The 57,671-nt window shown below is 64.9% G+C and carries 46 protein-coding genes (2 of these 46 running past the window's edge); 24 read left to right on the forward strand and 22 right to left on the reverse strand.

Annotated features, from left to right (window positions below; all coding sequences use genetic code 11):
- The 9 genes from efp to NMQ16_RS08150 all read left to right on the forward strand — a co-directional run.
- A protein-coding gene (gene efp / locus NMQ16_RS08110; RefSeq protein ID WP_257080022.1) for an elongation factor P crosses the window boundary here: on the forward strand, positions 1 to 28 show its final stretch. The gene continues 530 nt to the left of window position 1, outside the view; only the last 28 of its 558 coding nucleotides appear in the window; its start codon lies beyond the left edge, outside the window; it ends in the stop codon at positions 26 to 28.
- 345 nt (positions 29 to 373) lie between these two features.
- Positions 374 to 1,378, forward strand: a complete 1,005-nt coding sequence (locus tag NMQ16_RS08115) for a hypothetical protein (RefSeq protein WP_257080023.1) — start codon at positions 374 to 376, stop codon at positions 1,376 to 1,378.
- A gap of 28 nt (positions 1,379 to 1,406) precedes the next feature.
- On the forward strand, positions 1,407 to 3,098 hold the full coding sequence (gene recJ, locus NMQ16_RS08120; RefSeq protein WP_257080024.1) for a single-stranded-DNA-specific exonuclease RecJ: 1,692 nt from the start codon (positions 1,407 to 1,409) through the stop codon (positions 3,096 to 3,098).
- A 132-nt stretch (positions 3,099 to 3,230) separates the two neighbouring features.
- Positions 3,231 to 4,574: a M48 family metalloprotease gene (locus NMQ16_RS08125; protein WP_257080025.1), complete on the forward strand. Its 1,344-nt coding sequence runs from the start codon at positions 3,231 to 3,233 to the stop codon at positions 4,572 to 4,574.
- 180 nt (positions 4,575 to 4,754) lie between these two features.
- Positions 4,755 to 5,882: a TRAP transporter substrate-binding protein gene (locus tag NMQ16_RS08130; protein ID WP_257080026.1), complete on the forward strand. Its 1,128-nt coding sequence runs from the start codon at positions 4,755 to 4,757 to the stop codon at positions 5,880 to 5,882.
- 97 nt (positions 5,883 to 5,979) lie between these two features.
- Entirely contained in the window at positions 5,980 to 6,582 is a 603-nt protein-coding gene (locus tag NMQ16_RS08135) for a TRAP transporter small permease subunit (protein WP_257080027.1), read from the forward strand.
- Positions 6,579 to 8,585, forward strand: coding sequence for a TRAP transporter large permease subunit (locus NMQ16_RS08140; protein ID WP_257080030.1), 2,007 nt, complete (start codon positions 6,579 to 6,581; stop codon positions 8,583 to 8,585). The genes NMQ16_RS08135 and NMQ16_RS08140 overlap by 4 nt, the downstream gene beginning before the upstream one ends.
- Before the next feature lie 74 nt (positions 8,586 to 8,659).
- Positions 8,660 to 9,955 (forward strand): MFS transporter, encoded by a 1,296-nt coding sequence (locus tag NMQ16_RS08145; protein WP_257080031.1) that lies wholly within the window; start codon positions 8,660 to 8,662, stop codon positions 9,953 to 9,955.
- Entirely contained in the window at positions 9,952 to 10,914 is a 963-nt protein-coding gene (locus NMQ16_RS08150) for an AEC family transporter (RefSeq protein ID WP_257080032.1), read from the forward strand. Before NMQ16_RS08145 ends, NMQ16_RS08150 begins: the two co-directional genes overlap by 4 nt.
- A 91-nt stretch (positions 10,915 to 11,005) precedes the next feature.
- On the opposite strand, the gene NMQ16_RS08155 is transcribed toward NMQ16_RS08150, so the two are convergent.
- Complete coding sequence (locus NMQ16_RS08155; RefSeq protein ID WP_257080033.1) at positions 11,006 to 12,019, reverse strand: PEP-CTERM sorting domain-containing protein; 1,014 nt, start codon at positions 12,017 to 12,019, stop codon at positions 11,006 to 11,008.
- Between the two features lie 455 nt (positions 12,020 to 12,474).
- On the opposite strand from NMQ16_RS08155, the gene NMQ16_RS08160 reads away from it, so the two are divergent.
- The 6 genes from NMQ16_RS08160 (at position 12,475) to NMQ16_RS08185 (ending at position 19,914) form a co-directional block, all read left to right on the forward strand.
- Positions 12,475 to 12,819 (forward strand): STAS domain-containing protein, encoded by a 345-nt coding sequence (locus NMQ16_RS08160; RefSeq protein WP_257080034.1) that lies wholly within the window; start codon positions 12,475 to 12,477, stop codon positions 12,817 to 12,819.
- Positions 12,819 to 13,295, forward strand: a complete 477-nt coding sequence (locus NMQ16_RS08165; protein ID WP_257080036.1) for an ATP-binding protein — start codon at positions 12,819 to 12,821, stop codon at positions 13,293 to 13,295. Before NMQ16_RS08160 ends, NMQ16_RS08165 begins: the two co-directional genes overlap by 1 nt.
- Before the next feature lie 5 nt (positions 13,296 to 13,300).
- Complete coding sequence (locus NMQ16_RS08170; protein WP_257080037.1) at positions 13,301 to 14,596, forward strand: SpoIIE family protein phosphatase; 1,296 nt, start codon at positions 13,301 to 13,303, stop codon at positions 14,594 to 14,596.
- Positions 14,597 to 15,243: 647 nt separating this feature from the next.
- Entirely contained in the window at positions 15,244 to 18,336 is a 3,093-nt protein-coding gene (locus tag NMQ16_RS08175) for a TonB-dependent receptor domain-containing protein (RefSeq protein ID WP_257080038.1), read from the forward strand.
- Positions 18,337 to 18,359: 23 nt separating this feature from the next.
- Entirely contained in the window at positions 18,360 to 19,211 is an 852-nt protein-coding gene (locus NMQ16_RS08180; RefSeq protein ID WP_257080039.1) for a hypothetical protein, read from the forward strand.
- 109 nt (positions 19,212 to 19,320) lie between these two features.
- On the forward strand, positions 19,321 to 19,914 hold the full coding sequence (locus tag NMQ16_RS08185; protein WP_257080040.1) for an HD domain-containing protein: 594 nt from the start codon (positions 19,321 to 19,323) through the stop codon (positions 19,912 to 19,914).
- A 33-nt stretch (positions 19,915 to 19,947) separates the two neighbouring features.
- Here the strand turns inward: NMQ16_RS08185 and NMQ16_RS08190 are convergent, their stop codons facing one another.
- Positions 19,948 to 22,209, reverse strand: a complete 2,262-nt coding sequence (locus NMQ16_RS08190) for a CHASE2 domain-containing protein (protein ID WP_257080041.1) — start codon at positions 22,207 to 22,209, stop codon at positions 19,948 to 19,950.
- Between the two features lie 188 nt (positions 22,210 to 22,397).
- On the opposite strand from NMQ16_RS08190, the gene glsA reads away from it, so the two are divergent.
- The 3 genes from glsA to NMQ16_RS08205 all read left to right on the forward strand — a co-directional run bounded on the left by glsA (position 22,398) and on the right by NMQ16_RS08205 (position 26,581).
- Positions 22,398 to 24,221 carry a glutaminase A gene (gene glsA, locus NMQ16_RS08195; protein ID WP_257080046.1) on the forward strand — a complete coding sequence of 608 codons (1,824 nt, stop codon included), beginning with the start codon at positions 22,398 to 22,400 and terminating at the stop codon, positions 24,219 to 24,221.
- A 145-nt stretch (positions 24,222 to 24,366) separates the two neighbouring features.
- Positions 24,367 to 25,812: an NAD-dependent succinate-semialdehyde dehydrogenase gene (locus NMQ16_RS08200; RefSeq protein ID WP_257080134.1), complete on the forward strand. Its 1,446-nt coding sequence runs from the start codon at positions 24,367 to 24,369 to the stop codon at positions 25,810 to 25,812.
- Between the two features lie 10 nt (positions 25,813 to 25,822).
- A complete protein-coding gene (locus tag NMQ16_RS08205) occupies positions 25,823 to 26,581 on the forward strand; it encodes a class I SAM-dependent methyltransferase (protein WP_257080047.1) in 759 nt (252 codons plus the stop codon).
- Between the two features lie 44 nt (positions 26,582 to 26,625).
- Here the strand turns inward: NMQ16_RS08205 and NMQ16_RS08210 are convergent, their stop codons facing one another.
- The 3 genes from NMQ16_RS08210 to NMQ16_RS08220 all read right to left on the reverse strand — a co-directional run bounded on the left by NMQ16_RS08210 (position 26,626) and on the right by NMQ16_RS08220 (position 28,340).
- Positions 26,626 to 27,015 (reverse strand): hypothetical protein, encoded by a 390-nt coding sequence (locus NMQ16_RS08210; protein WP_257080048.1) that lies wholly within the window; start codon positions 27,013 to 27,015, stop codon positions 26,626 to 26,628.
- 82 nt (positions 27,016 to 27,097) lie between these two features.
- The gene (gene arfB / locus NMQ16_RS08215) at positions 27,098 to 27,502 is read right to left on the reverse strand and encodes an alternative ribosome rescue aminoacyl-tRNA hydrolase ArfB (protein ID WP_257080049.1); all 405 of its coding nucleotides are present in this window, start codon (positions 27,500 to 27,502) and stop codon (positions 27,098 to 27,100) included.
- Between the two features lie 94 nt (positions 27,503 to 27,596).
- Positions 27,597 to 28,340 (reverse strand): Crp/Fnr family transcriptional regulator, encoded by a 744-nt coding sequence (locus NMQ16_RS08220; RefSeq protein WP_257080050.1) that lies wholly within the window; start codon positions 28,338 to 28,340, stop codon positions 27,597 to 27,599.
- Between the two features lie 35 nt (positions 28,341 to 28,375).
- On the opposite strand from NMQ16_RS08220, the gene NMQ16_RS08225 reads away from it, so the two are divergent.
- Positions 28,376 to 28,582 carry a hypothetical protein gene (locus tag NMQ16_RS08225; protein ID WP_257080052.1) on the forward strand — a complete coding sequence of 69 codons (207 nt, stop codon included), beginning with the start codon at positions 28,376 to 28,378 and terminating at the stop codon, positions 28,580 to 28,582.
- Between the two features lie 73 nt (positions 28,583 to 28,655).
- On the opposite strand, the gene NMQ16_RS08230 is transcribed toward NMQ16_RS08225, so the two are convergent.
- From NMQ16_RS08230 to NMQ16_RS08240, 3 genes are read right to left on the reverse strand one after another with little or no spacing between them, the layout of a single operon-like run.
- Positions 28,656 to 30,029: an NAD(P)(+) transhydrogenase (Re/Si-specific) subunit beta gene (locus tag NMQ16_RS08230; protein WP_257080054.1), complete on the reverse strand. Its 1,374-nt coding sequence runs from the start codon at positions 30,027 to 30,029 to the stop codon at positions 28,656 to 28,658.
- 13 nt (positions 30,030 to 30,042) lie between these two features.
- The gene (locus NMQ16_RS08235; protein ID WP_069040710.1) at positions 30,043 to 30,318 is read right to left on the reverse strand and encodes an NAD(P) transhydrogenase subunit alpha; all 276 of its coding nucleotides are present in this window, start codon (positions 30,316 to 30,318) and stop codon (positions 30,043 to 30,045) included.
- Between the two features lie 28 nt (positions 30,319 to 30,346).
- Positions 30,347 to 31,477, reverse strand: coding sequence for a Re/Si-specific NAD(P)(+) transhydrogenase subunit alpha (locus tag NMQ16_RS08240; RefSeq protein ID WP_257080057.1), 1,131 nt, complete (start codon positions 31,475 to 31,477; stop codon positions 30,347 to 30,349).
- A 183-nt stretch (positions 31,478 to 31,660) separates the two neighbouring features.
- Between NMQ16_RS08240 and corA the strand changes: the two genes are divergently transcribed.
- Positions 31,661 to 32,752 carry a magnesium/cobalt transporter CorA gene (corA, locus tag NMQ16_RS08245; protein WP_257080058.1) on the forward strand — a complete coding sequence of 364 codons (1,092 nt, stop codon included), beginning with the start codon at positions 31,661 to 31,663 and terminating at the stop codon, positions 32,750 to 32,752.
- A gap of 24 nt (positions 32,753 to 32,776) precedes the next feature.
- Here corA and NMQ16_RS08250 read toward each other — a convergent pair whose 3' ends face one another.
- The 6 genes from NMQ16_RS08250 to NMQ16_RS08275 all read right to left on the reverse strand — a co-directional run bounded on the left by NMQ16_RS08250 (position 32,777) and on the right by NMQ16_RS08275 (position 40,431).
- Positions 32,777 to 33,592, reverse strand: coding sequence for a PP2C family serine/threonine-protein phosphatase (locus NMQ16_RS08250; protein ID WP_257080059.1), 816 nt, complete (start codon positions 33,590 to 33,592; stop codon positions 32,777 to 32,779).
- A 100-nt stretch (positions 33,593 to 33,692) separates the two neighbouring features.
- Entirely contained in the window at positions 33,693 to 34,526 is an 834-nt protein-coding gene (locus NMQ16_RS08255) for an HDOD domain-containing protein (protein WP_257080060.1), read from the reverse strand.
- 105 nt (positions 34,527 to 34,631) lie between these two features.
- Positions 34,632 to 35,873 (reverse strand): glycolate oxidase subunit GlcF, encoded by a 1,242-nt coding sequence (gene glcF / locus NMQ16_RS08260; protein ID WP_257080061.1) that lies wholly within the window; start codon positions 35,871 to 35,873, stop codon positions 34,632 to 34,634.
- Positions 35,874 to 35,884: 11 nt separating this feature from the next.
- Positions 35,885 to 36,961, reverse strand: coding sequence for a glycolate oxidase subunit GlcE (gene glcE / locus NMQ16_RS08265; protein ID WP_257080062.1), 1,077 nt, complete (start codon positions 36,959 to 36,961; stop codon positions 35,885 to 35,887).
- Between the two features lie 2 nt (positions 36,962 to 36,963).
- Entirely contained in the window at positions 36,964 to 38,487 is a 1,524-nt protein-coding gene (locus NMQ16_RS08270) for an FAD-linked oxidase C-terminal domain-containing protein (protein ID WP_257080063.1), read from the reverse strand.
- Between the two features lie 648 nt (positions 38,488 to 39,135).
- Positions 39,136 to 40,431 (reverse strand): glycerate kinase, encoded by a 1,296-nt coding sequence (locus NMQ16_RS08275; protein WP_257080065.1) that lies wholly within the window; start codon positions 40,429 to 40,431, stop codon positions 39,136 to 39,138.
- A 142-nt stretch (positions 40,432 to 40,573) separates the two neighbouring features.
- Here NMQ16_RS08275 and NMQ16_RS08280 point away from each other — a divergent pair, with 142 nt between their 5' ends.
- The 3 genes from NMQ16_RS08280 to NMQ16_RS08290 all read left to right on the forward strand — a co-directional run bounded on the left by NMQ16_RS08280 (position 40,574) and on the right by NMQ16_RS08290 (position 43,430).
- The gene (locus NMQ16_RS08280) at positions 40,574 to 41,140 is read left to right on the forward strand and encodes a cob(I)yrinic acid a,c-diamide adenosyltransferase (RefSeq protein WP_257080066.1); all 567 of its coding nucleotides are present in this window, start codon (positions 40,574 to 40,576) and stop codon (positions 41,138 to 41,140) included.
- Between the two features lie 77 nt (positions 41,141 to 41,217).
- The gene (gene murI / locus NMQ16_RS08285; RefSeq protein ID WP_257080067.1) at positions 41,218 to 42,021 is read left to right on the forward strand and encodes a glutamate racemase; all 804 of its coding nucleotides are present in this window, start codon (positions 41,218 to 41,220) and stop codon (positions 42,019 to 42,021) included.
- Positions 42,022 to 42,509: 488 nt separating this feature from the next.
- Positions 42,510 to 43,430, forward strand: coding sequence for a LysR family transcriptional regulator (locus NMQ16_RS08290; RefSeq protein WP_257080068.1), 921 nt, complete (start codon positions 42,510 to 42,512; stop codon positions 43,428 to 43,430).
- 198 nt (positions 43,431 to 43,628) lie between these two features.
- Here NMQ16_RS08290 and NMQ16_RS08295 read toward each other — a convergent pair whose 3' ends face one another.
- The 8 genes from NMQ16_RS08295 to NMQ16_RS08330 form a co-directional block, all read right to left on the reverse strand.
- Positions 43,629 to 44,495 (reverse strand): decaprenyl-phosphate phosphoribosyltransferase, encoded by an 867-nt coding sequence (locus NMQ16_RS08295; protein ID WP_257080070.1) that lies wholly within the window; start codon positions 44,493 to 44,495, stop codon positions 43,629 to 43,631.
- A gap of 32 nt (positions 44,496 to 44,527) precedes the next feature.
- Positions 44,528 to 46,033 carry a glycosyltransferase family 39 protein gene (locus tag NMQ16_RS08300; protein ID WP_257080071.1) on the reverse strand — a complete coding sequence of 502 codons (1,506 nt, stop codon included), beginning with the start codon at positions 46,031 to 46,033 and terminating at the stop codon, positions 44,528 to 44,530.
- Between the two features lie 3 nt (positions 46,034 to 46,036).
- Complete coding sequence (gene aroG / locus NMQ16_RS08305) at positions 46,037 to 47,107, reverse strand: 3-deoxy-7-phosphoheptulonate synthase AroG (protein ID WP_257080073.1); 1,071 nt, start codon at positions 47,105 to 47,107, stop codon at positions 46,037 to 46,039.
- A gap of 112 nt (positions 47,108 to 47,219) precedes the next feature.
- Positions 47,220 to 47,777: a DUF2062 domain-containing protein gene (locus NMQ16_RS08310; protein ID WP_257080075.1), complete on the reverse strand. Its 558-nt coding sequence runs from the start codon at positions 47,775 to 47,777 to the stop codon at positions 47,220 to 47,222.
- A 59-nt stretch (positions 47,778 to 47,836) separates the two neighbouring features.
- Positions 47,837 to 49,324, reverse strand: coding sequence for a metalloprotease TldD (tldD, locus tag NMQ16_RS08315; RefSeq protein ID WP_257080076.1), 1,488 nt, complete (start codon positions 49,322 to 49,324; stop codon positions 47,837 to 47,839).
- 47 nt (positions 49,325 to 49,371) lie between these two features.
- The gene (locus tag NMQ16_RS08320) at positions 49,372 to 50,142 is read right to left on the reverse strand and encodes a long-chain N-acyl amino acid synthase (protein WP_257080077.1); all 771 of its coding nucleotides are present in this window, start codon (positions 50,140 to 50,142) and stop codon (positions 49,372 to 49,374) included.
- Between the two features lie 21 nt (positions 50,143 to 50,163).
- Complete coding sequence (locus NMQ16_RS08325; protein WP_257080079.1) at positions 50,164 to 50,982, reverse strand: carbon-nitrogen hydrolase family protein; 819 nt, start codon at positions 50,980 to 50,982, stop codon at positions 50,164 to 50,166.
- A gap of 84 nt (positions 50,983 to 51,066) precedes the next feature.
- Positions 51,067 to 54,966: a YhdP family protein gene (locus NMQ16_RS08330; protein WP_257080103.1), complete on the reverse strand. Its 3,900-nt coding sequence runs from the start codon at positions 54,964 to 54,966 to the stop codon at positions 51,067 to 51,069.
- 230 nt (positions 54,967 to 55,196) lie between these two features.
- Here NMQ16_RS08330 and glnE point away from each other — a divergent pair, with 230 nt between their 5' ends.
- Positions 55,197 to 57,671, forward strand: partial view of a bifunctional [glutamate--ammonia ligase]-adenylyl-L-tyrosine phosphorylase/[glutamate--ammonia-ligase] adenylyltransferase gene (glnE, locus tag NMQ16_RS08335; protein WP_257080104.1) — the 5' portion only. 261 nt of this gene lie beyond the right edge of the window; the window shows 2,475 of its 2,736 coding nt (coding positions 1–2,475); its start codon is at positions 55,197 to 55,199; its stop codon lies beyond the right edge, outside the window.

The following is a 57,671-nucleotide window of genomic DNA, read 5'->3' on the forward strand; positions in this document are numbered from 1 at the left end:
CGGTGAATACAAGAACCGCGTGAAGTAAGCCGTTTCATCGCCGTTGTTCCGGAAAGCCCCGCCTGGTGCGGGGCTTTTCTTTTGGCGCGGCACAGCTTCTACGCAGCGAGGGTTTTGCGGGAGCGGCGGCCGCGCCGCGATCAGTGCCGCGATGGTCGCTGTGCAACGCGCGTATCGCGGCGAGGCCGCACCTCCCACAGGGCCGGAGCTGATCGCGGCGAGGGCGGAGCGGGGGTTTCGGCGAGCACTGCTCACCGCCCGCAGCGCTGGCTGACTATGCAGGGCCAGCAGTGGATGGCCTCTTCCATAGCGGGTGGCGCTGACAGTCCATGCAACCGCGAAGTCCGGGCACCCGCCGGGGTACACTTGCACGATGTCCCTGCATATTGTTCTGCCAGGCCTGCTTTGGCCGGCATCCCCGCATCACCCACCCGCCCTGCAGTCGCTGAAGACGCCGGCGCTGTCGCGTCTGGCCGGTTGCGGCAGCACCTTGCGGCGGCCGGCGCTGGCGGCGGAATTCCTGCTGGCGTCGCTGTTCGGGCTCGACGAGCGGGCACCGTTCGGCGCGCTGCGCCGTGCCGGCCAGGGCGAGGCGGTGAACAGCCGGCAATGGCTGGCAGCCGACGCCGTACATCTGCGCTTCGCGCGCGATGCCCTGCTGCTGACCGATGCACCCGATGTGGCACCGGACGCAGAGGAAGCCGCCGCACTGTGCGCGTCGTGGAACGCGCATTTCGCCAATGTCGGCTGGCTCTACATGGGCGCCGGCGGTCACGGCCATCTGGCGCTGCATGAACCCGTCACCGTCGACACCACGCCGCCGGGCGGCGCGCTCGGACGCAAGATCGACGTGCGCCTGCCATCCGGTCCGGATGGCGCGAAGGTGCGCCAGTGGATGAACGAAACCCAGATGCTGTTTCACAGCCACCCGGTGAATGCCGCGCGCGAAGAGGCCGGGCGCCCTGCCATCAACAGCCTGTGGTTCTGGGGCGCCGGCGTGGCGGTCGCACGCGCACAGGCGCGACCCATCCAGGTGTGGTCCGACAATGCGCTGGCACGCGGCATGGCTCTGGCGTCCGGCGTGCGCACGGCGCCGCTGCCGGCACAGGTCGGCGTGGCGTTGTTGCAGGACAATCTCTTGGTGCTCGACGCCGCGCTGGCCCCTTCGCTCTACCTCGACGCCGAAGCCTGGGCGCAGGCCGCACTCACCATCGAGCAGCAGTGGATCGTGCCGGCACTGGCAGCGCTCCGGCGTGGCGATGTACAGACGCTCACGCTGACGCTGAGCGGCGACGACGGACGCGTCGATGTCACCGTGCAGCGGCGCGACCTGATGAAATTCTGGCGCCGTCCCTTTTCCGTCGTTGCGTCGCCCTGATGCGCGGCCCCTGCCTGCCGGAATTCCGATGACCTGCATCAAGAACCGCCCCGTACCGCTGCGCAGCAGCGAGATGCTTGCCCAGCAGGGCGTGCACCCGCTGCTGGCCCGCCTGTACGCCGCGCGCGGCGTACAGGACCGCAGCCAGATCGACTACTCGCTCAAGGCGCTGCTGCCGCCGGATTCGATGCGCGGGCTGGCCGACGCGGCGGTCATGCTGGCCGATGCGATCGAAGCCGACGCCCGCCTGCTGATCGTCGCCGACTACGACTGCGATGGCGCGACCGCATGCGCCATCGGCATCCGTGCGCTGCGCGCAATGGGCGCCAACGTGAGCTATCTGGTACCGAACCGCTTCGAATACGGCTACGGCCTGACGCCGGAGATCGTCGATCTGGCGGCGCACGCCGAACCGGACATGCTGATCACCGTGGACAACGGCATCGCCAGCGTCGAGGGCGTGGCACGGGCGAACGAGCTGGGCATGTCGGTGCTGGTGACCGACCACCACCTGCCGGGCGACGAACTGCCGGCGGCCGACGTCATCGTGAATCCGAACCAGCCGGGCTGCGACTTCCCGAGCAAGGCGATCGCCGGCTGCGGCGTGATGTTCTACGTCATGCTGGCGCTGCGCGCCGAACTGCGCAGCCGCGGCGCCTTCGACGGCCGTGAGGCGCCGAATCTGGGCAATCTGCTCGATCTGGTGGCACTCGGCACGGTGGCCGACGTGGTGAAGCTGGATCACAACAATCGCATTCTGGTCACCCAGGGCATGCAGCGCATCCGCGCCGGCAACATGGTGCCCGGTCTGCGCGCGCTGTTCGCAGCGGCCGGGCGCGAGCCGTCGCAGGCGCAGTCCTTCGACCTGGGCTTCGCGCTCGGGCCGCGGCTCAACGCGGCCGGGCGGCTGTCGGACATGTCGCTCGGCATCGAATGTCTGATCACCGACGACTTCGCACGCGCGCTCGGTCTGGCGCAACAGCTCGACGCGATCAACCGTGAGCGGCGCGAGATCGAACAGGGCATGCAGGAAGACGCCGAGGCGCAACTGGCCGGCATCGATATCGGCGAATCGAAGTCGTTGTCGCTGTTCCACCCGGACTGGCACCAGGGCGTCATCGGCATCGTCGCCTCGCGCATCAAGGAGCGCGCGCACCGCCCGACCATTGCCTTCGCGCGCGGCCACGAGGGTGAAATCAAGGGCTCGGGTCGCTCGATTTCCGGCCTGCATCTGCGCGACGCGCTCGATCTGGTGTCCAAGCGCGAACCCGGCCTCATCATCCGCTTCGGCGGGCACGCCATGGCGGCCGGCCTGACGCTGCTCGAACACGACCTCGACCGCTTTCGAAGCGCATTCGAACGGGCGGTCGCCGACATGGTGGAACCTTCCGCGCTGACCCGCACCATAGAAACCGACGGTGCGCTGGAGGCGTCGCTGATGAACCTCAACGCGGCGACGCTGATCGAAGCCGGGACGTGGGGCCAGGGCTTTCCGGCGCCGGTGTTTTCCGATCGCTTCGAGGTGCGCAACCAGCGTCTGCTGAAGGACAAGCACCTGAAGCTCGCGCTGGTGAAGGACGGTGCAAGCTTCGACGCCATCTGGTTCAATCGCGCGGAACCGCTACCGGCGCGCGTGACCGCCGCCTACCGGCTGGACATCAACGAATACCAGGGCGTACGCCGGATACAACTGATGGTCGAGCACGCCGAACCCTTCTGAAAGCGGCGCCTGACCTTGCACCTTGCACCTTGCACCTTGAATCTTGCATCTGAATCGAAGTGTCGTCAGCGCCATGTCGCATCGAACCGTTGTGGTGTCCGCGCAGACTGATGATCGAAAGGACCGATACACATGTCACATGACCGCTACTTCCGCCGCGAAATGTCGCGCCGCGACTTTCTCTGGTTGTCCGGCATCGCCGGCGCCGCGGTGACGCTGCCTCAGCTGACCGGCTGTGCGACCGACCCGATCACCGGCAAGCAGGTCGTCGTCGGAATGTCCGAAGAGGGAGAACTGGGCATCGACCGCCAGCATTCGCCGAAGCAGTTCTCGGCCGACTACGGCGCGGTGCAGGACAACGCACTGAACCGCTATGTGAACAACCTCGAGCTATCGCTGGCGAAGAACACGCATCGGCCGGAGGTGCCGTACAACGCACGCGTCGTGAACGCCAATTACATCAACGCCTACACCTTCCCCGGCGGCAGCATGGCGGTCACGCGCGGCATCATGCTCGACATGGACAGCGAGGACGAACTGGCCGCCCTGCTCGGCCACGAGACGGGCCACGTCAACGCACGCCACAGCGCCAAGCAGGCGGGTCGCACGATGATGGCCCAGGTCGGCGCCACGGCGGTGAATGTCGCCGTGGCGATGTCCGACTACCGGGGCGCCGCACCGCTGGCCAACATCGCGACCCAGGTCGGCGCCAGTGCGCTGCTGGCCGGTTACTCGCGCAGCGACGAGCGCCAGGCGGATGCGCTGGGCCTGGAATACATGACCAAGGCCGGCTACAACCCGGACGGCATGGTGAATCTGATGGACATGCTGCGCAGCCAGAACAAGGCCAGGCCCAGCCTGCTGCAGACCATGTTCTCGTCGCACCCGATGTCCGACGAGCGCTATGCCACGGCCGAACGCGAGGCGCAGGGCACGTATGGTTCGCTGCGCAACAAGAAGATGTCGCGCGAACGCTACATGGACAACACGGCATCGCTGCGTCGCATCGCGCCGGCCATCAAGGCGCAACAGGACGGCGAATCGCTGATGGCGAAGAAATCGATCGAGGAAGCGGAAGGTAGTTTCGCGAGGGCGCTGAAGGTGGCACCGGACGACTACTGCGGCAATGTATTGATGGGCAAGTGCCTCATTGCGCAGAAACAGTATGACGATGCGGATCGTCACTTTGCGCGCGCGGCAGAGCTTTATCCGGGCGAAGGCCAGGCGATTTACCAGCGCGGCGTGTCCAGGCTGGCGCTGAACCGGCCGCAGGAAGCGCTGGCATCGTTCAATGCCTACGACCGCATCCTGCCGGGCAACCCGTCCACGCTGTTCCTGAAGGGTGTTGCCTACGAAACGATGCAGGACAAGCGCAACGCCAGCCAGCACTACGCGGCCTACATCCGCAGCGGCAACAAGGACGCGCAGGCCCAGTTCGCCTTTCAGCGACTGCAGAACTGGGGCCTGGTGAAGTAAGGAAACCGTAAGGCAGGAAATATACGGTGCGCCCGCCTGCGCAGCGACGCTGCAGTGCGCCTTGTGGTGGCCGGTACGCCGGGGTTAGCATCACCGGGCGTCGTATCTGTACGGCACACGGCGAGCATTGCACCGCACACCATGATGCGGTCACAACAACGACGATGAGGAGAGCAAGACATGTCCGAACAGAACAAACCCCAATCAGCCCGCAGAAACTTCCTGGCCAGAGCCGCCGGCACCGCAGCCGGTACGGCGGCAGTGGCCTTCCCGAGCATTTCGGTCGCCCAGTCGCCGATCACGTTGCGTTTCCAGTCCACCTGGCCAGCGAAAGACATCTTTCACGAATTCGCCCAGGACTACGCCAAGCTGGTCAATGAAATGTCGGGTGGCCGCCTGAAGATCGACGTGCTGCCGGCCGGTTCGGTGGTGAAGGCCTTCGACCTGCTGGATGCGGTCAACAAGGGCACGCTCGACGGCGGCCACGGCGTGATCGCCTACTGGTACGGCAAGAACTCCGCGCTTGCGCTTTGGGGCTCCGGTCCGGCCTTCGGCATGGATGCCAACATGTTGCTGGCGTGGCACGAATTCGGTGGCGGCAAGGCGCTGCTGGAAGAAATCTACAAGAGCCTCAACATGGACGTCGTGTCCTACATGTACGGCCCGATGCCGACGCAGCCGCTCGGCTGGTTCAAGAAGCCGGTGTCCAAGGCGGAAGACATGAAGGGCCTGAAGTTCCGTACCGTCGGCCTGTCGATCGACGTGTTCACCGACATGGGCGTGTCGGTCAATGCATTGCCTGGCGGCGAAATCGTGCCGGCGATGGACCGCGGCCTGCTCGATGCGGCCGAGTTCAACAACGCGTCCAGCGACCAGGTGCTCGGCTTCCCCGACGTGGCGAAGGTGTGCATGCTGCAGAGCTTCCACCAGGCGTCGGAACAGTTTGAAATCCTGTTCAACAAGAAGCGCCTGGACGCGCTGGCGCCCGACCTGCGCGCCATAATCGCGTCGGCCGTTCCGGCTGCTTCGGCCGAAATGTCCTGGAAGGCGATCGATCGCTATTCCACGGCCTACATGGAGATGCGCGACAAGCAGGGCGTGAAGTTCTACAAGACGCCGGACCCGATCCTGAAGGCGCAGCTGGCCGCGTGGGACAAGGTGACCGAGAAGAAGGCGTCGGAAAATCCGCTTTTCGCGAAGGTGCTCGAATCGCAGCGCTCGTTTGCGAAGCGCGCCGCGGCCTGGCAGAACGACACCACCGTCAATTTCCGCATGGCGTACGACCACTTCTTCTCGAAGAAGGGCTGAGCCCCGGCGATCGCCAACAGACCGGCGCCACCGAACGGGGCGCCGGTTTTTTCATTTCGGGCATCGATGCGCGTGCCTGCCGGATCAGGAAACCGCCATGCAAGAACTGCTGCTGCGCATAGATCGATTCAACACCCTGGTCGGACACGCCTTTGCGTGGACCGTGGTGCTGCTGACGCTGCTCATCACCTGGGAAGTGTTTTCCCGCTACGTGCTGAATTCGCCGCATGCCTGGGTGTTCGACGCCACCTACATGCTGTACGGCACACTGTTCATGATGGCCGGCGCCTACACGCTGGCGGCGAGCGGTCATGTGCGCGGGGACGTGCTGTACGGCTTCTTCAAGCCTCGCACCCAGGCCACGCTGGACCTCATCCTGTACTTCGTGTTCTTCATTCCGGGCGTGCTGGCGCTGTGCTGGGCCGGCTGGGACTTCGCGTCCGAATCCTGGGTGATCAACGAACATTCTTCGGTGTCGGCCGACGGCCCGCCGATCTACCCGTTCAAGGCCATCATTCCGCTGGCCGGAGCCTCGCTGATGCTGCAGGGCGTGGTCGAAATCCTGCGCTGCATCATCTGCATCCGCCAGGGTGAATGGCCGTCGCGCGTGCGCGACGTGGAGGAGGTCGACGTCGAGAAGCTGCGCCACATGGTGCACGCCGATCTGCCTGAAGAGGCGCCGGCAGGGAGCACGAAATGAGAAAGGAACTGCGTTTCGGCTTCGGCCTGATGGCGATCATCATCACCGCCACGGCCATCCTGATGCCCGCGCCGTCGGAATGGACGAGCGGTCACCTGGGTCTGCTGATGCTGGCGCTGGTCGTGGTGGCCATCATGCTGGGCTTTCCGACCGCGTTCACGCTGATGGGCATGGGCGTGATCTTCGCCTGGCTGGCCTACCGCTCGCAGAATCCGGACATCGCGACCCAGCAGACGCTGGACCTGATGGTGCAGCGCGCGTTTTCGGTCATGACCAATGACGTGCTGATCTCGATTCCGCTGTTCGTGTTCATGGGTTATCTGGTCGAGCGCGCCAACCTGATCGAAAAGCTGTTCAAGAGCCTGCACCTGGCGATGTCGCGCCTGCCTGGCTCGCTGGCTATAGCCACGCTGGTGACTTGCGCCATCTTCGCGACCGCCACCGGCATCGTCGGTGCGGTGGTCACGCTGATGGGACTGCTGGCGCTGCCAGCCATGCTGCGCGCCGGCTATGACGTGCGCCTGTCGGCCGGCGTCATCACGGCCGGTGGCTGCCTGGGCATCCTGATTCCGCCGTCGGTCATGCTGATCGTCTACGGCGCGACCGCCGGCGTGTCAGTGGTCAAGCTCTATGCGGGTGCCTTCTTCCCCGGCCTGATGCTGGCCGGTCTTTACATGGTGTACGTGATCCTCATGGCCAAGTTGCGCCCCGACTGGGCACCGCCACTGCCCGAGGCCGAACGCCATGTTCCGTTGCCGGCGCTGGCGGCGCAGGTGGCGCGCCAGTACGGCTCGCGCGCCCTCCCCTCGCTGCTTGCTGCGTTGAAAGGCCCGCGCAACGCCGATGTGCCGATGGGCAATCTGCTCGGCCAGCTCGGGCTTGCGCTGCTGCCGCTGATCGCGGTGACGGTATCGCTGTTCGCCATCCACGGCTCGATGACGGCGGTGAAGGTGATCGACGAAGTGCCGGCCGGGCTCGAATCGTTCGAAAGCAGCTATTCGTCGTCATCACTGGCTGAACCGGACAGCGATGGCGGGCTGGCAGAGCCGCCGGCCGAAGGCGGTCTGAGCGAACCACCGCTGGAATCGGGACTGTCCGAACCGCCCGAGGCGGGCGTATCCGAGCCACCGCAGGAAGCAGGTCTCGCGGAACCGCCCGGAGCCGCGCCCATGGCCGCAGAAGCGCCTGCTCCCTCACTGGCTGAACCGGGTGCAGAAATGCCCGCCGCGGGCGACGCCGTCGCCGCGCCGACCGCTCCACCGAGCTTCTGGATTGCCTGCGCCATCTGCGCCGCGCTATTGATCGCGTTCTACGCCATCCTCAGCTTCGAGCGGCTGGAAATCTTCAAGATGCTGCTGTCGTCGTTCTTTCCGCTGGCCGTGCTCATCCTGGCGGTGCTCGGCTCCATCGTGTTCGGACTAGCGACACCGACCGAAGCGGCGGCGATCGGCGCCTTCGGCGGCGCGCTGCTGGCGGCGGCCTACGGCCAGCTGAATTTCGGGGTCATCAAGGAGTCGGTGTTCCTGACCGCCAAGACCTCGGCCATGGTGTGCTGGCTGTTCGTCGGCAGCGCCATCTTCTCGGCCGCGTTCGCGCTGCTGGGCGGACAGGAACTGGTCGAGAACTTCGTGCTGTCGATGGATCTGACACCGATCCAGTTCATGATCCTCGCGCAGTGCATCATCTTCATCCTCGGCTGGCCGCTCGAATGGACCGAAATCATCGTCATCTTCATGCCGATCTTCGTGCCGCTGCTGGCGCACTTCAACATTGATCCGCTGTTCTTCGGTCTGCTGGTGGCGATCAACCTCCAGACCGCCTTCCTGTCGCCCCCGGTGGCGATGTCGGCCTTCTACCTGAAGGGCGTCGCGCCGTCGCACGTGACACTGAACCAGATCTTCTCCGGCATGCTGCCCTTCATGGGCATCCAGGTGATCATGCTCATCCTGCTCTACATGTTCCCCGGCATCGGCCTGTGGCTGCCGAACTATCTGTACAACTGACGTAACCGTCACAGCACGCTGCGGAGGTGCCTTTGCACCTCCGCATTCCTGCGGCGCCACGTAAAATCCAACCGATGCCTCCTGCAGAACCGAATCGCCTGCTGGTCCGCCTGCGCTGGACCGCCTTCCTGCTGCTCGCCTGCTCCTATGTGCTGGTGTTCTTCCATCGCACCGCGCCTGCCGCCATCGCGGGCGAGCTGACGCGCGACTTCGCGGTGGGCCCGGCTTCGCTGGGCATTCTGGCCGCCAGCTACTTCTGGATCTACACGGTGATGCAGATCCCGACCGGCGTGCTGATGGATACGCTCGGGCCGCGTCGCATCGTGGCTTTCGGGGGCGTCATCGCCGGCATCGGGGCCATCATCTTTGCCCAGGCGGATTCGCTGTTAGTCGCCGTGGTCGGCCGCGCACTCGTGGGGCTGGGCGTGTCCTTTCCGTTTCTCGCACTGCTCAAGATCAACGCCGCCTGGTTTCCGGAAAGCCGCTTCGCCACCATGAGCGGGCTGACCCAGTTCATCGGCAATCTCGGGGCGGCCGTCGCTGCGACGCCGCTGGCCTGGCTGGTCGGCGTGGTGTCGTGGCGCTCGGTGTTCGTGTCGCTGGGCCTGCTGTCGATGCTGCTGGCCGTGCTGACCTGGCTGTACGTGCGTGACCGGCCGGAAGACGCCGGCCTGCCGTCATTGCGCGAGCTGTCGGGCAAGCCGGCGCATGCGCCGCTGGCCGACGACTGGAAGGCCGGACTGCGGCGCGTCGCCGGCAACCGCTCGACCTGGCCCGGGCTGTTCGTCAATCTGGGCATCGCCGGCAGCTTCTTTTCGTTCGCTGGCCTGTGGTGCGTACCCTGGCTGATGAAGGTTCAGGGAATGGACCGCGCGCTGGCGGCGCAGCATGCCACGCTGATGCTGGTCGCCTTTGCCGTCGGGGCGCTGTTCATCGGACGGCTGTCCGACCGGCTGCGTCGTCGCAAGAGCGTCATGCTGGTCGTCGGCACCGTGTACCTGCTGTGCTGGCAGCCAGTGACCCAGGGCATGCCGCTGACACCGCTGGCCAGCCATGCGCTGTTCGCGCTGCTCGGCATGTCGGCCGCCGCCTTCACGCTGAGTTGGGCCAGCGCAAAGGAGGTAAATCCGCCGGCGCTGTCGGGCATGGCCACCAGCGTGGTCAATGTCGGCTGCTTTCTCGGCGCCGCCATCCAGCAGCCGCTGGTCGGCTGGGTGATCGAACGCGAGATCGGCGGCCCGGGTGAGCCGACCGCTGCCGCCATGGCGTCCGGCATGTCGGTGTTCGTCGTCGCGGCACTGATCGGTCTGGCCGGTGCGGCCATGGTGACCGAAACGCGCGGCCGCAATCTGACCGAGGTGCAGGCGTGACGCTGGGCAGCAATCTGCTCGGGCTGATGGTGCAGGTCATGCTGCCGCTGTCGCTGCTGGTCGCGGCCGGAGGCTGGTGGGCGGCACGCATGGGCGATGGCCACGATGCCGGCATGCTGCGCGCGCAGTTGAACCGGCTGGTCCTCTATCTGTTCTATCCGGCCATCCTGTTCGCGGTCGCCGCCAGCACGCCGATCAGCGTCGAGTTGCTGACGGTGCCGCTGCTGGTCGGCCTGGGCACGCTGGCCAACGGCGCGCTGCTCTATGCATTGCTGTGGAAGACCCGGCTCGGCGCCGGCCTGCACGACACGACGCGCGCCGCGCTGATGCTGGGCGGCATGTTCGGCAACACCTTCAACGTCGGTGCACCGGTACTGGAATTCTTCTTTGGCGACGGCGCCATGCGCTACGCCATCTTCAACGACATGTTCATGACCATGCCGGTCGTGTGGACACTGGGCGTGTGGATCGCCACCCGGCTCGGCTCGCACGCCGGCGGCGAGCGTCCGGACGTGCTGCGCACCGTGCTGATGATGCCGCCGATGTGGGCCTTCGCGCTCGGACTGGGCGCGCAGTACAGCGGCCTGGCCTATCCGCCGCTGATCGAGGCGGCGCGCTTCATCGGTCAGGCGGCGATCCCAGTCATCATGTTCGTGCTCGGCATGACCATTCCGTGGCGCCGGCTGGTGCCGCGCACCGAAGTGCTGGTCGTCGCGTCGGTCAAGCTGCTGGTCGCACCGTTGCTGATCTGGGCCATCGTGCTGCTGTGGTCCGACGTGCCGAACGAAGCGCAGCGCGCATCACTGGTCGAATGCGCTACGCCGACCTTCATGACCTCGCTGCTGCTGGCCGAGCGCTTCAAGATCGATGCCGCCGCCTCGGCACTGCTGATCGGCTGGAGTACGCTGCTGTTCTGGCTGTCGCTTCCGCTGCTGATGGCGCTCGGGCTCTTCGGTTGAAGTCAGATGCAAGGTTCAAGATTCAAGTTGAAAGTGAGTAAGGCCCTTCCTGTCGTGGCAGCCGTCCACTTCAGTCTTGAATCTTTAACCTTTAATCCTTCGTCTGGCGATGACGCCTCGCAAGACCGGCGCACAGCACGAGGCCCGCAATCAGCAGGGTCCACGTTTCCGGTTCGGGTACTGCGGTCACGCTGTACTGGCTGCCGGAACTGAAGGCAAGCGACTGGCCTGCCTGCACATGGATGCCGGTCAGCGTCGCGGTGCCATAAAGATCCATTGCGCCGTCCCAGATCGCGAAAGCACTCAGCGACACGATGAACGCGTACTGCAGTCCGTCCTCGAGCTGCGCAGCGAACGAAAAGTTTTCGACGCCGCTGTCGACACCGATGTCGAAAGTCTCCTGGCTGACCAGAAGCGGCGAGGCGCCATCCAGCCTGTAAAGCAGCACGTCCAGCGCGCCCTCGGCGTTGGCGTCCCCGAAAAGCGATCTGTAGTAGGTGAAGGATTTGACCGGGTCACTGAAGCTGATCAATCCATCCGGGCCCCACGCCACAGCATGCCGCTCAACTGCGAACTGAAATGTCGCCTCGCCGGATCCGGACGCGACGAACGGCTCGTTGTACGAGCTTTCCGCACGCGCTCGCGACCAGGATGAGCCAGTGCTCGCGTAGGTCACATTGCCACCCTGGTCAAGCAGTTCGAAGTCGAATTCCGAACTGTCGCGGGCAATCGCGGAAACCTTGTTCGATCCGAGGTTCGTACTCGCCCGGGCCGATGCCCACGCCGTATCAACCCTCAGCAGGGGCGAGCCGGAGACGCTGTCCTGGACGACCACGTTGGCGAGCGAAGACGATGACTGTTCCCATTGATCCGGATAGACCTCTTCCCAGCACCAGTCGCTCGAAGCGCCGCATGGCGGCGAATCAACCACCAGTCTTTCAAGAACGATCGCGTAACGCTCCGCGCTGGACCACGAATAGGTCCATGCCGTCGATGTCGCAACGTTATTGAACGAAAGTGTTCTGGCCGGCGATGCGGTCGCGCAAAGCAGCGCGCCGACCGCTGCCACAACATGAATCAGGTGTGCCTTTCGTGATGCATTCATGTCTATCCTCCTTTGAATCGTCTCGTCCGACCACCCGAAGATGCAAGCAAGATGGGTGCAAGAACGATGCGGCTACCCCGGCGTTACTCGCAACCGCCCAGCGTCGATCTGTGGCGCCTGCACGAAGCGATTTGATTACAATGAATTTTCTGTAGCGGACCAAGTTCCGCGCATGCACGAAAAGCCGACCCGACCGGGGTCTTGAATCTTTCCGCCGCGCGCAAGCCTGCCGCTTCTTCGTGCCTGCGTCATGACCATGTAAATATCTCCGACAGCGAGCGGCGCATCGGGTGGCACACCCATCGTTGCGCCATTGGCGATTCAGCCGCGTGCATTGCGGACACGGATACCGCTTCACGCCCTCGGGTTCGTTCACAAATTCTTCATCTTCTTGTCACGTGCGGTTTGCAAAATTGTAGGTTGCGATTTTTCCCAACCAAGAAACCGGAATCCCAATGTCCATCGAATTTGAAGACGTGACTGAAACCCTTCGGTGCATTTCGATCAGCGGTCGCCTCGACGTTCCGGGCACCGATGCGATTGCAACCCGTTTCACCGCGCTTGCCGCATCGGTTGAGCGCCGTATCGTCGTGGACATCAGCGAAGTCAGCTTTCTGGCTTCGATGGGCATTCGGGCATTGATCATGAATGCCAAGGCGCAGCAACAGCGCGGCGGGCGGCTGGTGCTGTTCATAGGCGGTAATCAGCCGGTGGGCAAAGTACTGGAAAGCACCGGCATCGACGCATTGATTCCTATCTGCACGGACATGGCGGAAGCACGGGTAGCCGCGCTTGCCTGATGAATACGTCGGCGCAGCGCTGCCCCGGCCTGCATTCGGAGTGCATCATCCGGGCCGTCATCGATGATCTTCGAATTGCATCCGCCTGGCTCGCAGCGACCGGCTCGGATCACGGCCTACCTGTCGAACAGATCATGCGACTCGATCAGTGCCTGGACGAAGCACTCGCAAATGTAATCGCGCACGGCGGGCCGGCCGCGCGCGAGCATGAGGTGAGCCTTGTTTTCGTCACTCGAAGCGAGGGCTGCCGAGGTGAAGCTTCGGTTACGGTGATCGATTCGGGGTTTGCCTTTGACCCGCTGTCGGTCCGGCCGAAACCGCGCCCAGCCAATCTTTACGATGCCGAACCGGGTGGGCTCGGTCTCACGATGATGCGCAACTTCGCGGATACGCTGGAATATGGCCGCCACGCCGATCGAAACCATCTGACTTTCAAGGTTTGCTGGGACGAACCGGCGCGCGGAAAACCGGACTGATTTCCGTGCCGATCCAGACCACACGTTTCGGACGCTCTCGTGATCGTCGCTCCGCGGCGCTGCGCCGCGAACCGGACAACCGCATCGGGACCGCGGAGCGGCGTCTTTCAGGTATCGCATCTTTCGCCCTTTTCCGAAATGTCGACGCATCGATCGTCCAGGCGGCGATCGAGGACTGCGAGGTGCTGGCGCTGCTGCCGGGCATGCCCCTGCTGCACCCGGGTAGCATGAACGACAACGTCTTTCTCCTGTTGTCGGGCGAACTCGGAGCGTTCGTGGGCGACGACCTGACTGCCGGGCCTGCGGTCACGATCACGCCAGGTGAGACCGTCGGCGAACTGTCAGCAATTGACGGCCAACCCGTCTCTGCGCTGGTCATGTCGATGACGACGTCGCGCGTGCTGCGCCTGCCGCAGTCTGTCTTCTTCCAGCGACTGAGCGTCATTCCGGAGCTTGCCCGCAATCTGCTTGCGATCCTTTCCGCACGGATGCGTCGAAGCAATCTGGTGATGCTGGAGTCGCAACGTCGGCGACTGGAGCTCGACTATCTGCGCCAGGAACTCGACATCGCACGTCAGTTGCAGGCGAGCATGCTGCCGCACCAACGTCCGCTGTTTCCCGACCGGGACGACATCGATATCGCAGCGCTCATGGAACCGGCCTCCGCCGTGGGCGGCGACCTCTTCGATGCCTTTTTCCTCGACCACCGACAACTTTTCTTCTGCGTCGGCGATGTCTCGGGCCATGGCGTTCCGGCAGCCTTGTTCATGGCTCGGGTAATCGGTCTGATGAGGGTGACAGCGATGGGGGTGCGGGAGCCCGGACGGCTTATGCAGGAACTGAACGAGCAACTATGTGCCGGCAACGACACGAACATGTTCGTGACCCTCTTCTGCGCCATCCTCGAGGTGGATACCGGTCGGCTCGTATACGCCAACGGTGGGCACTGCGCACCGCTACTGGTCAGCCACGGCACGCCTTCTTTCCTGCCGCTGCCGAAAGGCGCCCTGATTGGTGCCATTCCAGGCTTGGCCTACGCGGCACGGGAGATCGTGCTCGGTCCCGATGAGACGCTGCTCTGCTTCACGGACGGCGTGACGGAAGCCGAGTCCCCCGACGGGAGGGAATTCGGTAGCGAACGTCTTTTCGAGGTGGTCACACTACTGACCAAGGTCACGCTCGAGAGCCTGATCGAGGAAATACGCGGGGCGGTCGCGGATTTCTCGGCACCGCACCTGCTCGAGGACGACTGCACGCTGCTGGCGCTGCGTCGCACCACTCGCACACCGGGGGCTCGGTGACCATGGATACATCAGGCGCAGGTAGGCCGAAACGTCCAGCACCAGGATGGAGCAGACTCGCATACGACGCACCATTGATAAGCATTGATCCGTGCCAAACGATTGCAGGCCGCCACGGCGCCGGTGAAACCAGCCGCTTGGAAGATGAATTTTTGTGTCCGATTTCACACTGTGATGCAGACACTTCGATTTTCAGGGCTCAATACCTTGACCTCCTCACCCGATGCGGATGCGCGACTGAAACGAGCTGCATCGGATGATCGGGAGAAGGTGGTTCGGGGGGTGAGCGGCTCGATCTTTCACGAATTCACGGCGCCGGGAACGGGTATCCCATCCTTTATGCTGGCGATCGAAGCCCGCGAGCCCGGATCAGCATTCTGTTTGGCAGGATTCTTGCAGCACTTGGGCCTCAAAACAAAAAGGCGGGGAGACACTACGTGCGCATATCATCTGGGGGCCCATCAGCGGTGCTCCTGTCGGTCGTTTTCTCATCCTTTCCGCTTTCCGCGCTCGCCGCCGACGCCTGCAAGGAACCCGCCGGACGGCTTGCATCCATCGAAGGACAGGTACAGGTGCAGACGGGCGCGCAGCCCGGCTGGCAGCCAGCGAAGCCAGAACAGTTACTTTGCCGCGGCGATTCGATAAGGGTGGGCAAGTCGGGGCGTGCCGCCGTGGTGCTGGCGAACGAAGCGGTGATGCGTCTGGATCAGAATACGACCATCCGTCTGCTTGAAATCAGCGGCCGGAAGGAAGATAGGTCCTTCGTCGAACTGGTCAAGGGCGCGCTGCAATCGTTCAGCCGCAAGCCGCGGCTCATGTCCGTCAATACGCCCTACCTCAACGGGTCGATCGAAGGCACCGAATTCGAAGTACGTGTAGACGGTGAGCAATCTTCCATTCTGGTTCTGGAAGGCCGCGTTGTCGCGGCCAACGAACGAGGCTCGGTCGCGCTCGAGCCAGGCGATCAGGCGGCGACCCGCGCGGGCGATGCGCCGACCGTGAGTACGCTTGTCAAGCCACGTGACTCGGTTCAGTGGTCGCTCAATTACCCGCCGATCCTGGCCGCGGGCGGCGAGGCAAATACGCCGCTCGAACGCGCCGCGCAGTTGCTTGCCGTCGGTCGGCAGGACGAAGCGCTGCCCGAACTCGACGCTGTACTGACACGCGATCCGCAATCCGGTCTTGCTTACGCGCTGCGCGCCATCATCCATGTGGTGCGCAATGAACGCAGCCTGGCGCTTGCGGCAGCCGAGAAGGGGGTCGCGCTGAGCGACACGCCAGCAACGCGCATCGCGCTGTCTTACTCGCAGCAGGCGGACTTTCGCATCGAGGCGGCGCGCGACACGCTGCTTGCAGCCGTCGAGCGTTCGCCCGACGCCGCTCTGGCTTGGGCGCGTCTGAGCGAGCTGCAACTGATGCTGGGCGACAAGGACCGAGCGCGGCGTTCCGCCGCCAAGGCGGCGGCGCTCGCGCCGGATCTGGCCCGCGCCCAGCTCGTGCTCGGTTTCGCTTCGCTTTCGGAATATCGAAATGATGCAGCAGGCGCAGCCTTCCGGCGCGCCATCGAACTTGACCCATCCGATCCGCTGGCCCGTCTCGGACTCGGTCTGGCCCGCATCAGCAGCGGCGAACTGCACGCCGGACGCGCTGAACTGGAACTTGCCGTGGCGCTCGATCCGAATCAGGCATTGCTGCGCGCCTACCTGGGCAAAGCCTACTTCGAGGAGCGACGCGATACGCTGGACGACCAGCAATTCGATATCGCCAAGTCGCTCGACCCGCTCGATCCGACGGCCTTCCTGTATGACGGCATCCGCAAGCAGACCGCAAACCGGCCGGTCGATGCACTGACTGATCTGGAAACGTCGACCGCGCTCAATGACCAGCGCGCCGTCTACCGCAGCCGCCTGCTGCTCGACAAGGACCAGGCGGCGCGCGGCACCAGCGTCGCGCGCGTGTATAACGACCTTGGCTTCCCCGACCTGGGTGCCGTGGAGGCGAGCCGATCACTTGCGCTCGACCCGGCCGATGCGTCGGCCCACCGGTTCCTGTCGGACATTCACCAGAACACCCGACGGCGCGAGATTGCTCGGGTCAGCGAACTGACGCAGGCCATGATGCTGCAGGATCTGAACATCAATCCGGTACAGCCCAGCACGAGCGAAACCAATCTGAACATCGTGACTTCTGGCGGCCCGGCGGGCGCCGGTTTCAACGAATTCACCCCGCTGTTCCAGCGCAATCAGGCTCAGCTCAGCGCATCGGCGCAGGCGGGCAGCAACAGTACGAGAGGCGGCGAAGCCGTGGTGTCGGGTCTTTACGACCGCTATTCCTTCAGCCTGGGCGCCCTCGACTACGAAACGGACGGCTGGCGTCGCAACAACGGGCTTGAGCAGACGGTGTACACCGCGTTCGCTCAGGCAGCGTTGAGCAGCACCGTGAATGTGCAGGCGGAGTACCGCCACCGCGAATCGACCGAGGGCGATCTGGCCTTCAACTTCAACCCGGACGATTTCGTCGCCAGCCGGCGCATCGGACGCAAACAGGAAACCACACGCATTGGCCTGCGCTTCTCGCCGGCGCCGCAGACCCACCTGCTGCTGTCCTACATTCATGGCACGCGAGAGGAAAATCTGAGCGAAGTCATCGATCTGCCGCCGGTGTTCGGCACGACAACCTCGACCAACAGGCAGCGATCGAACACGAAATCGGATCAGGTCGAAGGTCAGCTGCTGCATGCGATGGACACCTCCAATCTGGTCGTCGGCGCAGCGTGGGGCAAGTCGCGCCGGACCGACACCGTCAATCTGTCGATCGACGACTCGATACTGGGCAACCTGCTGGCCATTTCGGGTCAGGAGAAGTTTCCGACCCGCCACCCGCGCGGCTACGTCTATGTGAACCTGAGGCCGAACCCGTCGGTCGTGTGGACGCTGGGCGCGAGCTACGACAATTTCGAACAGGACTCCTTTCAGGACCGGCGCCTGAACCCGAAATTCGGCGTGCAATGGGACATGAATCCGGTGCTGCGGCTGCGTGCGGCCGCGTTCCAGGTGGTCAAACCTGCGCTGGCCGGCAACCGCACGCTTGAACCCACGCAGATCGCCGGCTTCAACCAGCTGTTCGACGACATCAACGGCACGCGCTCGAAGCGCTACGGCATCGGACTGGACTGGCGGGCGCACCAGCAGGTGCGCACCGGCATCGAATTCACCCACCGCAACATGGACGAACCACTGCTTGATGCGCTGGCCGGCGCGTGGATTACGGAAGCGCGCTCCGAACAACTGCATCGGGTCTATGCCGACTGGACGATCACTTCGCGTGTCGCGCTGCATGCGGAACTGGCTTACGACCGTTATCGCAGCGATCGCGGCATTGCAACGTCGGACGGCAATCTTCCCGAAGGCGTCGTGACCTGGAGCGTGCCGATCCGGCTTAGCTATTTTGCCCCGTCCGGCTGGTTCGCCGGGCTTTCGGGCACCTATGTCGATCAGGACGTGCGCCGTTCGCTGACGGCGACGCAGGCATCCGGCAAGGATCAGTTCGTGGTTGTCGATACTTCGATCGGTTACCGGCTGGCGCAGCGGCGCGGCGTGCTGAGCCTCGCCGTGAAGAATCTTTTCGACAGTGATTTCCGTTACCAGGACGACAGCTACCGCGAGTTCCGCGACGAGCCGGTAATCGGTCCGTATTTTCCCGAGCGCACCGTCATGGCCCGCTTCACGGCCGGCTTCTGATTCGATATTCCGGGTAGAACCGGATGATTGCAGTCATCAACAAACCACAAACAACGAGGTCACACACCATGCATTCAACTGGAAAAAATCTGATCATCGCACTGGCCATGAGTCACGCGACTTTCGTCATGGCTTCGGAAAAAGCAGTCACCGTGTTTCCTGCCGAAGGCAACAAGCAATGCGCCGACTACGCAGCCAACGACCGCATCATCCAGATGGGGACAAACTCGCCCCAGCCAGCCGGCATGGTCATGGGCGCCGAGAATCCGCGCGATACCGATGCCGTCGGCGAGTCGGCAAGCTACACCGTGTCGGGTAGCAAAGTCGTCGGTTTTTCCGCAGCGACGACACCGGTCGACTTCGCGATTCTCAAATCCAACCGCAATATCGCCGTCATCATCTATCCCTCGGGAGGCGTCACGTCTGACTCGAACATGCAACTGCTGGTGAACGATGTCCCACAGACCGTAACGGCAATCAGTCTCTGCTACGGTCTTGGCAATGCGGCGCCGCAGCCGCCGCTCGCCACGCCGATCAAATCGTGCAACCTCGAAGCGACGCTCGATCAGACCGGCGTGTCCTGTCCGACGGGCGGCCGCGCGCTCGTCTGCAACTTCGAGCTGGATCAGCCGTTCTACGGGCTGAATGACGGCAGCGACACCTGCTGCGTGTGCAACGACCCGAATTCGGTGCTGCAGGAATGCGACCCCACGCTCGCCGCGGGCACGGAAGGCGCCTGTGTCCTTACGGCAGCGGAAAAGGCCGATCGCCAGCCGCCGCTGCCCGCGGGAGAGGTGACGACGCACATCGAGCTGAACAATGACCCGTACTTCTGCACGACCGTTGCGGGTATCCGGAAGTGCTATCTGTACTGATCGGCGGTCAGGGCCCGGTCACCCGGGCCTGCCTCGCCTGCCATGGCGGAAGAACAGTGTGAAACCGCTTCGAACCGATGTACCGCCTGAACCCGACTATGCAGGCGCCGTGGCGCATGCGCTGCAGCGCCTGCGCACCGAGCTGCCCCCTTTCTTTTCCTACCACGACGTCGGCCACACCGAACACGATGTGCTGCCTGCGGTGACCCGGCTCGCCCGGCTGGCGGGTCTTAGCAATGCCGACCGTCAGCTGCTCGAAGTGGCCGCGGCTTATCACGACCTGGGCCATGTGCAGAACCACATCGGGCACGAGCAGATCGGCGTGAGTGTCATCGATGACGTGCTGCCCGGCTTCGGTTTCGGCGCCCGCGACATCGAACGGATCTCCGGCATGATTCTGGCGACCCAGCTCCCGCAGTCGCCGCAGAACGCGCACGAAGCACTGCTTGCCGACGCCGACCTGGATTCGCTCGGCCGGGAGGATTTCTTCGACACCAGCGAAGCACTGTGGAGGGAGCGCGCCGCGCTCGGCTATCCGATGTCCTGGCCCGACTGGCTGGAGACGCAACTCGCGTTTCTCGCGAGCCACCGATACTTCAGCGACGTGGCGCGCACGCTCCGCGACGCGGGCAAGCAGCGCAACATTGCCTTGCTCAAAGAGCTGATGCGTGAGCAGCGCGATGCAAGCCCCCGCCAGGCTTGAGCGCTGCCGTGGCTGCCATGGCTGCCGGCAAAGCTACTTGGCATCCATCCTGATCACGCGTGCATCCTCCGGCGCGGGCGTACCGGAGAGATACATGTCGCAGCGCATGCGGTAGAACAGGCTCGGACCATCGTCCGGAAACGCCCGCAGCAGCGCTTCGAACGCCGCGGCGGCGGCGTCCCATCGGGCACTGTGAAAGATCGCGAGCGCTTCTTCGAACTGGCGCGACAACGCGTGCTGCGAGGCGGACACGGTGGCCTCGGTGCCCATCACCTCGAAGATCGGAATGGCGCCCGACTTGCCGACGAACTGGAAGTCGCCGAGCGGCCGCAGCAGGAAGCCCTCCAGCGCCTCGACGACGGCCTGCGTGGCGAGGATCTGCGTACCGATGTGCTTGTTCAGCCCCTCGATGCGCGATGCCGTGTTGGCCGTGTCGCCGACGATGCTGAATACGAAGTGACCGCCGCCACCGGCATGCCCGACATAGAAGTTGCCCGCTTCCAGCCCTACGCGCAGCGACGCCTTCAGCATAGGATGCCGCCGCTTGAAGCCGGCGATCGCGTCCGACGCCCCCAGCGCAGCCAGTACCGCCTGGCGGCGCACCGATGCTTCCGGCTTGTCGGCCGTCCAGGCACACATGATGGCGTCGGCCCGGAATTCGGTCACATCGACTTTCTGCCGCTTCAGCGCACCGGCCAGCGTATCGAAGTAGTCGTTCAGGAACACTGCCAGCTGATCCGGCGGCAACTGTTCGGAAATGGTCGAGAAGCCCGACATGTCGGTGGCCAGACAGGTGCCGTACACCACTCGATTGAAGGCATGCGGATCGACCTGGCGGTCGGTCAGGTCGCGGGCGACGTTCTCCGGCACGTAGTAGCCGAGCGCCTTGCTCATGCGACGGCCTCGGCCGCGTTCCAGCAGATACTGCGCTGACAGGCCGAGAAAGAGCGCAAGAGGGAACTGCACCAGCAGTGGCGTGGCAAGCGGCACCCACAGGTCGGCGACGTTGAACGACAATTGTGCGGCAAGGGCATAGAGCCCTGCCAGCACGATGACCAGCGGCACCCCGGCGAGCGCCGGCAGCAGATAGGCCAGCGCACCGGCGACGAGGCCGAAGGCGAACAGCACCGCCACGGTCTGCGCCGCGTCGGGCGTGCGGATGCTGCGGTCGGTCATCAGGTTGCCGAACGCCGTGGCGGCGATTTCCACCCCGCTGAGGTCGACACCGTCGTCGTTGGTGAACACCGTGTAGAAACGGTCCGGGTGACCCGGGTCGTAGAGGTCGGCGAACCCCACGAATACCGTCCTGCCGCGGAAATCGAAGGTACTGCTTCCAGTGGCGGTGCCCTGCGCATTGACCAGATCCTGATAGAACACGGTCGGCACGGTACCCGGCGGGCCATAGAAATTGAGCAGCCGGTGCGGGTCGCCGCTGTACAGAGCACGCAGCGCACGCAGCAGATCGCGTTCTCCGGCTGGCAAATCGGCGCGGGCTTCGATGAGGACCCGCAGGCGCTCGGTCGCGGCCGGGTCGTTTTCGAGCCGTTCGCGGAAACGCCCCATAATGGTGCGCAGACTGGCCGCCTTGCCAAACCCGGCCAGGTCCGCAGGCAGGTCATCGAGACCGGCGACGCCCAGTTCGCGCAGCAGGTCCATCCAGGCCGTGTAGAGCTTCAGCGCATGCACCTGCATCGCAGCAGCCGGCAGCGTCGGTGCATCGCCGACGCTTTCCTTGAACACCCAGAACTCGTAGACGGCCGCATCGATCTTGGGCAGCGGGAAGGTGGCCAACCCCTTTGCCGCGTCGACCAGCGCGGGCAAAGGCTGAACCAACTGCTCGACCCAGATCGATCCCGACGGGCGACCTTCGGAGTCGGTCACCGGCTGGCGTTTGCCAGTCACCAGTTCGATGAGCACGACGCGATCGGAACGGTCGATCGCAGCTGCAAACGTCAGATCGTCGGCGCTGACGCGCGGCTTGTCGAACTGCATGTCGAACACGATGGCCGATGCACCACGCCGGGTCAGTTCATCGACCAGCCCGGCATGCACGGTTCGCGGCCAGTCGCGCGGCTGGCTGGGCAGACCGAGCTGGTCACCGGTGCGGCCATCGATGGCTACCACGACGACGTCGGGGGGCGGTGCAATGGGCCCGCGGATATTGAACAGCCAGGGCAGACCCACGCTGCGTTCGAAGGAGGCGCCCGCATCGACGAGGCTGGCAATGATGCCCACCAGCCCGGTCAGCAGACCGATCGCGAGACCCTTGGCGGCACGCCGTGTGCGATTCTTCATGCGCGTCGAGTCTTTCTCGAGTCGTTGATCGGGGCATTGCGCGGAGCATAGCGGGTCAGGCACACGCTACGCGCAGTTTTGCCGCCGGATCCCTCGGCGGTACGCACCATCTGGCTGCACCGGTAATGTGCGGTGGGCACGGGAATTGCGTTCATTCATGTCACAAGGGAGAGAAAAGGACAATCGATATGCAATCTCCGATCCAGGCCTATCTGGAAGGCTTGCACAGCCGCCTCGCGGGAATCCGGAGCGGCGAGCTGGCGAGTTACATCCCCGAACTCACGAAGGCTGATCCAGCCTGGTTCGGCATCTGTCTGGTGACGATGGATGGCACGGTCTATTCGACGGGCGACACCGATGAGATCTTCACGATCCAGTCCATATCCAAGGCTTTCGTCTATGGCACCGCGCTAGCAGACCGGGGACTCGATTTTGTCAGCCGCAAGGTTGGCGTCGAGCCGAGTGGTGACGCCTTCAATTCCATCAGTCTCGATCCCCAAACTGGTGCGCCGATCAATCCGATGATCAACGCCGGTGCAATCGCCACCACAAGCATGGTCAGCGGTGAATCACCTGAAGCCCAGTGGGCGCGGATAGAGGATTCGATCTCCACCTTCGTGGGCAGAAAGGTCAACATTGATGAGTCGGTGTACCGATCGGAAAGCGCGACCGGATTCCGGAATCGCGCGATCGCCTGGATGCTGAAGAACTTCGGCATCATCGATGGCGAACCGATGGCATCGCTGGAAAATTACTTTCGCCAGTGCTCGATCGAGGTGAATTGCCGCGACCTCGGCTTCATGGCGGCCACGCTGGCGAACGGCGGTGTTCACCCGCTCACCGGCAAGCGCGCGCTGCCGGCCGAACACGTCGAGCGCGTCCTCAGCGTCATGGCCACCTGCGGCATGTACGACTACGCAGGCAGTTGGCTGTACGAGATCGGGTTGCCGGCCAAGAGCGGCGTGGGCGGGGGCATCATAGCGGTGCTGCCCGGGCGTTTCGGCATTGCCATCTTTTCGCCGCTGCTCGACGAGAAGGGCAACAGTGTGCGCGGCATCGAGGCATGCAAGCACCTGTCCAGGGACTTCAACCTGCATGTGTTCACCCCGGCGGGTGACCCGCGCATGACGCTGGGTCGGCTCTACACCGGTGCCGATGCGCCGTCGCGCCGACAGACCACCGGTGACACACGAGCCTGGCTCAGTGCCAACGCGCATCGCATCAAGTACCTCTGCCTGCACGGTTTTCTTGGAGTGGATGGCATCGAGTACGTCATACGGCGCATGATCGAGCTGGCTGCCGAAACGCACAGTTTCATCCTGGACATGAATCAGGTGGATGGCATGTCCGAAAGCGCGGCCACGCTGTTGCATCAGGCGCGACTCGGCCTGATGGACGACGGCATCGCCGTCGTGTGCTCGCGCATCCGTGACGGCTCTCCGGTAAAGGAGCGTCTGCGCAAGACGACGCGCAGCGGTGACCGTGGCGTGCTGCACTTCGAAGACAACGATCTGGCCGTCGAATGGTGCGAGAACCGCCTGATCGGTGAGGCGTCCTGCAGCGCGATGGCGCATCGACCGCTGGCGGATTCGCTGCTGTTCGCGGGCATGCCAGAACCCCTCATGAAGAAGGTGCATGCGGTTGCCTACCCGCAGCAGTTCGCCGCAGGCGCGCAGATTCTGAAGGTGGGGGAAGCCTGTGACGGCCGCGTTTATTTCATCGAATCGGGCCAGATCAGCGTGCTCGTGCCGACGGAAGATGGCAAACACCAGCGCATTTCCTCGCTGGGTCCGGGCATGAATTTCGGCGAAATGGTGTTGCTGGGTCAGAAAACCCGCACTGCCACCGTCTATGCCGACAGTGATGTACGGTGCAGCGTGCTTGAAGTTCGCGATTTCGACCGCATTTCGGCGGCAACCCCCGAGTTCCGGAGCGTCATTCTGGAGAACCTTGCGCGGGACCTCGCCGACAAGCTGCGCCGCTCAACGCAGTGCGTATCGGCGCTCGCCTGAACGACTGTCCGTCGCCGATACCGGGTCGGACATCAGGCGTCGTCCGTCCTCGACGCGCATTGCACACGGAAGACCCAGTGTCCCTGCGCTACCATCAGGTCCGCCTTCTATGGAAACGGACCCCGTGAAGCCGCAAGACCCTGCTCTGCTTCGCAGCGCCAACTTGATCGACGGCCAGTGGATCGCGGCCGACGATGGCGCCACGCTGACCGTGCGCAATCCGGCAACCGGCGAATGGCTGGCCGACGTGCCCCGCTGTGGCGCGGCGGAAACCGCGCGGGCGATCGACGCAGCAGCACGCGCCCTGCCCGGCTGGCGCGCACGTACCGCCGCGGCACGCGCCCGCGTGCTGCGTGACTGGTTCGCACTGATCCTGGCGCATGAAAAGGCGCTCGCGGCACTGATCACGGCCGAGGGCGGCAAGCCGCTGGCCGAGGCGCGCGGCGAGGTCAAGTACGGCGCCTCCTTCGTCGAGTGGTTTGCCGAAGAAGGTAGGCGCGTCTATGGCGACACCATCCCTTCGCCGGCGTCCGACACCCGGCTGCTGACGCTGCGCCAGCCGGTCGGCGTGTGCGCCGCCATCACGCCGTGGAATTTTCCGCTGGCGATGATCACGCGCAAGGTTGCGCCCGCACTGGCGGCCGGCTGCACGGTCGTCGTGAAGCCGTCGGAACTGACGCCGCTGACGGCGTTCGCGCTGGCTGAACTGGCCTTGCGCGCCGGTGTGCCACCGGGCGTGCTCAACGTGATCACCGGTGATCCGGCACGGATCGGCGACGCCCTGTGCGCCGACCCGTTGGTGCGCAAGCTGTCCTTCACCGGCTCTACGGCGGTCGGCCGGCGACTGATGGCGCAATGCGCACCGACCCTGAAGCGGCTGTCGCTCGAACTGGGCGGCAATGCACCCTTCATCGTGTTCGACGACGCCGATGTCGATGCCGCAGTCGAGGGCGCGCTGGCGGCCAAGTACCGCAACAGCGGTCAGACCTGCGTATGTGCCAACCGCTTCATCGTGCAGTCCGGCGTCTATGAAGCTTTCGTCGCCCGACTGGCCGACGCTTCGGAGCGGCTGGTAGTCGGCGACGGCGCCGATCCGGGTGTCGAACAAGGGCCGCTGATCAACATGGCAGGCCTCGAAAAGGTCGAGGCGCTGATCGCCGATGCGAAGGCGAAAGGTGCCCGGGTGCTGTGCGGCGGACGCCGCCATGCGCTCGGTGGCACCTTCTTCGAACCGACCGTGCTGACCGATGCGACACCGGCGATGCGCATCGCCCGCGAAGAAGCATTCGGGCCGGTGGCGCCGGTATTCCGCTTCGATTCCGAAGCGCAAGCCATCGCGCTGGCCAACGACACCGAATCCGGGCTCGCCGCCTATTTGTATACCCGTGATATCGGCCGCGGCTGGCGCGTCGCCGAAGCACTGGACTTCGGCATGGTCGGCCTTAACACCGGACGCATATCGAACGAAGTCGCCCCGTTCGGTGGCATCAAGCAGTCCGGCTTCGGGCGCGAAGGGTCGAAGCACGGCATCGAGGACTATCTCGACATCAAGTACCTGTGCATCGATATCGGCCTCGCACCTGCCGGGTAACCATCGAACCGTGACCGCCCCGTTCGCCGATCACTTCGCCACGCTCGCCAGCCAGTATGCGAGCAGCCGCCCGACCTATCCGGCGGCACTGTTCGACTGGCTGGCCGACCAATGCGTCGCACCTGACTGCGTGTGGGACTGCGGCACCGGCACCGGTCAGGCGGCGGTCGATCTGGGCCGCGTGTTCGGGCGGGTCATCGCGACCGACGCCAGCGCCGCCCAGATCGCCGAAGCCACCCCGTATGCACGCGTCGACTACCGGGTTGCACCCGCCGAGGCGTCGGGGCTGGACGATGCATCGGTCGATCTGGTCGTCGTCGCCCAGGCGCTGCACTGGTTCGATCTCGACCGCTTCTACCCTGAAGCGCGGCGGGTGCTGAAACCGGGCGGCATAATCGCGGCATGGTGTTACGGCGTGCTGCACGTCGGCGACGAAGGCGATGCGGTGGACCACCTGGTGCAGCACTTCTATCGCGATGAGGTCGGCCCCTGGTGGCCGGCCGAACGCCGGCATGTGGAAACGGCTTACCGCGACCTGCCCTTCCCGTTTGCGCTGCTGCCCGCACCCGACTTCGCGCTGTCGGCGCGGTGGACGCCGGCGCAGCTGCTCGGCTACCTGCGCAGCTGGTCGGCCACCGCGCGCTTCATGGCCGCGAATGGCTTCGATCCGGTCGAACGGTTGTCGGTCGCGCTGCTCGCGGCCTGGGGCGACCCGCAGCAGGCGCGGACGGTCAGCTGGCCGCTGTCGCTGCGCGTCGGGGTACGCTAGGGTCAGTTGAGATTCGCTTCGTACCTCACGCGCGCGGCTGCCACTCAGCGACGCATGAAGCGGACGCTCACGGCAGGCGCCCAGCTCGACACAATCACGGCGCCGGCGAGCATGAATTCGAGATTGACGAACAGGTATTCCAGCGACGGGTAGGCGGTCGCGCCGTCCCACGGCACGCAGCCTGCCAGCGCGACCACCGCGAACAGCGGGCGCGCCCAGCGCCGGAACAGCAGCAGGCCGGCCGTCGAGATCGATGCCAGCGCCAGATATGCCATGCCGCCGATGCCGGTCATCCAGCTCGTCGCGTCCTGCGCCGCAACGTAGTCACGCAGCGGCTCGGGCAGATCAGGTGCGGTGGCGATGTGCGACACGACCGCCAGCACCACGCAAAGCAGATAAAGCGCGATCAGCATGCGGAAAATTCTCGGCGTCATGAATTTTCGGTGCGGTGGATGAAGAGCGGCGCTAGCACGCGCGGCGCGGCGCGACTCGGCAAGGGCTGCTGTCCTGACATGCTCATTCGGCGCCGCCACGGCGACCGGCCTTGATCGCCGAGCGGTGGGTCTTGCCCGCCAGCCGTCGTTCGACCGCCGCGCGACCCGGCCGCGTCGGACGGCGAATCTTCGCGACATGGGCGGCCGCGGCAATCAGTTCGTCCAGTCGGCGCATGGCCTCGGCACGGTTCTTTTCCAGACTGCGGAAGGTCTGCGCCTTGATCACCACGACGCCTTCATGGGTGATGCGCTGGTCGCCGAGCGCAAGCAGTCGCACCTTCAATTCGTCCGGCAGCGACGAGGCGCCGATATCGAAGCGCAGATGCGCCGCACTCGATACCTTGTTGACGTTCTGCCCGCCGGCGCCCTGGGCGCGAATTGCGGTGAATTCGATTTCGTCCGGCAGCAGGGTGTAGGGCATGCGCATGAGGCAGGTCAGGCGTTCGGCAATGCTGGATTGTGCCCCGGACCCGTGCGTTGCACAGCACCGGGGCATTGACCCGACAGTCCGGGGCGGCGTGTCAGTTCCTGCGCTTGCGCGCCGGCAACAGACGATCGTACTCGTCCTTGACCACGCCGTAGCACTCGCACACGCGCTCTTCCATCTTCGAGCGCTTGACGACGGTGATGAGGCCGCGCGAGCGTGCGATCAGGCCTTCCTTCTCCAGCGAGCCCAAGGTCTGCGTCACGCTTTCGCGCCGCACGCCGAGCAGCTTGGCGACCCGCTCCTGTGTGACGGGCAGTTTGCAGCCGTCCAGCCGGTCGATGCTCATCAGCAGCCAGCGGCACATCTGCTGGGCCAGTTCATGGTGCTGGTTGCACACCGCGTTCTGCGCCGTCTGGCAGATCATCGCCTGCGTGAACAGCAGCGACAACGCCTGCAGATGACCACCAAGCCCGAACTCGTTCTGCATCACCTTGCGACTGAGACGGTAGGCCTTACCGGCGCTCTGCACTTCGGTACTGGTCGGCATGCTTTCACCGCCCATGAAGATCGAAATGCCGACCATGCCCTCCTTGCCGACCAGCGCTGTTTCGCTGGAAGAACCGTCTTCCAGCGAATAGAGCAGCGATACGATGCCGGAAACCGGAAAGTGCAGGAAATTCACGTGATCGCCGGATTCCGACAGGGTCCAGCCTATCGGCATCTCGACGAGTTCAAGATCGGGCAGCAGGCGCGCGAAGTCCTTGTCAGGCAATGATGCAAGTATCCGGTTCGCCGTCGGATCGGGCGGCGATGCACTTTCGGCATCCTTTTTCGACATGGCCTGTCCCTTCCAGGGTGGGTTGGAGTGTGTAGATGTACGGAAAACAGCGCGAATGGAAGGCTTTTCGCGCTGCAACGCAGACTGCTGAAGGCGACGCATCGGGGATGATCCGCGCCGCCGCCCGTCATGCATATAGCCCCTATCCGGGCGGGTTACAACTCGCGTTTTTCCCGCGCCGGCCTTCGGGTCATGACGAGCGCCCGACCCGCGCGCCGCTGTGGTTGATGCAACGGAAGTAAACACGGTCTTCGATGCAGAAAAAAACCGCGTGCCGCTTGCGCGGACACGCGGTTTCATCAGCCTGCGAAGTGATCAGCTCAGTGACTTCACATGACCGATCATTTCCGACACGACACCCTGTGCGGAACCGTAGCACAGACGGCAATTCTCTTCGAAGAACAGCGCGTTCTCGATACCGGAATAGCCTGCGCCCTTGCCACGCTTGATCACGATGACGTTCTGCGCCTTGTCGGCGTTCAGGATGGGCATGCCGTAGATCGGGCTGGTCTTGTCGGTACGGGCCACCGGATTCACGACGTCGTTGGCGCCGATGACCAGCGCCACGTCGGCCTGCGAGAACTCTTCGTTGATTTCTTCCAGGTCGAAGATCTGCTCGTAGGGCACGCCGGCTTCGGCCAGCAGCACGTTCATGTGACCCGGCATGCGGCCCGCCACCGGGTGGATGGCGAACTTCACTTCGACGCCCGCCTCTTCCAGCAGCTTGGTCATTTCATACACCTTGTGCTGCGCGCCGGCCACCGCCATGCCGTAGCCGGGCACGATGATCACCTTCTGCGCGTAGCGCATCATCGACGCGGCATCCATCGACGAGCATTCCTTCATCGTGCCGGTCGGGCCCGAACCGGCCTGCGCTTCGCCGGTGATCGGCGAGAACAGGATGTTGGTGATCGGGCGGTTCATCGCCTTGGCCATCAGCTGTGTCAGCAGCGTACCGGCTGCGCCCACCACGATGCCCGCGATGATCAGCGCCGGAATGCCCAGCACGTAGCCCTCGAAGCCTACTGCCAGACCTGTGAAGGCATTGAACAGCGAAATGACCACCGGCATGTCGGCGCCACCGATCGGCAGCGTGATGATGACGCCCAGCACCAGCGACAGCACGAAGAACGTGATGATCTGGGTCGGCGTCGGGTCGCCGCTGACCACGATGCCGACACCCACCAGAACCGTGACGAGGGCGAGCACGATGTTGACGGCGTTCTGCGCCGGCAACCGCCAGGCCTTGTTCATCAGCCCCTGCAGCTTGGCGAACGCCACGCAGGAACCCGAGAACGACACGGCGCCGATCAGCGCGCCCAGTGTGGCGAGCGTCGTGAACACAATGCCATGCACACCACCGCGCGCAAATTCGAGCGCGGCGATCGCTGCGGCCGCCCCACCACCCATGCCGTTGTAGATGGCGACCATCTGCGGCATGTCGGTCATCTTCACCACCTTGCCCGACCACCATGCCGCGACACCGCCGATGACGATGGCGAGGATGATGAGCCCGAAGTTCTGCATGCCGGGCGTGAAGAAGGTGACCAGGGTGGCCACCACCATGCCGATGCCTGCCCACACGATGCCCTTGCGAGCGGTGACCGGCGAGGCCATGGCCTTGAGGCCGAGGATGAACAGTACGGCGACGACGAAATAGGAGGCGTCGACCAGGAGTTTTGCAGTCACGTTGTCGGCTCCCTCAGTTCTTCTTGGTGAACATGGCGAGCATGCGCTCGGTCACGACGTAGCCGCCGGCAGCATTCGCCGCGCCCAGAACCACGGCGATGAAGCCGATCGCGAGCTGCAGCGGATCTTCCGGATCGGCATGGCCGAGCACGACCATTGCACCGACGAGCACGACGCCGTGCACGAAGTTGGAACCCGACATCAGGGGGGTGTGCAGGATGACCGGCACACGGGCAATCACCTCATAACCGGTGAAGGCGGCGAGCATGAAGATATAGAGCGCTTCCATCATTCGATCCTTTCTTTTTTGGTCTGGCTCAGAGGCCGAACACCTTCTTCACCATCGTGTGACGCACCTCGCCACCGTGGGTGAGCGCGGTACCGGAGATCACATCGTCTTCCCAGTCCGGCACGAACTGGCCGTCCTTGACGAAAGGTGACAGCAGGTTGAAAAGATTCTTGGCATACATGTCCGACGAATGTACCGGCATGCGCGACGTGATGTTCGTCGGGCCGATGACGAGGGCGTTGCCCACATGCACCGACTGGCCGGCGATCGTGCCGTCGACATTGCCACCGGATTCGCACGCCATGTCGACCACGACGGCACCCGCTTTCATGCCCTGCACCATGTCGAGCGTGATGATGCGCGGCGCGCGCTTGCCCGGGATGGCCGCGGTCGTGATGAGCACGTCCGCGTTGGCCACCGCCTTGCCAAGTTTCACGGCCTGCTGCGCCTTTTCCTCTTCCGTCAGTTCGCGCGCATAGCCACCGGCACCGGCCGCCGAAACGCCGGTATCGACGAACTTGGCACCCAGCGACTCGATCTGTTCCTTGGTTTCCGGCCGCACGTCGTAGGCTTCGACGATGGCGCCCAGGCGCTTCGCCGTGGCGATGGCCTGCAAGCCGGCCACGCCGGCACCGATCACCAGTGCGCGGGCCGGGCGGATCGTGCCCGCAGCGTAGGTCAGCATCGGGAAGAACTTCGGGCACTGGCCGGCGGCGATCAGCACGCACTGATAGCCGGCCACAGCTGCCTGCGAGGACAGCGCATCCATGCTCTGGGCGCGCGAAATGCGCGGCACCAGTTCGACCGCGAAACTCGTGATGTTACGTTCGGCCAGCCGCATGGCCCGCGCGCGGTCTGCATAGGGCTGCAGGAAGCCGGTCAATACGGCGCCCGGCTTCAGCGATTCGATCTGCATATTGGTCGGCACACCGACCCGCAGCACGATATCGGACTGCGTGTGGATCGCTTCGCTGCTGTCCGCGATCGTCGCGCCCGCAGCGACATAATCCTCGTCGCTGTAGTGGCTGCTTGCGCCTGCGCCGGTCTGGACCTGAATCGCGGCGCCCAGTGCGGCAAACTTCTTGACCACTTCGGGCGTGAGCGCCACGCGCTGTTCGCCCTCGGCCGACTCCTTCGGCACACCAATGGTGACTGCCATGTACCCTCCCCCGTAATGAACTTCCTGCGCTGAACATCGTGCTGCCGGGCCGCGTCGATGGCGCGGCGGTGCCGATGTTTCTGAATGCCCGGGCGAACGCCGAAACTGCCCCCCGGCCGGCTTCGCATACTATCCTCAGGCAGCGCGGTGCGCAGCGGGGTATACCAAAATAAAGGTTTACTTATGAATCGACAAACTACGCCGAAACGCATGCGCAGCACGTCGCGCCGCTCAAGCAAACGCGGCCTGGCGCCCGGGTCGGTGGTGTTCATCGGCGCAGCGCGCGAGCAGGCGGCGGGCATCTCGCTGATCGAGTACGGACCGGACGCGTTGCAGGAAACCCGCTTCACGTCGCTGGAACAGTCGCGCCTTCACGCAGCGACGCAGCGGCTGCGCTGGCTGAACGTCTATGGCGTGCACGACACGAGCGTACTGGCCGAGATCGGTCAGCGCTTCGATCTGCATCCGCTGGTGCTGGAAGACATCGCCAATACCGAACAGCGGCCGAAGGTAGAGGACTACGGCGATCAGCTTTTCATCGTCGCCCGAGTGCTGCAACTGTCCGATGACGGTCACACGCTGTCATCGGAACAGTTCAGCCTGGTGCTCGGCCGGGACTTCCTGCTCAGTTTCCAGGAGCGCCCGACCGGCAGTTTCGAACCGGTGCGCGAACGCCTGCGCAAATCGCTCGGCAGCCTGCGCAGCAGCGGGATCGACCTGCTGGCCTACAGTCTGATCGATGCCGTGGTGGACAACTACTTCGGCGTGATCGAACGTATCGACGATCGACTGGATCGACTGGAGGAAGCGGTGTTCGAGCGCCCGGCGAGTGCGCAGATCGCCATGCTGCACGAGGCGAGACGCGACACCATGGCACTGCGGCGCGCACTGTGGCCATTGCGCGAAGTGATCAGCAGCCTGCAGCGCGGCGACCATCCACTGGTGACGCCGGAAACGCGTGTCTATCTGCGCGACGTGCAGGACCACCTGACATTCCTGATCGAATCGGTCGATGCGATGCGCGAAACGCTGTCCGGTCTGCTGGATGTGTACCTGTCGGCGATGAGCCAGCGGGTGAATCAGGAGGTACGCATTCTGACCGTGATCACCACGCTTTTCATGCCGGCCGCGCTGGTGGCCGGTGTGTTCGGCATGAATTTTCGCCACATGCCCTGGCTGGATTCACCACATGGCTTCCTGCTGGCACTGGCGCTGATGACCGGCATCGCGGCGCTGCTCGGCATGCTGTTCTGGCGCCGGCACTGGATGGACTGAGCCGTTGCGGCCAGGCGGCCTCGCTCAGTCCTTCATGCTGCCCAGCCTGCGCCGTGCGGAATCCAGCCGTTCGCGTTCGGCCTTCTCGCGCGCTTCGATATCGATCAGCTTGATGAGGATGAGCGATACATTGTCGCCGGTCGGCCGCCCCCGATCCCGTGCGCGCTTGATCAAGGTTTCTGCCGCCTCGCGGGCGGAAAAGACGGACAGCACGCCGCCGATTTCCTCGTCGGAAAAGTAGGCCCACAGACCATCCGAACAGATCAGGAAGCTGTCGCCATCGGCCAGGTCGGTAGCGCCGCCGTAGTCGATCATCGGCTCCTTCTGCGCACCGAGGCAGTGCAGAAGCAGATTGCGCTGCGGATGCGTCTTGGCCCCTTCCTCGTCGAGCCGACCCTGGCGGATCAGTTCGCCGACCAGTGAGTGGTCCTGACTGATGGCGACACGCTTGTCATGACGAAAATGGTAGATGCGCGAATCACCGCAGTGCGCCCAATCGACGCGACCCGACTGCATCAACAGCACGCAGGCGGTGGAATGCGGATCCTGCTCGGTCGTGAAACGGGTGAGCTTGATCACCACGTGCGCTTCCTCGACCACACTGCGCAGCAGGTCTTCCGGTGTTTCGACCGCGGGCGCGTAGGCCTCGAAGTTGTCGCGCGCCTTCATCACGACCTGCTCGGCCGCCATCGCACCGCCGCTGTGCCCGCCCATGCCGTCGGCGAGCACTGCCATCAGCATGCCCTTGTGGCGGCTGTGCGGGAAGACTGCGGCGCGGTCCTGCTGTTCCTTGCGGTCACCGATGTGCTGCGCAACGCAACTGTCTAATTTTAGTGCCATGAAGGATTCCGGATACGTCCCCTGATTCTAGCCGTGCGGGCGGGTCCGCTGCGATCCGCGTCACCCGGCGTCACAAACACCGGAAGATTGTGACGAATGTTCACACCGCGAGACTGACGTGCCGTTCATTGATTTCATCGATGTATTCGTCCAGCGCCGCAGCGTGGATACCGAGTTCGGACAGGATTTCCGGCCCGCGCACCGCCCACGACGGATCGCTCAGCCCCTTGTTGCGCAGGTAGATATGGGTGGCGAGCGCGACGATGCCTATGGTGCTGCGCAGCCCGAAGGTATCGTCGTCCGGCATGGAGTGATGGTGCTGGATCGCCTGCACGATCAGTTCCGGCAGGCCCCAGTTGCGGGCAACCCAGTACCCGACCGTGGCGTGATCGAGGCGATAGCTCGTGTTCTCGAGCGCGAGATCGACCCAGGCCGCGTCGTCATCCAGATTGAGCCGCTTCCAGTACTCCGGGAAGCGGGTGCACAGCAGCGGCACGCCACAGTCGTGGAACATCGCCGCCAGATAGGCCTGGTCGGGGAATACATTGCACACCGCCACACGTTCGCTGGCGATCTGCGAGGCGATGGCGGCGATTTCGTCGCAACGCGCCCAGAAGTGCGTCATCTGCGGACCGGCTCCGCTCGCCACCTGACGGATCGAAATGCCACGCACGAGATTCACGGTCTGCGACAGACCGACCAGCATCAACACCTGCTCGGCATTGCTCGGCGCGCGTCCGCGGCTGTAGGCCGGCGATCGACACAGTTTGAACAGGGCCGACAGCACCCCCGGATCGCGCGAAATCGATTCAGCCAAATCGCCCACTTCGAAATCCGGCGTACGCATCAGGTTGTCGATTTCCATCAGCAGATGCGGCTTGGCCGGCAGCAACACGGCGGTGGAATCGAGCAGGGCTTCTGCGGTGTCGGGCATCGTACTGCGAGCGTTTTGCATGGTGGGGTTCTCTCTTCTGGATCTATTGCGGGTTACGTCAATCAACGGCAGGAATTGCCGCAACTTGAACCGCAAGCGATACGCTCAGGCAGCCGTTGTCAGCGCCTCCTCCAACCATTCGATCCAGTGCCGTACCGGGGTTCCGGTACCAGTCTGCAGGTGCGCGATACAGCCGACATTGGCACTGGCAATACCCTTCACCGGTGCGGACTGCAGCGCATTCAGCTTGTTGTCGCGCAGCGTGCGCGAAAACTGCGGCTGAAGCAGTGAATAGCTGCCGGCCGAACCACAGCACAGGTGGCTGTCGGTGACCGGTACAAGGTCATACCCGGCGGCTCGCAGCAGGCCTTCGGCCAGACCGCGCACCTGCTGGCCGTGCTGCAGCGAACAGGGCGGGTGATACGCCAGCGGTGCCGCTGCGGGCGGCTGCGCCGCGAACAGACCTTCAACCTGCACCCGCTCGGCGTGCAGGATTTCCGACAGGTCCTTCGTCATCGCGCCGACACGCGCGGCGCGCTGTGCGTACTGCGGGTCATCGGCCAGCAGATGGCCGTACTCGCGCACCGTGGTGCCGCAGCCGGAGGCGGTCATCACGATGGCTTCGATTTCGCCGCTGTCGATGGCCGGCCACCAGGCGTCGATCAGCGCTCGCATGTCGCGCCGTCCGCCGTCCTGGTCATTCAGGTGAAAGCGCAAGGCGCCACAACAACCGGCACGCGCCGACTCGACCAGCGAAATGCCGACCAGATCGAGCACTCGCGCCGCAGCCGCATTGACGTCCGGCATCAGCGCCGGCTGCACGCAACCGGCCAGCACCAGCATGCGCCGCGCGTGACGCACCGGTGGCCAGCTGCCGGCATCGCGCCGCGGCGCCACCTTGGCGGCCAGCGAGGCGGGCAGCAACGGTCGGGCGAGCCGGCCCAGCGCCAGTGCCGTGTTGAACACACCCCGTCGCGACAGTCCTTCCCGCAGCACCCAGCGCGCCGCGCGTGCGGCCAGCGGCCGTTGCGTGCGACGCTCCGCCACGGCACGGCCGATATCGACCAGTTCGCTGTAGCGCACACCGGACGGACAGGTGGATTCGCAATTGCGACAGGTCAGACAACGGTCGAGGTGCGGCAGCACGGTCTCGGCCGGTACGGTGCCCTCGAACATCTGCTTCATCAGGTAGATGCGGCCGCGCGGGCCGTCGAGTTCGTCGCCGAGCAGCTGATAGGTCGGGCAGGTCGCGTTGCAGAAACCGCAATGCACGCACTTGCGCAGCACTGCCTCGGCAGCGTCGCCCTCCGGCGTGCTGCGGATGAAATCGGCCAGTCCGGTCTGCATCGGGGTCGCTCTTAAAGTTCGGGGTACAGCCGTCCGGGGCTGAACACGCCGGACGGATCGAAAGCCTTTTTCAGCCGCTGGCTGACCGCCATCACTTCGGGCTTGAGCGGTTCGAACACGCCGAGCGCCCGGTCCATGGTCCGGCCGCCACGGAACAGCGTGGCATGGCCGCCCAGCGCGCCGACCACGTGACGCAGCGCATCGGCGTCGGTGTCGCTGCGCAACCAGCGCTGCAGGCCGTTCCATTCGGTCAGGCTGTCGCCTTCGAGCGCCAGATGCGGCGCCATCGGTGGCAGCGCGACGCGCCACAGCGGTGCATCACCATCGAAGAAGGCGTGCGTGTGATTGCGCACCGACTGCCACAGCGCGGCCGCTTCGACAACGTCGACCACTTCGCCGCCGATCAGCTGTGCCGCGGCATCGAGCGCAACCTGGGCGCCCGACAGCCTGACATGGAGCCGGCCACCATGCCAGCAAGTGGCAGAAATCGGCAGCGGCTGCGCGCCCCACTCGCGCAGGCGCCGCAGCGCGGTCGTATTGTCGAGTTCGAGCAGGCGGGTCTGTTCGGCATGGGGCAGCGGCAGCACCTTCAACGTCACGTCGAGAATGAGGCCCAGTGTGCCGAAACTGCCGGCGATCAGGCGCGATACGTCAAAGCCCGCAACATTCTTCATCACCTGGCCGCCAAAGCGCAGCACGCGCCCCTGGCCGTCCATCACGGTGACGCCGAGCACGAAGTCGCGCAGGCTGCCGGCGGCCATGCGGCGCGGGCCGGACAGGCCGCTTGCCACCATGCCGCCCACTGTGACGCCGGGGCCGAAGAGCGGCGGCTCGAACGCCAGCATCTGCTGCCGGCCGGCCAGCAGTGCTTCGATGTCGGCCACGCGGGAGCCAGCGTGCGCCGTGATGTAGAGCTCGGACGGCTCGTAGGCGATGACACCCTGGGCACCGCGCATGTCGAGCGGCGCGCCGGCGAGCTGCTGCGCGAGAAAATCCTTCGAGCGACTGCCGTGCGGGCGCAGCGTGCGGCCTTGCGCGGCTGCATCCAGCACCATCTCGCGCAGCGTCGAATGAAAAGGATGGGTCATCGTCAGAAGCGCGGCAGGTCGGGGTGCGGCAGCTCGCCATGATGCACGTGCATGCCCCCCATTTCGGCGCAGCGGTGCAACGTCGGCACCGCCTTGCCCGGATTCATCAGACCGGCAGGATCGAAGGCTGCCTTCACGCGATGAAACATGTCGAGCTCACCGGGTGCGAACTGCACGCACATCTGGTTGATCTTCTCCAGCCCGACGCCGTGCTCGCCGGTGATGGTGCCGCCCAGCGCGACCGACAGTTCGAGGATTTCGACGCCGAAAGCCTCGGCGCGGTGCAGCGAATCCGCATCGTTCGAATCGAACAGGATCAACGGATGCAGATTGCCGTCGCCCGCGTGGAACACGTTCAGGCATCGCAGGCCGTACTTGTCCGACATCGCATTCATCGCTTCCAGCATGTCGGCCAGCTTGCGCCGCGGAATGGTGCCGTCCATGCAGTAGTAATCGGGCGAGATGCGGCCGGCGGCCGGGAACGCAGCCTTGCGGCCGGCCCAGAAACGCAGCCTTTCGGCTTCGCCGTCGGACACGCGGATTTCGATGGCACCGGCGGCGTCGAGCAGCGCGCGCACGCGGGCAATCTCGTCCTCCACTTCTTCCGCCGTGCCATCGGATTCGCACAGCAGGATGGCCGCAGCATCCAGCGGGTAACCGGCATGCACGAACGCTTCCACTGCCACCGTCGTTGCCTGGTCCATCATTTCCAGTCCTGCCGGGATGATGCCGGCCGCAATGATGTCGGCCACCGCCTGACCGGCGCGACGCACATCGTCGAAGGCGGCCAGCACGCAACGCGCCACGCGCGGTCGGGGCACCAGCTTCACGGTGACTTCGGTGACGACGCCGAGCAGCCCCTCCGAACCTATGGTGACGGCCAGCAGGTCATAGCCCGGACAGTCCGGCGCGGCGCTGCCCACCTCCATCACGTCGCCGGCCATGCTGACCATGCGCACACGCAGCACGTTGTGCACCGTCAGGCCGTACTTCAGGCAATGCACGCCTCCGGAGTTCTCCGCCACATTGCCGCCGATGCTGCAGGCGATCTGCGACGATGGATCCGGCGCGTAATACAGGCCGTGCGGCGCGGCTGCTTCCGACACCGCAAGATTGCGCACGCCCGGCTGGACCACCGCCTGCTGCGCCAACCGGTCGACCGACACGATGCGGTTCATGCGCGCCGTCGACAGCACGACGCCCTGCTTGTGCGGCGTGGCACCGCCGGACAGTCCGGTGCCGGCGCCGCGCGGCACCACCGGCACACCGAGCCGGTGACAGGTACGCAGCACGGCGACCACCTGCGCCTCGGTCGTCGGCAGCGCGACGGCAAGCGGCATCTCGCGCATCAGCATCAGGCCGTCGCACTCGTAGGCACGCAGGCGACCGGAGTCCGTGATCAGGCAGTCGGCCGGCAGCACGCGTGACAGCTCGACAATCAGCGCAGCCGGGGAAATCGCCGCGGGTGTGGCGGCAGCGGCGTGGATGTGGGCGGTTTCGGCGTGGGCCTGCGGCAGTGCGCTCATGGCTCGTTTTCGGGTGCGATCATGCGGTCGATGATACCCGCAGACATCCGCAACCGCGGACGCTTGCGACGAAGCGACCCGGCGACACCGAACGTTGCCGACTAGAACGACGGCTGGCCCGGCATGAGCCGCCGCTGGTGGAGCGTGTGCTGTGGGAGCTGTCCCTGTGGGAGCTGTCCCTGTGGGAGCTGTCCCTGTGGGAGCTGTCCCTGTGGGAGCTGTCCCTGTGGGAGCTGTCCCTGTGGGAGCTGTCCCTGTGGGAGCTGTCCCTGTGGGCGCTGTCCCTGTGGGAGCTGTCCCGGTGGGAGCGGTCCCTGTGGGAGCGGTCCCTGTGGGAGCGGTCCCTGTGGGAGCGGTCCCTGTGGGAGCGGTCCCTGTGGGAGCGGTCCCTGTGGGAGCGGTCCCTGTGGGAGCTGTCCCTGTGGGAGCGGCGGCCTCGCCGCGATACGCACTCTGCTCAACGATTGTCGAGGCACAATCGCGGCGAGGCCGCCGCTCCCACATGTGCACGTTGCACTGCGACCATCGCAGCACTGATCGCGGCGAGGCCGCCGCTCCCACGGGGGGGGGGCCGCGCTGATCGAGGGGAGGCCGCCGCTGCCGCAGGGATGGCGCCTGCTGGCGCTTTCCGCTGCAAGTGAATGCGCTTCAGGCTTTCTTCTCGACGTAGATGGCGCGGAAGTCGTTCACATTGGTCAGCGTCGGTCCGGTCACGATCAGGTCATCGATGCCATGAAAGAAACCGTAAGCATCGTGCACATCGAGCATGTGGCGGGCGTCGATGCCGTTGGCGCGCGCGCGCGCCAACGTATCGTCGGTCACCAGGGCACCTGCGTTGTCCTCGCTGCCGTCGATGCCGTCGGTATCGCCGGACACCGCATGGATGCCGGGCATGCCATCGAGCGCAATCGCCAGCGCAAGCAGGAACTCCGAATTGCGGCCGCCGCGCGGCGTCTGCCCAGGCTTGATCTGGCCCAGTGTCACCGTCGTCTCACCGCCAGACAGAAGCACGCAAGGCGGCGCCAGCGGCGTGCCGTTGATCGCGCACGCCTTGGCAAGCCCGGCCAGCACCTTGCCGGCGTCGGCAGACTCGCCCTCGATCATGTCGCCCAGCACCAGCGGCGTCACGCCGTGGGTGCGCGCCACCTCGGCAGCAGCCAGCAACGAAGCCTGGGCGGTCGAAACCGTGCGCGTTTCGCAGCGCGCCAGACGCGGGTCATCCGCCTTCGGCGTTTCGGATTCGGGGCTCGACAGCCAGTTCATGACCGCAGGCGGCACTTCGATGTTGTAGCGGCGGATGATGCCCAGCGCATCTTCGCGCGTCGTGGTGTCGGGCACCGTCGGGCCGGATGCGACCACCGCCGGGTCATCGCCCGGTACATCGGAAATGACCAGCGTGAACACGCGCGCCGGATAGCAGGCCTGCGCCAGCCGGCCGCCCTTCATCGACGACAGGTGCTTGCGCACGCAATTCATTTCCTGGATCGCCGCGCCGCTGGCCAGCAGCGCGCGGTTGACCGCCTGCTTGTCCTCAAGCGTCAGCCCTTCGGCCGGCGCAGACAGCAGTGCCGAACCGCCGCCGGATATAAGCGCGATCACCAGATCATCTTCGGTCAGTCCCTGCACCGACTGCAGGATGCGTTTCGCCGCCTGCTGGCCGGCCGCATCGGGCACCGGATGCGACGCCTCGACCACTTCGATGCGTCGGCACGGCGCGCCGTGGCCGTAGCGGGTCACGACCAGTCCGGACAGTTCGCCCGGCCAGTTATTCTCGACCGCCAGCGCCATCGACGCGGCCGCCTTGCCGGCGCCGACCACCAGCGTGCGACCCTTGGGCGGCGGCGGCAGGTTGGCCGGCACGCACAGATTCGGGTTGGCAGCGTCGAATGCCGCCTGGAACAGTTTGCGGAGGAAGTCTTTCGGGTCGATTATTTTCTGGGTCATGCTTGCGGCAGCTCCATGTGTTGCATCCGGTCAGCACCTAGCGCGGTGACCATGGGAATATATGAAGAATTCTAACTGGTGCGGCCTTATATATAAGCCGTCTTATAATCAATAGCTCTTATCCATCTCATCACTAGCAGCCATGGGCAACCGACTTTCAAAAATCACGACGCGCACCGGTGACAGCGGCGAAACCGGCCTGGGCGATGGTACGCGGGTGTCGAAATACAGCGCCCGCGTGCACGCGCTGGGCGATGTCGACGAACTGAACAGCGCGCTCGGCGTGCTGCTGTGCGAATCGCTGCCGCCTGATCTTGCCGCGCTGCTGACCGACATCCAGCATGATCTGTTCGACCTCGGTGGCGAGCTTGCCGTACCGGGTTACAACCTGGTCAAGCCCGAACAGGTGGCGCGCCTGGAAAACGAACTGGAACGACTGAACGACGAACTCCAGCCGCTGAAGGAGTTCATCCTGCCCGGGGGCACGCGCGCGGCCGCACTGTCGCACCTTGCACGCACGATCTGCCGACGCGCCGAGCGCGCGGTGATCGCCGCCGCCGCTGAAGGTCAGGTGCCGGACGCCAGCCGCCAGTACCTAAACCGCCTGTCCGACCTGCTGTTCGTCATCGGCCGCACCTTCAACCGGCTCGATGGGCGAGGCGACGTGCTGTGGCAACGTGGACGCGCGCACGATGACAAGGCAGGCTGAGCATCGCTGCCATGGATGGACGGTGAATCTGCATTCCTCCGGTCTTCGATAAGCTCGCCTCGGCTGACCAGCCCAACGTGATCCCGACCCCCGACGCGCCGATCGGCGTATTCGACTCAGGCCTCGGCGGCTTGTCGGTGCTGTGCCATGCACGGGCGCACCTGCCCGCCGAGGACTTTCTTTACGTCGCCGATTCAGGCCATGCGCCCTATGGCGAGCGCAGCGCCGACTGGATACGCGCACGCAGCCTGACGCTCGGCGAATTCCTGATCGGCCACGGCGCGAAGGCGCTGCTGATCGCCTGCAATACTGCGACTGCAGCCGCAGCGCATGCCCTGCGCGAACGCTGGCCGGAGGTGCCTGTAGTCGGCATGGAGCCGGCGGTCAAACCCGCCGCTGCCGCCACGCGTTCCGGTGTGGTGGGTGTCCTTGCCACCACGGGCACGCTGGCCAGCGCGCGCTTCGCTGCGCTGCTCGACACCTTCGGCCGTGACGTCCGCGTGATCACCCGGCCCGGTACGGGACTGGTCGAAGCGGTCGAACACGGCGAACTGGACACCCCCGCCACGCGGGCGCTGATCGCGTCGCATGTCGAACCACTGCTGGCCGACGGTGCCGACGTGATCGTGCTGGGCTGCACGCACTACCCCTTCCTGCGCCGGTGGGTCGAGCAACAGGCCGGCCCGGCGGTACAGGTCATCGACACCGGCGATTCGGTGGCCCGCCAGCTGGTGCAGCGGCTGCACGATGCCGGACTTCTGCGCGGGGGAAAGGCGGCAGGAACCGAAAGCTTCTGGTCCTCGGCCGCCTCGGAAACCGCTGAGCGGGTACTGCAGCGCTTGTGGCATGCGGATGCGCGGCTCGCAGCCTTGCCGGCATGAAAAAAAATCCCGCACACATGTCCGATTGGTTGACGAATCAGACAGGTGCGCGGGTAAGACCGAAGGGTTGGCCAAGGGAAGCGGTGGCCGGGGCGATGAGCCGCCCCGGACGAGTCCCGGCGGCGTCAGCCAGTGAGCCGCAGCGGGTTGTCGGGTTGAAGGGATGCCATCTGTCGTGGGTGGGACGGGCAATTCTGACGACCCGTCCAATGACTGCGATCGCTGCATGCAGCGCCCGGCATGAAGCCGGCCAGAACGAGCCGGAGGCGTACCGCATCGTCCATGCACAGGATTCCGAACATCTTCGCGTGCCCCAGCGACGTCAGACGTGACGTGCGCCACCCGGGTTTGGGCAGGGAAGCAAGCGGGCTGGGCGCGAGAGTGATGGACACGGATGATTCGGGTTGCAGTGAATGACGCGAGATGCTAAAAACTTTGATCCATTAGTACAAATATTATTTTTTTCTTGATTCGATAATAAAAAGGTTATGAACATTACGCTCCGTCAGTTGCAGGTGTTTGCGAAGGTGGCTGAAACAGGCAGCTTCACGCGCGCCTCGGAGCAGCTCTTCCTGACCCAGCCGGCGGTGTCCCAGCAGGTGCGGCAGCTGACCGAAACAGTCGGCGAGCCCTTGTTCGACACCATTGGCCGGCGCACCTTCCTGACCCCGGCCGGCGAGGAACTGCTGTCGGCGTGGAAGGGCATACAGCTGCAGTGGCAGCAGTTCGAGGAAAACCTTCAGGCGACACGCAGCCTGCACCGCGGCACACTCAGGCTGGCTGCGGTCAGTACCGCGAAGTACTTCGTGCCGCGAGTGCTCGGCCCGTACTGCGCGCAGCACCCGGGCATAGACGTGAAACTGGAAGTGGCAAACCGCGACCGTCTGATCGAGCGCATGCAGGCCAATCTCGACGATATGTACGTCATGACGAAGCCGCCCGAAGACATGGATCTCACCTGCGACTCCTTCCTCGACAATCCGCTGGTCGCGATAGCGCCGGCGTCGCACCCATTGGCCAATGCCGGCATGCTGAAGCTGCAGGACCTTGCGGAAGAGCGTTTCATCATGCGCGAACAGGGCTCGGGCACGCGCATCGCTATCGAGAACTACCTGTCTCAGCAGGGCGCCACGCTGAATGTGCGAATGGAACTGGGCAGCAACGAGGCCATCAAGCAGGCGGTGGCAGGCGGAATGGGCTTGTCCATCCTGTCACGCCATACGCTGCATCGCGATCCGCTGCTCGAGGACGAAGTGGTCATCCTTCAGGTAGAGGGGTTTCCGCTGATGTCACGCTGGCAGGTGGTCCGGCTGCAGCAGCGTCGCCTGTCGCGTGCAGCCGAAGCCTTTCTCGAATTGCTGCAGGCCTGGATACCCGCCTATCTGGGCACCAAGGGCATGGGAATCTGACGGCCTCGATTCCCGACCAACGGACCAAGCGGTGCACCAGGGGTGGCGCGAGTTGCCCGAACCCGTTATCCGCGCGACGTCACTGACGTCAGTGGAATGCGCCGCTCAGAAATCCTGCGATCCGACCGGGGGAATGCGGGAGCTTGTCGCGCATTCCCGGAACAGAACCGTCGATCGTGCGTCACATCAGCCGTGCGATCAGCGCAGCAGGAAAACCGTAACCGCCAGCCAGCCGGTCATTGCGACGATCAGGTGCGGGTCGCGGAACAGGTCATGCGACGGATCACCGCCACCACCGCGCCGGTGCAGCATGTACAGGTAACGGAACAACCCGTACAGCACGAAGGGCAGCGTGTAGATGAGATCCGCCGTGCCATGGATGCGCACCGTGTCCTCATCGACGGTGTACAGCGAGTAAGCCACCACAGCGCAGGCGCCGGTAATGGTGATGAACTGGTCGAGCAGCGCGGGCGAGTAAAGATCGAGCACCTTGCGGTGCGCACCACCCGCCTCGTCCATCAGCATCAGTTCGGCGCGCCGTTTTGAAAAGCCGAGAAAGAGGGTCAGCAGCAGGCCGCACATCAGCAACCAGTTCGACGGGGGAATATCCAGACCGGTGGTCCCGGCGAGCAGGCGCAGCATGAAGCCGGCGCTGATCAGGAAGACGTCGAGCACCACCACGCGCTTGAGTCCGTAGCTGTAGCCGAAGTTGATCAGGCCGTAGATGCACAGCAGATGGACCAGCGTGTCACCGACCTGCCAGGCCAGCAGCAGCGAGCCGATCGAGCAGGCCGACATCAGCAGGATGGCAACCGACGGCGACAGCGCGCCGGATGCCAGCGGCCGCTGCCGTTTCGCCGGGTGCAGCCTGTCCTGCTCGATGTCGCGCAGATCGTTCAGCGCATACACCGCGCTCGACATCAGGCAGAAGGCGAGAAAGGCAACGATGGCCGCCTGCACCGTGGCGCTGTTGTGCCAGGCGTGGCCGAACAGCAGACCGAAGAACACGAAACCATTCTTCACCCACTGGTGGGGTCGCAGCAACTTGAACGCAGCGGCAATCATGATCGGTGGCCGGATGGCAAACCTTCAGGCATTCAGCGGAAGTAACGCTCTTCGAAATAGCAGCCCTGCTGCGGCAGCCAGCCCGGAATCGCGTACCAGTAGCGGCGCGCCGGTTCGAGCACGCCGGCATGATAGGCCGTGAAATCGAAGCTGTGGCCGCGGATGCGCCAGAACTTCGCACCGCGCACCGTGAGCAGATCGACCTGCACGTCGCGGAAATACGGCGTGTAGTCGGTCAGCACCGGCGCTTCCTTGCTGAGCACCAGCACATCGCGACCGTCGAGGCGGCGGAAGTCGGTCAGCATGTCGTCGTGGCGCGCATGGCTCGACGCCGGACCGAACACCGGCCAGTAACGGCGGTGGTTGTATCCGACGGTGACCGACGGCGAGTAGCCGTCGGTCATCAGTTCATAGCGATTCACGTCGTCACCGAGCGCGGCGATCACCTCGTCCGCCTTGACCGTCTGCACCACGCCGGCGTACTTGCGTTCGCCCAGCAGCGAGGCCCAGCGCTCGACCGGCTGGCTGGCCACCGCCAGCACGGCCGCCACATGCACGGCCGCGATCACGGCCGCGAACCTGATCGTCCGCTGCAGCGTCACATCGGACACGCTGCGCCCATACAGCAGGAACACCAGCGGCACGAAGGAAAACACCCAGTGCAGGCCGATCGTCTTGACCAGCGACAGCAGACCGAAGATCGACAGCGGCACGATGACCAGCGAGGGCAGCGCCGCCTGACGCAGCCAGGCGCCCGGCGCGCGCAGCAGGCCCCAGACGACCATGGGCGTCAGCAGCCACACCATCATCGCGCCGTAAAGCAGCGGCGTTTCCCACGAAAGGTGGGCGTTGCCATGGCGGTTGAACACGTTGAACATCACGTTCGCCCAGCAGTGCTGACTGTTCCACCAGGCGTTGTACAGCCCGGCCGGCAGTGCGCACAGCACGAGCAGCGCCAACGCCTTCCATTTCCAGACGGCCGGCCGCCACAGCGCCCAGGCGATGTAGGCGAGGCCGAGCAGCACTGCGAAGTACTTCGACAGGAAGGCGCCGCCCAGCAACAGGCCGCTCAGTGCGAACAACCCGTAAGTGCGGCCGCGCAACGCGCTCAGGAACACCAGCGCGGAGGCGACACTGAAATACACCAGTGGAATGTCGGTGGTGATGAGCACGTCGAGTACGCTGGCCGGCGCGAGCAGCACCAGTGTGGCCACACCCCAGCGCGTGGCGTGCGGATCGTCGCGCAGAAAGGCGAGCAGCATGAAGGACAGCAGTGCCGGCTGCAGGATGGCCGGCAGGCGCAGCCACCATTCGGCTTCGGATACGGTGATCAGCCCGGCGAGCCACCAGCCGACCATGGGCGGGTGGTCGTAAAAGCCCCCGGCGGGAATCCTGCCCCACCAGTAGAAATACGCCTCGTCGCCGGTGAATGGCAGCGCTGCGCCCAGCCAGCCGCGGAACAGCAGCGTGAGCAGCAGCGCCACAAAGTAGAAACGGCGCCAGTTGTGGGCTGGCGCCGTTGCGGAGAACAGGCTCACCGATCAGTCGCGGTCGGCAATGGCACGACGGCGCGCGCGCACGGCTTCCGCCAGCGTGTCGAGCAGCTCTATGCTTTTCTCCCAGCCGAGGCAGGCGTCGGTGATGCTCATGCCGTACTCCGGCTCCTTGCCGGCGACCAGATCCTGACGGCCTTCCTTCAGGTGCGATTCCACCATGACGCCGAAAATGCGCTCTTCGCCGCAGGCGAGCTGGGCCGCAACGTCGCGCGCCACGTCCATCTGCAGCGCGCACTGCTTGCGGCTGTTGGCGTGCGAAAAGTCGATCATCACCTTGGCCGGCACACCGGCAGCGGCCAGTTCGCGGCACACCTTGTCGACCGCCTCGGCGTCGTAGTTCGGTTCCTTGCCGCCGCGCAGGATGACGTGACAGTCTTCGTTGCCCCCGGTCGTGACGATGGCGGAGTGGCCGGCCTTGGTGACCGACAGGAAGACGTGCGGCGCCTGCGCCGACTTGATCGCATCGGACGCGATGCGCACATTGCCGTCGGTGCCGTTCTTGAAGCCGACCGGGCAGGACAGTCCGGATGCCAGTTCGCGGTGCACCTGGCTTTCGGTGGTGCGCGCGCCGATCGCGCCCCAGGCCACCAGGTCACCGGTGTACTGCGGCGTGATGGTGTCGAGGAATTCGGTGCCGGCCGGCAGGCCCAGTTCGTTGACTTCAAGCAGGATGCGGCGCGCCAGACGCAGGCCGTCGTTGATCTGGAAGCTGTTGTCGAGATACGGATCGTTGATCAGACCCTTCCAGCCCACCGTGGTGCGCGGCTTTTCGAAATAGACGCGCATGACGATTTCGAGGTCGGCCGACAGACGCTCGCGCTGTGCCATCAGCAGTTTCGCGTACTCCATGCCCGCCTTGTAGTCATGGATCGAACAGGGTCCGATCACGACCAGCAGCCGGTCGTCGGCGCCGCGCAGGATGCGGTGAATCGCCTGGCGCGCGCCGAACGTGCTCTGCGCAGCAACATCGCTGGCCGGCAGGTCTTCGAGCAGCTTCATCGGCGGGATGAGTTCGCGGATATCCTTGATGCGGACGTCGTCGGTGATCATTTGCATGTGAGCGTTCATGGCCTTCAGTTCGGGGACCGCGCAGGCACGGGAGCCGGTAAAAAGTTGGAGATTCTAACCCGGCACGCGTTTTCGTTCGATGACGACGCTGCCGCAGGCGTCAGTGCGGGCTGTCGTGCCTGGAGTCGTGCATCGAATCGTGCTTCGAATCGCGCCACAGCAGATGGACCGCCAGATAACCGACGATCGCTCCGGTGCACGCCATGATGAACAGCCCGGTGACCAGCGGCATGCCGGCCGCACCGAGCCAGATCCAGAACCCTTCCAGCCAGCCGGTTGCGAGCTCGCCGATCTTTTCGGCCGACTGTTCGATGTTCTGAACCTCGCGGTCGGAACCTGGCCGGTCGAGCACGAAACTGCCCAGTTCGTAGGCGGCCCAGTAGATCGGCGGAAAAGTGAATGGATTGGTGATCAGCGTACAGCCTGCGCTGATGGCCACATTTGCCCGCATTGCAAACGCCGTCGCGATCGCGAACAGGAACTGTGCGAACGGAATCAGCAAGCCGAAGAACAGGCCGATCGATACGGCCTTGGCGACACTTTGTCGGTCGGCATGCCACAGCCGGTCGTCGGACAGATAGCAGGCAAACGGCGCCAGCCAGCGTATCGCGAGCAGTTGTTCGCGGGTGGGCATCCAGCGGGCGAGAAAGGGGGGCATGGGTTGGGCGCCGCAATCCAGTGGATGCGGCGGCAGTCAGTCAGTGATCGGAATGTCGCTCAGGCCGTGCCGCCCACGGTCAGTCCGTCGATGCGCAATGTAGGCTGGCCGACACCGACCGGAACGCTCTGGCCTTCCTTGCCGCAGGTGCCGACACCGCTGTCCAGTGCCATGTCGTTGCCGATCATCGACACGCGGGTCAGCGCGTCCGGACCATTGCCGATCAACGTTGCCCCCTTGATCGGATAGGTCACCTTTCCGTTCTCGATCATGTATACCTCCGCACCTGAAAACACGAACTTGCCGCTGGTGATATCGACCTGACCACCGCCGAAATTGACGGCATAGAGGCCTTTTTTTACCGAGCGGATGATTTCTTCCGGCTCGCGGTCACCATTGAGCATGTAGGTGTTGGTCATGCGCGGCATCGGCAGATGCGCAAAGCTTTCGCGCCGGCCGTTGCCGGTGGGCGCCACACCCATCAGGCGCGCGTTCAGGCTGTCCTGCATGTAGCCGACCAGAATGCCGTCCTCGATCAGCGTCGTGCAGCGAGTCGGATTTCCCTCGTCGTCTATCGTCAGCGAACCACGGCGATCCGGCAGCGTACCGTCATCGACAACTGTAACGCCGCGCGACGCCACCTGCTGACCGATGCGCCCGGCGAAGGCGGAACTGCCCTTGCGGTTGAAGTCACCCTCCAGACCATGGCCGATCGCTTCGTGCAGCAGGATGCCCGGCCAGCCCGGGCCGAGGACCACGCTCATCGTGCCGGCCGGCGCCGGACGTGCGTCGAGGTTCACCCGCGCCTGATGGACCGCCCGTGCCGCGTAGTCGCGCAGCACTGCATCGGTGAAATAGCCGTAGTCGAAACGGCCGCCGCCTCCGCTGGAGCCCTGCTCGCGACGCGCGCCGTCCTGCATGATGACGGTGACCGACACGCGCACCAGTGGCCGCACGTCAGCCGCCATGTGGCCGTCGTTGCGCATCACCAGCACGGTTTCATGGGTGCCGGCGATATGCGCCATCACCTGCGTGACGCGGCTGTCTTCCGCACGGGCATAGCTTTCGAGCCGCTCAAGCAGTTGCACCTTCGCGGTGTCGCTGAGCGAGGCATGCGGGTTGGCGGCCGAATACAGCGGTCGCGGCAGCTTCGCTTTGTTGGTCAGCGTGCGCGCAGTCAGGCTCTGGCCCTGAGACGCGATTGCACGCGTCGCGCGTGCTGCCGCTTCCAGCGCCGGCGCGCTGATTTCGTCCGAGTAGGCGAATGCGGTCTTTTCGCCCTGGATCGCGCGCACGCCCACGCCCTGCTCGATATTGAAGCTGCCCGACTTGACGATGCCCTCTTCCAGGCTCCAGGCCTCGCTGCACTGGTGCTGGAAATACAGGTCTGCGTAGTCGATGCGGTGTGAGGCAAGCAGTCCGAACACCCGGTCGAGGTCATTGCGCGCCAGATCGAAGGGTGCGAGCAGCGTTGACCGCGCGGTGTCCATCAGATCGAGGCGGGGTGATGCGGCCTTGATGCCGGTCGTGCGGGTGGAACCTGTCATGGGTCAGTGCATCCTTTTGAAATTTGGGGCCAGCATCTCTGGCCAGCCTAGCGTCCGAGCCTGCCCGCGATGGCATCTTCTTCCTGTCGCGGGAAAAAATACTTGTACATCGACTTCTCTTCCTTCAGATCGCGCCAGCGCCCGCCCAGTTCATCAACCCGACTGCGATACGTCTCGCGCGTCAGCCTGAGCAATACTGCGGGTGCGCCGACACGGCTGCACATGCGTTCCTCGGCGGCCGGCACGAAGGACAGATATTTCTCGTAGAACACACGGTGGCGCGGGTTCACCTCGATCAGCACGTCGTCGCAGTGCTGCAACCGGAAGGCGTAGATGCACATCAGGTGGAACAACGTGCCCATCAGGCGCTTCGACTTGACCGACTGTTCCACCGCAAACTTGCCGAATTCGCAAACGCGACGCCCGTCTCCGCGCAAAGCCGCCATCACGTCGGGGTAGGTTTCGTCAGCCGACAGTCCCGTATCGGAATCGAGATTGACGGTAATCGTTCCATAGATGTGGCCGTCGAACTCGGCCACAAGGGTGATGCGGTTCGGCACCTCGTCGATCTGCTTCTTGGTGTGGTAGCCACGCCACGAGTACATCTTCTCGATCAGCAGGCTGGTGCCTTCGCGCTTCTCATTGTCGCTGCTCAACAACCGCACCCGGAACTTGTCCTTCTGCTGCGCCATTTCACGCGTGCCGGCGATGTCTTCCTGCTCGATGCACATGGAGCGCAGCCGGTCGACGTCCATGACCGTGACTTCAGCCAGCGTATGCGGAAACTGCGAATGTGGACGGGTAGGTTGATCAGCCATGATGACCTCAGCAACAAATGTTCAGCATGAAAGGCGTCGGTGCCCCAGAGCAGGAAGATTTTGACGGATTTCAACGAGATAGTCCTCGTTCAGATCACCCAGGACCACGCCCGGGCCACGCGCCAGACGATTCAGCACCTGACCCCACGGATCGATCAGCATCGAATCGCCGAACGTACGTCGCCCCGACGGATGCACGCCACCCTGCGCCGATGCCAGCACGTAACACTGATTTTCGACAGCGCGCGCGCGCAGCAGAAGTTCCCAGTGCGCACGACCGGTCGTTTCGGTGAAGGCTGCGCCCAGCACCAGCAGTTTCAGGTTGCCGAGCGCGCGGAAAAACTCCGGGAAACGCAGGTCGTAGCAGATCGACAGACCGACCCGCCCGAACGGCGCCTCGAAGGCGACCGGCGTACTGCCTGCCTCGATCGTGCGTGCCTCGTCGTAGTTTTCGGCACCGCGCGTGAAAGCGAACAGATGGATCTTGTCGTAACGCGCCACCTGACGGCCGTCCGGTCCGTAGGCCAGACAGGTGTTGCGCACCTTGTCCGGCCGTTCGGCGACGAGCGGCACCGAACCGCCGACCAGCCAGACGCCGTGCCGCTGCGCAGCCTCCGACATGAAGCGCTGGATCGGGCCATCACCCTCGGTTTCGCGAATCGCAATCTTGTCGGATTCGTCGCCCGAAATCAGCGCGAAGTACTCTGGCAGCGCCACCAGCTTCGCACCCTGACGGGCGGCTTCGGCGATCCAGTGCCCGGCCTCGTCGAGGTTGTCGGCGACATTCGGCCCGGACACCATCTGCACGGCAGCAACACGATTCATCGCGGAAGTATTCATGGCAAGCCTTTCAGTTTGATGATGCGCCGCCACAGCACGCCGCGGCAAGCCGCGCATCCGAAAACCTGATCGTGCCGCCGGACTTCATTTTTCCGCCTGCTCGCCAGCGGGTGGCACCGCAAGCTTGGCCACGATCGGGTCGTCCCACGAACCGGTCACGCTGTACCGGAAAGCGAAAATCTGGCCGAGCGGATCGCGCAGCACCTTCTGCGCAAGGTAGGTGGCCACACCGACCGCCGGATTGGCGATCAGCACGCCGACCGACACACTGTCGCTGAGCGCGGGCTGCACGCGCACGACCAGATTCTGCGTTTCGGCCGCGATATCCGCGCTGCCGCTGATCCGCACGCGCGCGGCCGGCCCGGCCAGTTCGAAGTCTTCGGTTTTCATGATGCCACGCTCAACCGCCACATTGCCTTCGATCAGGTCGAACGCGAAACCTTCGCTGAACACGTCCCGGAAATCCAGCGTGATGCGGCGCGGCAGCGCCTGCAGGCTGAGGATGCCGAGCAGGCGCCCCGCACCGGGGTTGATCTTGCTGAACTGCCCCTTGCTGACCGACAGCTTGAAGGCACCAGAGAGCGACGGATAGTCGATCGACAGCGGGTTGCCGTTCCAGCGCAGGCTGCCCTGCATCTCGGCGGTGCCCCGGCGCAACGCATCGGCGTGACCGAGCCGGTCGAGCAGCTTGCCGGCGTCGTCCGCCCTGATCGAAAAATCGAGCCGCGTCTCGCGCACGCCGCCGGGCGCACCGAGCGGCTTGCCCCAGGCGCCGCTGGCATCGAAACTGCCCTCCGGCAATTCGAGCGCCAGACGGTCGATCAGCCAGGCGCGCCGCTCGTTGCTGGCCTGCAGCGCCAGCTTGCCCAGCGTCTTGCCGTCGAGCACGAAGCGCGCTGCTTCGATGTCCAGCGCGGGCAGATCCTCAAGTACGTCGGCCGCGTCCGCTTCTGCATCGGCCAACGCCTGCACGCCCGGCTCGCCTGCCGTATTGATCAGCAAGTGGTCGAAGCGCGCCTGCAGACGGCCCTTGCCCTGACCGGACCAGTTGATGCGGCCGCGCGCCTGCGCACTCGCCAGATCGATCTCCCAGGCGTCGCCCTCGCGCTTCGCATCGGCCTTGACCGCATCGAGCCAGTGGTCCATCAGGCGCACATGTTTGGCCTCGAGCCGCACCCGGTCAAGCGGCAGTTCGTCGTCGTCGCGGTCCGCCGCACTGACCGTTCCATCGTCTGCCGGCCGCGGCGCGAACGCGCGGCGCAAGGCGTCCAGGTCGAGCGTGTCGGCACGCAGCGACAGCGCAAGGCCGCGCTCCGGCATCGCCGGCTGTAGCGGCAGCCCGATCGCACCCCGGTCGATCACCCAGCCGGTCGGCGTCGTGCGGCGGACGATGTCGGCGCTGGCCAGATCACCAAGCGTGATGCGAAGCAATTCGCGGTCAGGACCGATGACGGGCAGGCCTCGTCGGGCCGATTCACGCGCGTCGAGCGCACCGGTGCGTTCGATCCTGAGCGCCATGGGCGTGCCGGCCGCCTTCCCCAGCGGTGCCGGCAACGTCGAGACAAGCTGGGCCAGATCGGCCTCCAGCGTGATGTCCATGTCGTTGCGGCGCACACCGAGGCGGGCCTGCCAGGCCACCGTACCTGCGAGCGCCGCCAGCCAGGGCTGACCCATCTGGGCACGCAGCGCCTCCATCGATGCGCGTCCGCTGGCGGTCACATTCACCACACCCCCGCCCGCCGACAGGACATCAAGCGTCATCGGAAAGCCGAGTGCCGTGGCCTGCGCACTGCGCACGGTCAGCGTGCTTTCGGTGAATGAGATCTTGCCGGCCGCATCGGTCAGCGGCGGCAGCGCATCGTCGATGACCAGTCGATTGCCGGCGAAGGTGAAATCGCCTTCGATCTTTGCGTCCTGCGAGTGGCGCAGCGGTATGGCCAACGACACATTGAGACGGCCATTGCCTTCGGCGCGCATGCCGCGGGTGAAGCCGTCAATGCGCCCGGCCACCGGGCTGATGTCGATGTAGCGCAGGAATTCCGACGTGACGCCGCTGGCCGAGCCGCGCACCAGCAACAATTCCTCTGCCCCGTCCAGGTCGGGGATTTCGGCCGTCGTGGCCCCCAGCTTCGTGTTCAGGATGCGACCGTCGCGCGACGTGATGAGCATGCGCGCACCTTCGAACAGCACGTCGGCGTCAAGTCCGGTGATGGCCGGCCAGGTGCCGCCGAAGGCAACCGTCACGTCTTCGGCCTTCACCTTGACCTGAAAGACGCCGGGTTGCCCGCGATCGAACGGGAAATCGTCCAGCTTGCCGCGCAGCTTCAGCGTGGTGTCGGTAGAGCCGCCCGCCACCAGGGCCTCGCGCAGCCAATCGCGCGTGTCGGCACCGATATACAGCGGAAGGTAGCGCCAGATGGCGCGCGCGTCGCTTCGCTGGAGGCGGCCGTCGAGATCGAGTTCGCCTGCGGTATTCGACAGCGTGCGGTAGCGACCGCTCAATTCGCCTTCAACATCGGCATTGCTGAACGCCACGGATTCGAGCGCGACGGTGGTTTCGCCGTCGCTGCGCGACCAGCCGGCACGCAACTTGAAACGGGCGAAGGTGATCTGCGGCTCGGCGAACACCGTCGGCAGGTCGAAGGTCAGTCCCGGCGCATCGACCAACACGCTGCCGCGCGCATCGCTGCCTTCGAGCTTGCCGCTCAGTCCGACCACCCCGGGCACATCGCCGCGCGCACTGAAGCCGATGCGGTCGAGCCCGGCGCTGACGCGGAAACCGAGCGGCGCCGACAGCTCGCCGGTCCATCCGGCGTCAAGGTCGGTCAGCCGACCGTGCGGCGCATGATCGCGCAGGCGCTCACGCAGCGGGTCCGGCAGCGGAATGAAGTCGGACAGCCGGGTCAGTGCGGCGAGGTCGAGCACGCTGGCCGACATTTCGCCCTGCCCGGCACGACCGTCGGCGGCGGCCTGCCAATTCAGGTCGAGGCTGGTCGGCCGCACGCGCACGCCATCACGGGTCACCAATTGCAGCTGACGCGCGGTGGCAGTCACCCGCGTGCGGCTGAGGTGCTCGGCACTGATGCGACCGGACAGACTGACCAGATCGAGCTGCGGCAGATCGGGCAACAGGCGCAGCTTCACGTCCGACAGCGCCAGTTCACCGGTCACGGCATTCAGCGTGGCGCCGTCGAAATTCGCCCAGGCGCGTACGGCACCGCGCCCCTGGGGCAGATCAACCGGGTAGTCGACCCAGCGCTGCCAGATGGCGAGATCGGCGTTGTCCAGCGACACGTAAAGCTCACCCGACGCGCCGGCCGGCTGGGTGATGTCGGGCAGTTCCACGTCGCCCCTCAGTTCCAGTTGCCGGGCCAGTTCCGCCGGCGGTGTGGCAAGCAGTCCGAAGCGGTGCCGGTCGCCCGCATTGTCCAGTCGCAGATTGACCTGGGTCAGCTTCAGCGGCGGCGCACCGGCCCGGGTTTCGTCGTGCCACTCGAGCTCTGCATCACGGATGTTGATCTGCCCCTGCGCGAGCAGCCACGGCAGAAAGCCACCTCGCGTGCCGTCCTGCCGCAGCGCGAGCCCGGCGACGTGGAGTACGCCGGCCTTATCGCGCCGGACCTGCAGTGCAGGACCGTTGATGTCGAGCCGATGCAGGTGCATGCGTCCGCGCACCAGCGACGAAAAGCCGAGCGCCGCATCGACCTGTTCCAGCCGCAGCGCCGGCTGACCGGCTTCATCGAGCAGGGTGACACCGCGCAGCGCGAGATGCGGATGCAGGCCGCTCCAGTCGGCGCGGATGCTGTCGATGCGCACCTCGCGCGCCAGCGCCTCGCCCACCAAACCTTCGATCTGCGTGCGGTAGGCATCCACCTGCGGCAGCAGCAGGTGGCGCGCGCCGAGCACGACCAGCGCCACGACAATCCATGCGACCAGCAGCACGTCGAACGCGCGGCCGGGCAGTCGCCGCCACAAGGGCCGCACAGGGCGTATGTCTGCGGACGGGAGGGTAGCGTCAGCGGCGGAAGAATCAGACAAGATCTGGACCTGCAGCCAAAAGGAAGATGACTGCGTTTGTGGGACGATGCGGGAGTTTACCCGCAACGTCGCATCGGGCGCGTTTTGTAGGGAGTCCTTACAACGGGCGCGCAATGCACCGGGCCCGGCGCGTGCGCCGACCCCGGCCTTATCGTGACCGACCGCAGAGACGACACATGGACGCATCCACCGCCATTGCCCACGCCCGCCGGCACAGCCGCTATCTCGACCGCCTGCTCGGTGCCCGACCGGCGCTCACCGACGCGCTGACCGACACCCTCCAGGCGCACGCCAGCGCAGCCATGCTCGAAGACTGGCTCACTCAGACGCCGTTCGAGCCGGATGACGAAGCGGGCATCAAGCGCGCGCTGCGCCTCCTGCGTGCCCGCACGATGGCCCATCTGATCGTGCGCGATCTGGCGGGCCTGGCCGACCTCGACGAAGTGACCGAGGGCATGACGCTGCTGGCCGAGCTGACGGTGCGCGTGGCGGCCGATCAGGCGCGCATCCCGCTCGTTGCGCGTTTCGGCGAGCCGCGCGGCGAATCGGAAGACGGCAGCCCCGGTGCGGTTCAGCCCTTCATCTGCATCGGCATGGGCAAACTGGGCGGGCGCGAGCTGAACGTCAGTTCCGACGTGGATTTCATCTTCGTCTATCCGGAAAGCGGTGAAACCGATGCCGATACGCCCAACGGGCTCGGCAAGCACATCGACAATTTCGATTTCTTCACACGGCTGAGCCGCAAGGTGATCGAACTGTTGTCCGAAGTGACCGCCGACGGCTTCGTGTTCCGGGTCGACATGCGGCTGCGCCCGAACGGCGACAGCGGCCCGCTGGCGGTCAGTTTCGACATGCTCGAGAACTACTTCTTCACGCAGGGACGTGAATGGGAGCGCTACGCGTGGATCAAGGCGCGCGCGCTGACCGGCAGCCGGCACGACGAGCTGGAGTCGCTGCGCAAGCCATTCGTGTTCCGCAAATACCTCGATTTCGGCGCCATCAACGCGATGCGCGACCTGCACGCGCAGATCCGCCGCGAAGTGGCGCGGCGCGACATGGCCGACAACGTGAAACTCGGCCCGGGCGGCATCCGCGAGATCGAATTCATCGCCCAGGTTTTCCAGTTGATCCGCGGCGGCCGCGAGAGCGCGCTGCAGATCCGTCCGACCCAGAAGGTGCTCGACCGACTGGCGATGCGCGGCGTGATGACCGAAGAGGCGGTGGACGAACTGCACGCCGCCTATGTGTTCCTGCGCCGGCTGGAACACCGGCTGCAGTATCTCGACGACGCGCAGACGCACAAGCTGCCGGCCGACGCCGCCGACCAGGCGCTGATCGCCAGCGCGATGGGGTTCGGCAACTACGCGGGCCTGCTGACCGAACTCGATGCGCACCGCGGCCGGGTCAGCCGGCATTTCGACGCCGTGTTCGGCGCCCAGGAGTCGGACACTTCCGCGCCGCGCGCGCTGTGGCAGGACGCCGATCAGGGCGACGATTGCCGCAGTGCGCTGGCCACGCTGGGCTTCAGTGAGCCGGACGAGCTGTCGAACCGTCTGGCGGCGTTCAAGTCAGGCAGCCGCTACCGCCAGCTGCCCGACACGTCGCGCAGCCGGGTAGACGCGCTGGTGCCCAAACTGCTCGAGGCATGCCGCGAAACGCCACACCCCACGGCCACCGCACTGCGCGGGCTCGATCTGCTTGAAGCCATCAGCCGACGCGCCGCCTACCTTGCCCTGCTGGCCGAGTTTCCGCAGGCACTCGGCCAGGTGGCGCGCCTCATCGGCGCATCGAGCTGGGCCGCCGGCTATCTGGTGCGCCACCCCATCCTGCTCGACGAACTGCTGGATGCCCGCCTGCTGACTGCGGAACCGGAGTGGCCGGCCTTCGAAGCCGCGTTGCGCGCGCAGCTCGACGAACTGGGCGACGACACCGAACGCCAGATGGACACCATGCGCGATGCGCATCACGCGCAGGTATTCCGCCTGCTGGCGCGCGATCTGGCGGGCGAACTGTCGGTGGAACGGCTGTCCGACCACCTGTCGGCGCTGGCCGACGTGATGCTGCGCGTCACGCTTGACCTGTGCTGGCGCAAGCTCGCACGACGCCATCGCGACACACCTCGCTTCGCGGTCATCAGCTACGGCAAGCTGGGCGGCAAGGAGCTGGGTTACGCGTCCGATCTGGATGTGATCTTCCTGTTCGACGACGATCACGAATCGGCGCCCGAAATCTACGCCCGACTGGCGCAGCGCCTGCTGACCTGGCTGTCCAGCCACACCAGCGCCGGCATCCTGTTCGAAACCGACACCCGTCTGCGGCCGAATGGTGAATCCGGCCTGCTGGTCAGTTCGGTCGAAGCCTTCCGCGACTACCAGCAGAAATCCGCCTGGGTATGGGAGCACCAGGCGCTGACCCGCGCCCGCTTCTCGGCCGGCGACGCCGAGGTTGGTGAACAGTTCGAAGCCATCCGCAACGAGGTTCTGACGCGCGTGCGCGACCTCGCGACGCTGCGTGGCGAGGTGCTCGACATGCGGCGCAAGATGCGCGAAGGCCACGCCAACAAGTCCGACCTGTTCGACATCAAGCACGATCCGGGCGGTCTGATCGACCTCGAATTCGCGGTGCAGTACCTGGTGCTGGCCTACGCATCG

This window comes from Methyloversatilis sp. XJ19-49 (assembly GCF_024580145.1).
Lineage (GTDB): Bacteria > Pseudomonadota > Gammaproteobacteria > Burkholderiales > Rhodocyclaceae > Methyloversatilis.

What these genes read in the sequence shown, in the direction of transcription:
- NMQ16_RS08235 (WP_069040710.1), bottom strand. Translation starts at nt 30,318, where the DNA reads ATGGAAGCGCTCTATATCTTCATGCTCGCCGCCTTCACCGGTTATGAG.
- NMQ16_RS08320 (WP_257080077.1), bottom strand. Translation starts at nt 50,142, where the DNA reads ATGGCTGATCAACCTACCCGTCCACATTCGCAGTTTCCGCATACGCTG.
- glcF (WP_257080061.1), bottom strand. Translation starts at nt 35,873, where the DNA reads ATGCAGACCGGACTGGCCGATTTCATCCGCAGCACGCCGGAGGGCGAC.
- NMQ16_RS08280 (WP_257080066.1), top strand. Translation starts at nt 40,574, where the DNA reads ATGGGCAACCGACTTTCAAAAATCACGACGCGCACCGGTGACAGCGGC.
- NMQ16_RS08225 (WP_257080052.1), top strand. Translation starts at nt 28,376, where the DNA reads ATGTACGGAAAACAGCGCGAATGGAAGGCTTTTCGCGCTGCAACGCAG.
- NMQ16_RS08155 (WP_257080033.1), bottom strand. Translation starts at nt 12,019, where the DNA reads ATGAATGCATCACGAAAGGCACACCTGATTCATGTTGTGGCAGCGGTC.
- NMQ16_RS08295 (WP_257080070.1), bottom strand. Translation starts at nt 44,495, where the DNA reads ATGATTGCCGCTGCGTTCAAGTTGCTGCGACCCCACCAGTGGGTGAAG.
- NMQ16_RS08325 (WP_257080079.1), bottom strand. Translation starts at nt 50,982, where the DNA reads ATGAATACTTCCGCGATGAATCGTGTTGCTGCCGTGCAGATGGTGTCC.
- NMQ16_RS08220 (WP_257080050.1), bottom strand. Translation starts at nt 28,340, where the DNA reads ATGTCGAAAAAGGATGCCGAAAGTGCATCGCCGCCCGATCCGACGGCG.
- NMQ16_RS08130 (WP_257080026.1), top strand. Translation starts at nt 4,755, where the DNA reads ATGTCCGAACAGAACAAACCCCAATCAGCCCGCAGAAACTTCCTGGCC.
- NMQ16_RS08255 (WP_257080060.1), bottom strand. Translation starts at nt 34,526, where the DNA reads ATGCCCGACACCGCAGAAGCCCTGCTCGATTCCACCGCCGTGTTGCTG.
- NMQ16_RS08250 (WP_257080059.1), bottom strand. Translation starts at nt 33,592, where the DNA reads ATGGCACTAAAATTAGACAGTTGCGTTGCGCAGCACATCGGTGACCGC.
- NMQ16_RS08310 (WP_257080075.1), bottom strand. Translation starts at nt 47,777, where the DNA reads ATGCCCCCCTTTCTCGCCCGCTGGATGCCCACCCGCGAACAACTGCTC.
- glsA (WP_257080046.1), top strand. Translation starts at nt 22,398, where the DNA reads ATGCAATCTCCGATCCAGGCCTATCTGGAAGGCTTGCACAGCCGCCTC.
- NMQ16_RS08190 (WP_257080041.1), bottom strand. Translation starts at nt 22,209, where the DNA reads ATGAAGAATCGCACACGGCGTGCCGCCAAGGGTCTCGCGATCGGTCTG.
- NMQ16_RS08275 (WP_257080065.1), bottom strand. Translation starts at nt 40,431, where the DNA reads ATGACCCAGAAAATAATCGACCCGAAAGACTTCCTCCGCAAACTGTTC.
- NMQ16_RS08165 (WP_257080036.1), top strand. Translation starts at nt 12,819, where the DNA reads ATGAATACGTCGGCGCAGCGCTGCCCCGGCCTGCATTCGGAGTGCATC.
- arfB (WP_257080049.1), bottom strand. Translation starts at nt 27,502, where the DNA reads ATGCGCATGCCCTACACCCTGCTGCCGGACGAAATCGAATTCACCGCA.
- aroG (WP_257080073.1), bottom strand. Translation starts at nt 47,107, where the DNA reads ATGCAAATGATCACCGACGACGTCCGCATCAAGGATATCCGCGAACTC.
- NMQ16_RS08140 (WP_257080030.1), top strand. Translation starts at nt 6,579, where the DNA reads ATGAGAAAGGAACTGCGTTTCGGCTTCGGCCTGATGGCGATCATCATC.
- NMQ16_RS08290 (WP_257080068.1), top strand. Translation starts at nt 42,510, where the DNA reads ATGAACATTACGCTCCGTCAGTTGCAGGTGTTTGCGAAGGTGGCTGAA.
- NMQ16_RS08115 (WP_257080023.1), top strand. Translation starts at nt 374, where the DNA reads ATGTCCCTGCATATTGTTCTGCCAGGCCTGCTTTGGCCGGCATCCCCG.
- glcE (WP_257080062.1), bottom strand. Translation starts at nt 36,961, where the DNA reads ATGACCCATCCTTTTCATTCGACGCTGCGCGAGATGGTGCTGGATGCA.
- corA (WP_257080058.1), top strand. Translation starts at nt 31,661, where the DNA reads ATGAATCGACAAACTACGCCGAAACGCATGCGCAGCACGTCGCGCCGC.
- tldD (WP_257080076.1), bottom strand. Translation starts at nt 49,324, where the DNA reads ATGACAGGTTCCACCCGCACGACCGGCATCAAGGCCGCATCACCCCGC.
- recJ (WP_257080024.1), top strand. Translation starts at nt 1,407, where the DNA reads ATGACCTGCATCAAGAACCGCCCCGTACCGCTGCGCAGCAGCGAGATG.
- NMQ16_RS08160 (WP_257080034.1), top strand. Translation starts at nt 12,475, where the DNA reads ATGTCCATCGAATTTGAAGACGTGACTGAAACCCTTCGGTGCATTTCG.
- NMQ16_RS08240 (WP_257080057.1), bottom strand. Translation starts at nt 31,477, where the DNA reads ATGGCAGTCACCATTGGTGTGCCGAAGGAGTCGGCCGAGGGCGAACAG.
- NMQ16_RS08210 (WP_257080048.1), bottom strand. Translation starts at nt 27,015, where the DNA reads ATGACGCCGAGAATTTTCCGCATGCTGATCGCGCTTTATCTGCTTTGC.
- NMQ16_RS08135 (WP_257080027.1), top strand. Translation starts at nt 5,980, where the DNA reads ATGCAAGAACTGCTGCTGCGCATAGATCGATTCAACACCCTGGTCGGA.
- NMQ16_RS08270 (WP_257080063.1), bottom strand. Translation starts at nt 38,487, where the DNA reads ATGAGCGCACTGCCGCAGGCCCACGCCGAAACCGCCCACATCCACGCC.
- NMQ16_RS08125 (WP_257080025.1), top strand. Translation starts at nt 3,231, where the DNA reads ATGTCACATGACCGCTACTTCCGCCGCGAAATGTCGCGCCGCGACTTT.
- NMQ16_RS08180 (WP_257080039.1), top strand. Translation starts at nt 18,360, where the DNA reads ATGATTGCAGTCATCAACAAACCACAAACAACGAGGTCACACACCATG.
- NMQ16_RS08145 (WP_257080031.1), top strand. Translation starts at nt 8,660, where the DNA reads ATGCCTCCTGCAGAACCGAATCGCCTGCTGGTCCGCCTGCGCTGGACC.